51 protein-coding genes, 2 tRNA genes and 1 pseudogene are annotated in these 44,137 nt (G+C 44.1%); 34 read left to right on the forward strand and 20 right to left on the reverse strand.

The genetic code is table 11. From position 1 onward, the window contains the following. Positions 1 to 310: 310 nt before the first annotated feature. Together ACE1AQ_RS22485 and ACE1AQ_RS22490 are read right to left on the reverse strand one after the other, a co-directional pair. Positions 311 to 703, reverse strand: a complete 393-nt coding sequence (locus ACE1AQ_RS22485) for a DUF4278 domain-containing protein (RefSeq protein WP_008206762.1) — start codon at positions 701 to 703, stop codon at positions 311 to 313. Positions 704 to 857: 154 nt separating this feature from the next. Continuing rightward, entirely contained in the window at positions 858 to 1,256 is a 399-nt protein-coding gene (locus ACE1AQ_RS22490; RefSeq protein ID WP_039900640.1) for an FHA domain-containing protein, read from the reverse strand. A gap of 295 nt (positions 1,257 to 1,551) precedes the next feature. Between ACE1AQ_RS22490 and ACE1AQ_RS22495 the strand changes: the two genes are divergently transcribed. Together ACE1AQ_RS22495 and ACE1AQ_RS22500 are read left to right on the forward strand one after the other, a co-directional pair. Next, positions 1,552 to 1,725, forward strand: a complete 174-nt coding sequence (locus tag ACE1AQ_RS22495; RefSeq protein WP_199309408.1) for a hypothetical protein — start codon at positions 1,552 to 1,554, stop codon at positions 1,723 to 1,725. A 21-nt stretch (positions 1,726 to 1,746) separates the two neighbouring features. Further along, entirely contained in the window at positions 1,747 to 2,796 is a 1,050-nt protein-coding gene (locus ACE1AQ_RS22500) for an AI-2E family transporter (protein WP_110543851.1), read from the forward strand. Position 2,797: 1 nt separating this feature from the next. On the opposite strand, the gene ACE1AQ_RS22505 is transcribed toward ACE1AQ_RS22500, so the two are convergent. Next, positions 2,798 to 2,870 (reverse strand) — tRNA-Gln (locus ACE1AQ_RS22505). Positions 2,871 to 3,061: 191 nt separating this feature from the next. Between ACE1AQ_RS22505 and ACE1AQ_RS22510 the strand changes: the two genes are divergently transcribed. After that, on the forward strand, positions 3,062 to 3,247 hold the full coding sequence (locus ACE1AQ_RS22510) for a hypothetical protein (RefSeq protein ID WP_008206753.1): 186 nt from the start codon (positions 3,062 to 3,064) through the stop codon (positions 3,245 to 3,247). Here ACE1AQ_RS22510 and ctpC read toward each other — a convergent pair. Then, on the reverse strand, positions 3,237 to 4,529 hold the full coding sequence (gene ctpC, locus ACE1AQ_RS22515; RefSeq protein WP_008206751.1) for a carboxyl-terminal processing protease CtpC: 1,293 nt from the start codon (positions 4,527 to 4,529) through the stop codon (positions 3,237 to 3,239). The genes ACE1AQ_RS22510 and ctpC overlap by 11 nt on opposite strands. Positions 4,530 to 4,774: 245 nt before the next feature. Here ctpC and ACE1AQ_RS22520 point away from each other — a divergent pair, with 245 nt between their 5' ends. The 4 genes from ACE1AQ_RS22520 to ACE1AQ_RS22535 all read left to right on the forward strand — a co-directional run bounded on the left by ACE1AQ_RS22520 (position 4,775) and on the right by ACE1AQ_RS22535 (position 8,336). Next, entirely contained in the window at positions 4,775 to 5,596 is an 822-nt protein-coding gene (locus tag ACE1AQ_RS22520; protein ID WP_106909110.1) for a cell division protein FtsQ/DivIB, read from the forward strand. A 192-nt stretch (positions 5,597 to 5,788) separates the two neighbouring features. Beyond that, positions 5,789 to 7,036: a cell division protein FtsZ gene (gene ftsZ, locus ACE1AQ_RS22525; RefSeq protein WP_106909111.1), complete on the forward strand. Its 1,248-nt coding sequence runs from the start codon at positions 5,789 to 5,791 to the stop codon at positions 7,034 to 7,036. Positions 7,037 to 7,042: 6 nt separating this feature from the next. Continuing rightward, positions 7,043 to 7,843: a bifunctional hydroxymethylpyrimidine kinase/phosphomethylpyrimidine kinase gene (gene thiD, locus ACE1AQ_RS22530; RefSeq protein WP_106909112.1), complete on the forward strand. Its 801-nt coding sequence runs from the start codon at positions 7,043 to 7,045 to the stop codon at positions 7,841 to 7,843. 7 nt (positions 7,844 to 7,850) lie between these two features. After that, on the forward strand, positions 7,851 to 8,336 hold the full coding sequence (locus ACE1AQ_RS22535; RefSeq protein ID WP_106909113.1) for a bZIP transcription factor: 486 nt from the start codon (positions 7,851 to 7,853) through the stop codon (positions 8,334 to 8,336). 271 nt (positions 8,337 to 8,607) lie between these two features. On the opposite strand, the gene ACE1AQ_RS22540 is transcribed toward ACE1AQ_RS22535, so the two are convergent. Then, positions 8,608 to 10,119, reverse strand: a complete 1,512-nt coding sequence (locus tag ACE1AQ_RS22540; protein ID WP_110543849.1) for an ABC transporter permease subunit — start codon at positions 10,117 to 10,119, stop codon at positions 8,608 to 8,610. 198 nt (positions 10,120 to 10,317) lie between these two features. On the opposite strand from ACE1AQ_RS22540, the gene ACE1AQ_RS22545 reads away from it, so the two are divergent. The 5 genes from ACE1AQ_RS22545 (at position 10,318) to ACE1AQ_RS22565 (ending at position 14,602) form a co-directional block, all read left to right on the forward strand. After that, positions 10,318 to 11,073: an amino acid ABC transporter ATP-binding protein gene (locus tag ACE1AQ_RS22545; RefSeq protein ID WP_110543847.1), complete on the forward strand. Its 756-nt coding sequence runs from the start codon at positions 10,318 to 10,320 to the stop codon at positions 11,071 to 11,073. Positions 11,074 to 11,414: 341 nt separating this feature from the next. Next, positions 11,415 to 11,765, forward strand: coding sequence for a hypothetical protein (locus tag ACE1AQ_RS22550; RefSeq protein ID WP_110543844.1), 351 nt, complete (start codon positions 11,415 to 11,417; stop codon positions 11,763 to 11,765). A 79-nt stretch (positions 11,766 to 11,844) separates the two neighbouring features. After that, positions 11,845 to 13,356, forward strand: a complete 1,512-nt coding sequence (locus ACE1AQ_RS22555) for an AAA family ATPase (RefSeq protein ID WP_110543842.1) — start codon at positions 11,845 to 11,847, stop codon at positions 13,354 to 13,356. Positions 13,357 to 13,491: 135 nt separating this feature from the next. After that, the gene (locus tag ACE1AQ_RS22560) at positions 13,492 to 13,845 is read left to right on the forward strand and encodes a DUF1257 domain-containing protein (RefSeq protein ID WP_002731874.1); all 354 of its coding nucleotides are present in this window, start codon (positions 13,492 to 13,494) and stop codon (positions 13,843 to 13,845) included. Between the two features lie 100 nt (positions 13,846 to 13,945). After that, positions 13,946 to 14,602 (forward strand): class I SAM-dependent methyltransferase, encoded by a 657-nt coding sequence (locus ACE1AQ_RS22565; RefSeq protein WP_110543840.1) that lies wholly within the window; start codon positions 13,946 to 13,948, stop codon positions 14,600 to 14,602. 118 nt (positions 14,603 to 14,720) lie between these two features. On the opposite strand, the gene ACE1AQ_RS22570 is transcribed toward ACE1AQ_RS22565, so the two are convergent. Together ACE1AQ_RS22570 and ACE1AQ_RS22575 are read right to left on the reverse strand one after the other, a co-directional pair. Continuing rightward, entirely contained in the window at positions 14,721 to 14,996 is a 276-nt protein-coding gene (locus ACE1AQ_RS22570) for a hypothetical protein (RefSeq protein ID WP_012265764.1), read from the reverse strand. After that, on the reverse strand, positions 14,993 to 15,220 hold the full coding sequence (locus ACE1AQ_RS22575) for a hypothetical protein (RefSeq protein WP_110543837.1): 228 nt from the start codon (positions 15,218 to 15,220) through the stop codon (positions 14,993 to 14,995). Before ACE1AQ_RS22575 ends, ACE1AQ_RS22570 begins: the two co-directional genes overlap by 4 nt. Before the next feature lie 855 nt (positions 15,221 to 16,075). Between ACE1AQ_RS22575 and ACE1AQ_RS22580 the strand changes: the two genes are divergently transcribed. Continuing rightward, positions 16,076 to 16,480, forward strand: coding sequence for a hypothetical protein (locus ACE1AQ_RS22580; RefSeq protein ID WP_110543835.1), 405 nt, complete (start codon positions 16,076 to 16,078; stop codon positions 16,478 to 16,480). Positions 16,481 to 16,543: 63 nt separating this feature from the next. After that, positions 16,544 to 18,847, forward strand: a pseudogene (locus tag ACE1AQ_RS22585) (tetratricopeptide repeat protein); the annotation flags it as partial. 103 nt (positions 18,848 to 18,950) lie between these two features. Here ACE1AQ_RS22585 and ACE1AQ_RS22590 read toward each other — a convergent pair. From ACE1AQ_RS22590 to ACE1AQ_RS22605, 4 genes are all read right to left on the reverse strand, one after another. After that, positions 18,951 to 19,259, reverse strand: a complete 309-nt coding sequence (locus ACE1AQ_RS22590) for a DUF4164 domain-containing protein (RefSeq protein WP_110543830.1) — start codon at positions 19,257 to 19,259, stop codon at positions 18,951 to 18,953. A gap of 253 nt (positions 19,260 to 19,512) precedes the next feature. After that, positions 19,513 to 20,688, reverse strand: coding sequence for a lipid-A-disaccharide synthase-related protein (locus ACE1AQ_RS22595; protein WP_110543827.1), 1,176 nt, complete (start codon positions 20,686 to 20,688; stop codon positions 19,513 to 19,515). Between the two features lie 7 nt (positions 20,689 to 20,695). Then, the gene (locus tag ACE1AQ_RS22600) at positions 20,696 to 21,208 is read right to left on the reverse strand and encodes a cobalamin biosynthesis protein (RefSeq protein WP_110543824.1); all 513 of its coding nucleotides are present in this window, start codon (positions 21,206 to 21,208) and stop codon (positions 20,696 to 20,698) included. A 6-nt stretch (positions 21,209 to 21,214) separates the two neighbouring features. Further along, entirely contained in the window at positions 21,215 to 21,625 is a 411-nt protein-coding gene (locus ACE1AQ_RS22605; protein WP_008206716.1) for a Mov34/MPN/PAD-1 family protein, read from the reverse strand. A gap of 199 nt (positions 21,626 to 21,824) precedes the next feature. Here ACE1AQ_RS22605 and ACE1AQ_RS22610 point away from each other — a divergent pair, with 199 nt between their 5' ends. The 3 genes from ACE1AQ_RS22610 to ACE1AQ_RS22620 all read left to right on the forward strand — a co-directional run bounded on the left by ACE1AQ_RS22610 (position 21,825) and on the right by ACE1AQ_RS22620 (position 26,128). Next, positions 21,825 to 22,790: a hypothetical protein gene (locus tag ACE1AQ_RS22610; RefSeq protein WP_008206713.1), complete on the forward strand. Its 966-nt coding sequence runs from the start codon at positions 21,825 to 21,827 to the stop codon at positions 22,788 to 22,790. A 256-nt stretch (positions 22,791 to 23,046) separates the two neighbouring features. Then, positions 23,047 to 24,756 carry a 2-succinyl-5-enolpyruvyl-6-hydroxy-3-cyclohexene-1-carboxylic-acid synthase gene (menD, locus tag ACE1AQ_RS22615; protein ID WP_110543819.1) on the forward strand — a complete coding sequence of 570 codons (1,710 nt, stop codon included), beginning with the start codon at positions 23,047 to 23,049 and terminating at the stop codon, positions 24,754 to 24,756. Positions 24,757 to 24,898: 142 nt separating this feature from the next. Next, complete coding sequence (locus tag ACE1AQ_RS22620; RefSeq protein WP_110543816.1) at positions 24,899 to 26,128, forward strand: hypothetical protein; 1,230 nt, start codon at positions 24,899 to 24,901, stop codon at positions 26,126 to 26,128. 6 nt (positions 26,129 to 26,134) lie between these two features. On the opposite strand, the gene ACE1AQ_RS22625 is transcribed toward ACE1AQ_RS22620, so the two are convergent. Both ACE1AQ_RS22625 and ACE1AQ_RS22630 read right to left on the reverse strand, forming a co-directional pair. Then, positions 26,135 to 26,545: a salt stress protein, Slr1339 family gene (locus ACE1AQ_RS22625; RefSeq protein WP_008206701.1), complete on the reverse strand. Its 411-nt coding sequence runs from the start codon at positions 26,543 to 26,545 to the stop codon at positions 26,135 to 26,137. A 42-nt stretch (positions 26,546 to 26,587) separates the two neighbouring features. Then, the gene (locus tag ACE1AQ_RS22630; RefSeq protein ID WP_002781847.1) at positions 26,588 to 26,845 is read right to left on the reverse strand and encodes a chlororespiratory reduction protein 7; all 258 of its coding nucleotides are present in this window, start codon (positions 26,843 to 26,845) and stop codon (positions 26,588 to 26,590) included. 30 nt (positions 26,846 to 26,875) lie between these two features. Between ACE1AQ_RS22630 and ACE1AQ_RS22635 the strand changes: the two genes are divergently transcribed. Together ACE1AQ_RS22635 and ACE1AQ_RS22640 are read left to right on the forward strand one after the other, a co-directional pair. Continuing rightward, positions 26,876 to 28,351 carry a YdiU family protein gene (locus ACE1AQ_RS22635; protein ID WP_253257677.1) on the forward strand — a complete coding sequence of 492 codons (1,476 nt, stop codon included), beginning with the start codon at positions 26,876 to 26,878 and terminating at the stop codon, positions 28,349 to 28,351. Positions 28,352 to 29,135: 784 nt separating this feature from the next. After that, positions 29,136 to 29,750 carry a DUF4339 domain-containing protein gene (locus tag ACE1AQ_RS22640; protein ID WP_004160520.1) on the forward strand — a complete coding sequence of 205 codons (615 nt, stop codon included), beginning with the start codon at positions 29,136 to 29,138 and terminating at the stop codon, positions 29,748 to 29,750. A 251-nt stretch (positions 29,751 to 30,001) separates the two neighbouring features. Here ACE1AQ_RS22640 and ACE1AQ_RS22645 read toward each other — a convergent pair whose 3' ends face one another. Beyond that, positions 30,002 to 30,154 (reverse strand): hypothetical protein, encoded by a 153-nt coding sequence (locus ACE1AQ_RS22645; protein ID WP_253851955.1) that lies wholly within the window; start codon positions 30,152 to 30,154, stop codon positions 30,002 to 30,004. Between the two features lie 7 nt (positions 30,155 to 30,161). After that, positions 30,162 to 30,446 carry a BrnT family toxin gene (locus tag ACE1AQ_RS22650; protein WP_008206693.1) on the reverse strand — a complete coding sequence of 95 codons (285 nt, stop codon included), beginning with the start codon at positions 30,444 to 30,446 and terminating at the stop codon, positions 30,162 to 30,164. Between the two features lie 364 nt (positions 30,447 to 30,810). On the opposite strand from ACE1AQ_RS22650, the gene ACE1AQ_RS22655 reads away from it, so the two are divergent. The 9 genes from ACE1AQ_RS22655 (at position 30,811) to ACE1AQ_RS22695 (ending at position 35,419) form a co-directional block, all read left to right on the forward strand. Then, on the forward strand, positions 30,811 to 31,086 hold the full coding sequence (locus ACE1AQ_RS22655) for a hypothetical protein (protein WP_110543812.1): 276 nt from the start codon (positions 30,811 to 30,813) through the stop codon (positions 31,084 to 31,086). Beyond that, on the forward strand, positions 31,083 to 31,451 hold the full coding sequence (locus tag ACE1AQ_RS22660) for a clan AA aspartic protease (RefSeq protein WP_106909125.1): 369 nt from the start codon (positions 31,083 to 31,085) through the stop codon (positions 31,449 to 31,451). The genes ACE1AQ_RS22655 and ACE1AQ_RS22660 overlap by 4 nt, the downstream gene beginning before the upstream one ends. A 255-nt stretch (positions 31,452 to 31,706) precedes the next feature. Next, a complete protein-coding gene (locus tag ACE1AQ_RS22665; protein ID WP_110543810.1) occupies positions 31,707 to 31,919 on the forward strand; it encodes a type II toxin-antitoxin system VapB family antitoxin in 213 nt (70 codons plus the stop codon). 13 nt (positions 31,920 to 31,932) lie between these two features. Beyond that, a complete protein-coding gene (locus tag ACE1AQ_RS22670) occupies positions 31,933 to 32,322 on the forward strand; it encodes a PIN domain nuclease (RefSeq protein WP_255348765.1) in 390 nt (129 codons plus the stop codon). A gap of 57 nt (positions 32,323 to 32,379) precedes the next feature. Beyond that, positions 32,380 to 32,682, forward strand: a complete 303-nt coding sequence (locus ACE1AQ_RS22675) for a hypothetical protein (protein ID WP_002775120.1) — start codon at positions 32,380 to 32,382, stop codon at positions 32,680 to 32,682. Beyond that, positions 32,663 to 33,037, forward strand: coding sequence for a type II toxin-antitoxin system PemK/MazF family toxin (locus ACE1AQ_RS22680; RefSeq protein WP_172456622.1), 375 nt, complete (start codon positions 32,663 to 32,665; stop codon positions 33,035 to 33,037). Before ACE1AQ_RS22675 ends, ACE1AQ_RS22680 begins: the two co-directional genes overlap by 20 nt. A gap of 711 nt (positions 33,038 to 33,748) precedes the next feature. Beyond that, positions 33,749 to 33,967: a hypothetical protein gene (locus tag ACE1AQ_RS22685; protein ID WP_039900617.1), complete on the forward strand. Its 219-nt coding sequence runs from the start codon at positions 33,749 to 33,751 to the stop codon at positions 33,965 to 33,967. Next, positions 33,964 to 34,233, forward strand: a complete 270-nt coding sequence (locus ACE1AQ_RS22690) for a type II toxin-antitoxin system RelE/ParE family toxin (RefSeq protein ID WP_008206682.1) — start codon at positions 33,964 to 33,966, stop codon at positions 34,231 to 34,233. The genes ACE1AQ_RS22685 and ACE1AQ_RS22690 overlap by 4 nt, the downstream gene beginning before the upstream one ends. Positions 34,234 to 34,612: 379 nt before the next feature. After that, positions 34,613 to 35,419, forward strand: a complete 807-nt coding sequence (locus ACE1AQ_RS22695) for a creatininase family protein (protein WP_008206679.1) — start codon at positions 34,613 to 34,615, stop codon at positions 35,417 to 35,419. A gap of 7 nt (positions 35,420 to 35,426) precedes the next feature. On the opposite strand, the gene ACE1AQ_RS22700 is transcribed toward ACE1AQ_RS22695, so the two are convergent. The 4 genes from ACE1AQ_RS22700 to hflX form a co-directional block, all read right to left on the reverse strand. Beyond that, positions 35,427 to 35,594: a hypothetical protein gene (locus ACE1AQ_RS22700; RefSeq protein ID WP_008206677.1), complete on the reverse strand. Its 168-nt coding sequence runs from the start codon at positions 35,592 to 35,594 to the stop codon at positions 35,427 to 35,429. Positions 35,595 to 35,763: 169 nt separating this feature from the next. Next, positions 35,764 to 36,063, reverse strand: coding sequence for a type II toxin-antitoxin system VapC family toxin (locus ACE1AQ_RS22705; protein WP_008206674.1), 300 nt, complete (start codon positions 36,061 to 36,063; stop codon positions 35,764 to 35,766). Then, the gene (locus ACE1AQ_RS22710) at positions 36,060 to 36,287 is read right to left on the reverse strand and encodes a DUF2281 domain-containing protein (protein ID WP_008206673.1); all 228 of its coding nucleotides are present in this window, start codon (positions 36,285 to 36,287) and stop codon (positions 36,060 to 36,062) included. Before ACE1AQ_RS22710 ends, ACE1AQ_RS22705 begins: the two co-directional genes overlap by 4 nt. A 153-nt stretch (positions 36,288 to 36,440) precedes the next feature. Further along, entirely contained in the window at positions 36,441 to 38,144 is a 1,704-nt protein-coding gene (gene hflX, locus ACE1AQ_RS22715) for a GTPase HflX (RefSeq protein ID WP_008206670.1), read from the reverse strand. A gap of 208 nt (positions 38,145 to 38,352) precedes the next feature. Between hflX and ACE1AQ_RS22720 the strand changes: the two genes are divergently transcribed. The 5 genes from ACE1AQ_RS22720 to brnA all read left to right on the forward strand — a co-directional run bounded on the left by ACE1AQ_RS22720 (position 38,353) and on the right by brnA (position 41,802). Then, on the forward strand, positions 38,353 to 38,520 hold the full coding sequence (locus ACE1AQ_RS22720; RefSeq protein WP_157221773.1) for a hypothetical protein: 168 nt from the start codon (positions 38,353 to 38,355) through the stop codon (positions 38,518 to 38,520). Between the two features lie 517 nt (positions 38,521 to 39,037). Next, positions 39,038 to 40,858: a peptidoglycan DD-metalloendopeptidase family protein gene (locus ACE1AQ_RS22725; protein WP_106909127.1), complete on the forward strand. Its 1,821-nt coding sequence runs from the start codon at positions 39,038 to 39,040 to the stop codon at positions 40,856 to 40,858. Positions 40,859 to 40,949: 91 nt separating this feature from the next. Next, positions 40,950 to 41,023, forward strand: a tRNA-Met gene (locus ACE1AQ_RS22730). A 295-nt stretch (positions 41,024 to 41,318) separates the two neighbouring features. Continuing rightward, positions 41,319 to 41,588 carry a BrnT family toxin gene (locus ACE1AQ_RS22735; RefSeq protein ID WP_002759054.1) on the forward strand — a complete coding sequence of 90 codons (270 nt, stop codon included), beginning with the start codon at positions 41,319 to 41,321 and terminating at the stop codon, positions 41,586 to 41,588. After that, positions 41,578 to 41,802: a type II toxin-antitoxin system BrnA family antitoxin gene (gene brnA / locus ACE1AQ_RS22740; RefSeq protein WP_002759052.1), complete on the forward strand. Its 225-nt coding sequence runs from the start codon at positions 41,578 to 41,580 to the stop codon at positions 41,800 to 41,802. Before ACE1AQ_RS22735 ends, brnA begins: the two co-directional genes overlap by 11 nt. 182 nt (positions 41,803 to 41,984) lie before the next feature. Here the strand turns inward: brnA and ACE1AQ_RS22745 are convergent, their stop codons facing one another. Next, on the reverse strand, positions 41,985 to 42,827 hold the full coding sequence (locus ACE1AQ_RS22745) for a methyltransferase domain-containing protein (protein WP_106909128.1): 843 nt from the start codon (positions 42,825 to 42,827) through the stop codon (positions 41,985 to 41,987). Positions 42,828 to 42,996: 169 nt separating this feature from the next. Here ACE1AQ_RS22745 and ACE1AQ_RS22750 point away from each other — a divergent pair, with 169 nt between their 5' ends. Beyond that, positions 42,997 to 44,022, forward strand: a complete 1,026-nt coding sequence (locus ACE1AQ_RS22750; RefSeq protein ID WP_374809268.1) for a poly(3-hydroxybutyrate) depolymerase — start codon at positions 42,997 to 42,999, stop codon at positions 44,020 to 44,022. The last annotated feature ends 115 nt before the right edge of the window (positions 44,023 to 44,137 follow it).

The following is a 44,137-nucleotide window of genomic DNA, read 5'->3' on the forward strand; positions in this document are numbered from 1 at the left end:
TTCTAGGTTCTGTGTGATCAGTTTAACTTACAATATGATCGATCAATCTTTGTGTCCTTTGTGTCTTTGTGGTTCGTTCCACTCACTCGCCAGCAGTACTGTATCCTAGAATACATTTTACCCACCAAACCTGGGAGAGCCAATGATACAACACCCGAATCCGAACCCGAACTAGAATAGACCTCGACCTAATATAATTAAAAGCCTATAAACTCCTAACTAGGGTAATAATTTCTCTGGGTGTCATTTTTAGTCCCAAAAATATTCCCCCCGGCAGAACCGAGGGGAAAATGGCAAAAAAACCTCTAGATTAGCAGTTTAAGGCTAAGTCTTGGGATTCTTTTTTCAAGAGATTAACCAGGGTTTCGTCACCATTGTCTTCAGCGATTTGTAAACGAAGTTCCAAACGACGACGAATATTGTTCAGATGGATGCTAGAAAGAGTTTCCTCTTGGACGACAATAGGGGGTTTGACAACGGGTAACGGACAAGTGTTCGGGATGACTTGCCCAGCAAGATGAGGACGGGTACTGTAGGCAACTCCGCGATACTGACGATGCAGTTTCGGTTCTAATTGGAGCATATGGCGAGGATAATGGTGATTCCAGTCTTGACCTCGGTATTTACCCCCGATATCTCCAGTCTTCATCTCCAAGGGGAGAGAATCCCTTTCGTACTTAACTCCTCGATAAACTAACGTCATATCACCGACTCCCTGCAATGCTTTAAAGTGACTTTAATCCCTCTTGTCGTCCCTATATAGGGACAACAAATGAAAAGATTTTATTTCTTATTCTGTATCTATTTTTACATTTTGCCCAGGAAATTGAAAAAACTTTATAAAAATTTAATATTTTCTAGCTGGCCATAGTATCCTTTTCCGGCTGGGTTTGGTCGCCTGCCAAACTAGCCTCTAGGGGTTTGAGGATTAATTTGGGTTGTTCGTCCTCATCGATGAGACGAATTTGAATTTGCGGGCCGGAGGCGGCTAAACGAACCACCATACCATCGACGACGGCGGTTTTCTCGATCAGTTTGCCATTGAGAAACGTCCCATTTGCCCCTAAATTTTCCAATTCCCAATCATTGCGATCATTACGGCGGATTTCTAAGTGCCGCCTCGAAACCACAGCACTATAGAGAACTACATGACTATCCAGCGCCCTGCCGATGAGAATGGTTGATTGATCATTGTCAAATTGCCAATGCTGTAGGGACGTGGCTTGACTGGGGTGTAAAAGAGTTAAAGTGATCACGGTGACTGTTGGCGGCACGATAGGGGCGGTGGACAGGATAAATCTTATTTGCTGTCAAGATTCGTCCTGGCCATTAAGTCTTCAGTCCTAGCAATGAATATCTCTAGTTAATTGACTCAGCCCTTTATTCCTATTGTCTCATACTTTCCCATTCCCTCGGAACCGACCTTGCCCAGAAAATCTAGCCAGTTCGCCCTAGTATTAATAAAACCGATGGGGGATGATTTCCAGATTTTGACCAAATCTTAACCTCTTCAGGGATAAGATAGTGCTTGTGTCCCCTAAACATCCATCTATGAGCGGCTTTATCATCAAAATAATCTTGATATCGGCTTTGATTTCCCTGGGAATTAAATATCTTGCCCCTTTATTATCGATCGCTCCTGGTCCTCTTAACACTTTAATTCTGGTTTTTACCCCTTTCCTGCTCACGGTTTTTGCCCTCTGGAGACGGACCATAACTGATTAGGAATTTTTCTCCTTACTCATCATGACTTTTGGCAGCAGCCTCGGTTTAGTCCTGTTAGTCTTTTGTCTGCTGATTCTCTGGCAGATTCGACAGATTCTCTTATTATTATTGATGGCGATTCTTCTGGCGCAGATTTTAAATTTGGCTGTGACTTGGTGGCAGCGTCATCACCTCAAGCGTTCCCATGCCCTAATTATCACCCTTTTAAGCTTCTTTATTGGTATTATCGGTATTTTTGTGGGGATTATACCCGCTTTAGTCCAACAATTTCGCCAATTATTTAGTTTACTGCCCCAAGCGGTAGAAAGACTCTGGGGACAAGTCCATAGTCTTGAGGATTATCTCGATCCTAGTCTGGCCAGTGTCTTCCCGGATTTTAAAACGCTGCTGGCTCAATTACAACCCCTGATTAACCAAATTGCTGGGCGGGGTTTAAGCATTTTTTACGGTACTTTCGGCATTATCCTCAGCTTACTGCTAATTGTTGCCCTGAGCTTGATGATTCTCGCCGATCCTGCCGCTTATCACCGTTGTTTTCTGCGTTTATTTCCCGCTTTCTACCGTCCTAGGGTACGATCGATCCTAGAACATTGCGATCGAGATTTAAAAGCTTGGCTAAAAGGGATTTTCTGTCATATGTTGATTATGACCTTGGGCAGTTGTCTAGGTCTATCCCTGATCGGCATTCCCCTCGCTTTTTCCCAATCTATTCTGGCGGGATTTCTCACCTTTATCCCCAACCTTGGGCCGGTTTTAAGCACGATTTTACCCTTTTCTATCGCCCTTCTGGAAGCTCCTTGGCAACCCTGGGCGGTTTTACTACTCTACAGCAGTATTTATCTGTTAATTCAATATTTCGACCGTCATTCACCGCTGCCCATTTTAACAGTGCGGTCGCTCAAGCTCTTACCCGCTTTTACCCTGTTGGCCCAGTTGTTTTTTGCCTCGATTTTTGGCTTTTTAGGGCTATTTCTGGCGGTTCCCCTGACGCTTATCGGTCGTATTTGGCTAAAGGAAGCTTTGATCAAGGATATTCTCGACCATTGGCGGCTTAGGGATAAAAAATACTAAACTGGGGATCTAGGATTCGAACCTAGGAAATGGCGGGACCAAAACCCGCTGCCTTACCGCTTGGCTAATCCCCATTGCACAGACCTTTTTAATATTAGCATTTATCTCCCGGGTTTTGTCAAGAAGTTGATAAAAATTTTTTACTTAGGGTTTGCGGCAAAAAGTTTTTCGTGGGGGCAGGGTGTGGGGTTTGGGGTAGGGTTGATTCATGAATCAACCCTACTATGAATCAACCCTAGGGTTTGGGGATTAAGGAGAAAAATCTATGGATAATAGCCCACAAAACTGGTACATTGTCCGGGAAAATACCGGAATTTGTCAGATTATAGCCCTAGAAAAGGGAAAACCCCCAGTCAATGGTCAATACTGGGGTCCTTTTGCCGAACGGGGAGAAGCGATCGCCCGTCGGGTGGGTTTAATTCGAGCGGGCAAATGTCAACCTATTGTTTAGCGGTATTGGTGGGTTTTTTCTTGGCGTCTGCGATTTCTTGCTCGAGGATTTCAAAAGCCTTCTTGAATTGCGGATCTTGGAAGGTTCCCACCTGATCCCGCTCCTGTTGAAGATTTTTGCGATCTTCCTCGCTTAGTTCCGACTCCACATCGGGATGAATACCATCTTTATTGATGTCCCGTCCGTCGGGGGTGAGATACTTGGCAATCGTCACCGCTAATCCGGAACCGTCACTGAGACTGCGTACCGATTGCACTAATCCCTTACCAAAGGTTTTCGTACCGACAATAACCGCCCGATCATGATCCTGTAAAGCTCCGGAGAGAATTTCACTGGCGCTGGCGGAACCCCCATCGACGAGGACAACCAGAGGTTTATTAGTCAAAGCTTGATTGTTGGCCCGTTGACGTTCCGTCACCCCTTTGCGATCGACCGTAGAGACGATTAAACCATCGGGTATCCACATCCGAGCGATTTCGATGCTGGCGTAGAGTAAACCGCCGGGGTTAGAACGCAGATCGAGAATATAACCCTTCACCTCTTCGGCTTCTAATTCGCGAATCGCTTGACTCATATCCCCACTAGCCTGGGCGCTAAATTGATTGAGACGGACATAACCGATTTTACCGATCGGGGTGTTTTCCGTGCGGGCCCGGACTGGGTGAATTTCAATTTTGGCCCGGGTAAGAGTCAATTCTTTTTTCTCCTCACCCCGTTGAATCGTGATCTTAACACTTGTCCCCACTTTGCCGCGGATCATGCTCACCGCTTGCTCCAGTTCCATACCTTGGGTAGATTTACCATCGATAGCGATAATCACATCTTTGGGCAGCACACCGGCTTTAGAAGCAGGTGTATCCTCAATGGGTGAAACCACGACTAACTGCTTAGTTTTCTCATCTTTGGTCAGTTGAATCCCTACCCCAGTCAATTCTCCCGATGTATCGATCTTCATATTGTTAAACTCTTTGGGATCCATAAAACGGGTATAGGGATCATTGAGAGTTTTCAACATCTCGCGGATAGCGGTGTATGCTTCCTCTTGATTTTTGTAGGAACGATTTAAATACTCACTGCGGATGGCGTTCCAGTCCGATTGATTAAAAGTGCCATCTAAATAAGTGCGGTTGATGATCTGCCAAACCTCATCAACGGTTTCCTTGGGACTTTCCTGAAAAAAAGCTTGACTTTGGGAGAGACGGAATCCCGCCCCCGTGACGGCGACGGTAGACAGGACCACTGCTGTAGCACCGAGAACAAGTCCGCGTTTGTTGATAACCATAGGTAATTTTCAGATAAATTAGGCTGTTCTTGCCGGAACGCTCTTTCGGGCTGACCGTCGAAATATCTTGGCAAAAAGGAGCGTTTAGGTTTCTTGGAGACAGACAAAAGAACGCCTGTAGACTAATACTGTTATAACATTGATTATCTCTTTCTTTGTCAAACTGATTACTTGAGTGGCGATCGAGTTGCCAGCGGCCCACCTCGCGACCTAAGATAACAGCAAAACTGCCCGAGATTTTCCCCATGAGCGATCAAATCCTTTCTTCCCTCTCCCTGGAACAAAAACGACAAAACCTGCGCCACCAAAGGCGATCAAAGGTGTGGCAAGCCCTAGGTCGCTTTCTGGTGGTTAGTGGTTTAGCGGCGGGATTAGCTTGGGGGATGACTTCGCCCTATTGGACAATTAGCAAGGCCGGACAGGTGGAAATCGAAGGCACGGAATTAATGTCGCCCCAGTCGATTCGCGCTTGGCTGAAATTAAGCTATCCCCTGTCTCTCTGGGAATTACCCACCCATCAATTGCGAGCAAAACTAGCGGCTATTCCCGCTATTGCCGACGTTAAGATCGAGCGGCAATTATTACCCCCGAAAGTGATTGTTTCCATTCAAGAAAGAAAACCTGTTGCCCGTTGGCGTTCCCATCAACAGCAAGGCTTTTTAGATGCCTCGGGAACGATAATTCCTCAAAACTATTATGGTCGAACTCTACCCAAAAGCCAATTACCTAGCCTAGAAGTGCTTGGTTACGACCGACAATATCAACAACAGTGGCAGAAAATTTATCCTTTAATTGACAACTTATCGATTAAAGTTACCGCCATCGATTGGCGCAATCCTAGTAATCTTGTACTAAAAACTGAACTGGGGCAGGTCTATTTAGGTTTTTATAAGGATAGATTGCCCGAAAAGTTAACCGCTCTCGTACAATCGCGGCCATTGTCATCCAAGATACCCCTAGCGCGAATTCTCTACATTGACCTGAGCAATCCCGATGCTCCCACCGTACAATTAAAACCGCAGCCAGCCCCTCTCGTTGCCAAAGTAACGGCAACTGGTCGAGATTAACTGGAATTGATCAGCAAAAAACCGCAATTATTCCCTTTAGGTATTGGCAAAAACCACAAATTATGATTTTCTGAAAAAGAAACTGATACTGTAGATACTGGAACAGACATAATATTAGTGATAGTGTTAACGGTGCATCTCTGATTCATCAAACCAATAACAGAATCTTGTACTAAGAGTGTTCCAATTCCAATGACATCGATTAATGAAATTGTTTCCATCTATCCCAATCTGAACAGTAACGATTATGCCAGTTCAGCTATGAGCGAAGATAATCATTACTCTCAGAATAATGCTGGAGTATTATTTACTCGTCCCCATGAATCACAGATGACACCCCGAGAAGAAAGTCGTAGCAATCGCATCGTGCCAAGCAATGTCGCCAAGATCAAGGTGATCGGGGTCGGCGGTGGGGGCTGTAACGCCGTTAACCGCATGATCGCCAGTGGCGTGACCGGAATCGAATTTTGGGCAATTAACACCGACGCGCAAGCCCTAGCCCATTCCTCCGCCCCCCAGAGGTTACAAATCGGGACAAAATTAACCCGCGGCCTAGGGGCGGGCGGCAATCCGGCCATCGGACAGAAAGCGGCGGAAGAATCCCGGGATGAAATCGCCCAGGCATTGGAAGGAACCGATCTAGTCTTTATTACCGCCGGCATGGGCGGCGGCACGGGAACGGGGGCCGCTCCAATTGTGGCCGAAATTGCCAAAGAAATCGGCTGTTTGACCGTGGGAGTTGTCACTCGTCCCTTTACCTTCGAGGGTCGTCGTCGCACTAATCAGGCCGATGAAGGGGTGGGCGGTTTACAAAGTCGGGTCGATACCCTGATTATTATCCCCAATAACCAGTTATTACAGGTAATACCCGCCGAAACTCCCCTACAGGAGGCTTTTCGGGTCGCCGATGATGTGCTGCGCCAAGGGGTACAGGGCATCTCGGATATTATCACTATCCCGGGTCTGGTAAATGTGGATTTCGCCGATGTGCGGGCAGTGATGGCCGATGCAGGCTCGGCCCTAATGGGCATCGGCATCGGTTCCGGAAAATCTCGGGCTAAGGAAGGAGCGATCGCTGCTATTTCCTCGCCGTTACTGGAATCCTCGATCGAAGGGGCGAAAGGTGTGGTCTTTAACATCACCGGTGGTCAAGATCTAACCTTACACGAAGTCAATGCCGCCGCGGAAATTATCTATGAAGTGGTGGATCCCAACGCTAATATCATCTTTGGGGCAGTAATTGACGAGAAAATGCAGGGAGAAGTCAGAATTACCGTCATTGCCACCGGTTTTTCCGGCGAATCCCCCTCTCGTCCCACCACTAACAAGGTGGTGATCAATACCCCCGCACCAAGTCCTGTCCCGACTCCCGAACCACCAAAACCGGCGGGATTAGATATCCCCGAATTCTTGCAACGTCGTCGTCCTTTTGATCGCTAACCTCCTATGACTGCCATTGCTCTCACCATCGCCGGTTCCGATAGTGGTGGCGGCGCGGGAATTCAAGCGGATTTGAAAACCTTCGCCTTCCACCGAGTTCACGGCACCAGCGCCCTTACCTGCATTACCGCCCAAAATACCCTGGGAGTCGAGCGCGTCGAGTCCCTAAGTCCAGAAATGGTCAGGGCCCAAATCGATGCCGTGGTCGGGGATCTGGGTGTGCAAGCGGTGAAGACAGGAATGCTGTTCAGCAGCGAGATTATCGAAGTGGTGGCCGAGGCGATCGAGCGCTGGCGTTTAATCAGTTTAGTGGTGGATCCGGTTATGGTTTCGCGGGTAGGAGCCAAATTAATTGATGATCGGGCTATAGATAGTCTTTTTAATAGTTTAATTCCTCTGGCTTCGATTGTTACCCCCAATCGTTACGAAGCACAGCTTTTAAGTGGCATCGAGATCAATGATTTTGAGACGATGAAAGCGGCCGCCGAAATTATTTTCCAGAAGTCGGCCACACCGGTATTAGTGAAAGGGGGAGGCATGAAGGGCCGGCTGCGTGGGGTTGATATCTACTTTGATGGACAGGAATGGGAAACTTTTCAGACCAGAAGCGTCGAAACCAATAACACTCACGGGACTGGTTGTACCCTATCGGCAGCGATCGCAGCCAACCTCGCTTTGGGGGATGACCTGAAAATAGCGGTGAAAAAAGCCAAGGATTACGTTACTAACGCCCTTGAGCATTCCCTCGCCATCGGTAGCGGAACCGGTCCTGTGGGGCATTTTTACCGCTTAAAAGCCCTAAATTAGTCGATTCATGACCACTACGCCCCGTATTTACCCCCAAGTACCCCAGAGTTGCACCGGTCGCCCCTCGGTTCCCCTCTCGGTCTATCGGGAATTAGTCAAAGAATTGCAGGCCACCCAGGCACGGGTGGAATTTCTAGAAGCACAAAACCAGCAACTTGTCAAGAGTAATCGGCAATTACGTCAGGAAATCGAGACAGTAGTTGATCAGGGAAGACGATTAGAAAAAGTGGTAAAGAGTTTTGAGAGGAATCCCGTCGAGGAACCCTCCTTCGTCATCCCGGTTCCTCCCCGTTTGGTTACACCCCCCTCTTCTTCGCTGCGGGTTAAGGAAGAAATCCCGGTCACTCGTCCCATCACCGTTACTGCTTCAAAACAGCCATTTTCTAAAAATAGTTGGTTATTGGTCGGGTCAATTATTGTCGTGGTTCTTACCTCCGGTTTAGGGGCTTTTTGGCTTATTTCTGCCTCTAGAAACCCGGGTTCGACCGACTGATTGACTACCACCTCGGCATTTTAAGCTTAATTTCTTGCCCTTAGTCGGTTTTAACAGTCAGGGAAGTGGCTCTTCTGGGTTCTGTGTGATAAGTTTAACTTACAATATGATCGATCAATCTTTGTGTCCTTTGTGTCTTTGTGGTTCGTTCCACCCCCTCGCTAGAAGGAATGTATCTTAGAATACATTTTACCCACCAAATCCAAGAGAGCCTGGAAGTTACCCCCCTGACAATTCTCTTAAACTCGGTTTCAGTTCCCATCTGTTGCCCCTAGGCTTTCTGTTCCTGTTTAGATTTATGTAGGGGATCCATATAAATCTCTAAGCGCTTAAATACCACGGAGGAAAGGGTAGTTAAAACCAAATAAACTAAAGCAACAGCGATATAAATCTCGAAAGCTTTATAGGTAGTGGCTACCATTAACTGACCTTGCCGGAATAATTCTTCAAAACCGATTACTGCCGCTAAACTGGTATCTTTAATTAGGGTGATAAATTCATTCCCCAAGGGGGGCAACATCCGGCGAAAAGCTTGGGGAAAAATCACCTCGCGCATGGTTTGCACTGGGGACATTCCTAGACTAGAACAAGCTTCCCATTGACCGTTATCGATCGATTGAATACCGCCGCGCATAATTTCAGCTAAATAGGCCGCTACATTTAAACTTAGGGCAAATAGGGCCGCCGGTAAACGATCTAAGTCGATATTTAAGCCAATTTCTCGGAACAACCCTGGCAAACCAAAATAGATCAAGAATAATTGCACCAGCATCGGTGTTCCCCGAAAGAAATCCACATAGATGCGGCAAATTATTTTTAACCATTTGTAGGGAGAAATCAGGGCAATGGCCACTAAAGTTCCGCCGATTAACCCGAACAGAAAAGACAGAACCGTTAACAGAATTGTCCAGGGAACCCCTTTAAAAATCAGGTTATAGAATAATTCTCCCCAGTTAAAACTCGATTCCTGTAAATTCTTTAAAGCTGGGGCAACTAAGGGTAATTCTGGCGGTTTTTCTCCAAACCATTGCCGAAAAATAGCATCGTACCGACCACTTTCTATGACTCGACCGAGAGCATCATTAATTAACTGGAGATAGGGGGAATTTTGGGGTAAAGCAATCCCGTAGAATTCCTCTGTTAATAATTCTCCGACTACTTTTACTCCCCTTAAACCCGCTTGTTTAATTGCATACAAAGTCACGGGTTTATCGTTAACTACCGCCTCAACTCGACCATTAATTAATTCCTGCAAAGCTAAGGCCGCCGAGTCAAATTGACTAACTGTTGCCCCCGGTATTTTTGTCGCTTCTAAGGCTCCCGTTGTGCCAATTTGGACGGCAATTCTTTTGCCTTTTAAGTCTTCAAAATTTTTAATCGTCTTATTATCTTCCCGAACAGCGATCGCTAAACCAGCCCTAAAATAAGGTCGAGAAAAAGAAATCGCTTGGGCCCGTTCGGCGGTGATGGTCATGCCACTAATAGCGGCTTCCACTGTTCTCGCTTGTAGAGCCGGAATAATGCCATCAAAGGGTAAATTTCTAAAGTCAATGTTGAGATCGGCTTCCTCTCCAATCGCTCGCATTAAATCGATATCAAATCCGGTTAATTGTCCCCCTTGTTGAAATTCAAAGGGTGGAAAAGTTGCTTCTGTGGCGACTCGAAAAGGATTAGGAGGAGTCTGGGAAAAAGCGGGAATAACACTTAATCCGAGCGCCAAGACTAATCCTAACAAGGCAAAGATAACTCTCTGTACCGCCCGCCCTCGCCAAAATTTAATCATTTTTTAATTTTTTCTCCTTGATTTTTTTACTCAATTAAGTTATGGATTTCGTCCTACTTGCCACCTAAGACAGATGTAGAGAGACTATTTGAGTATTATGATTATTCCTCTTGATAAAATGTCGTCAAGGATACAATCTAGCAGAAACTAATCTGGATACTTTTATACAGAATGTAAAATTTTTTACGAGAGGACATCATGACCACTACCCCCCCTGTGATTGTTAGTGAAGGTTTACGCAAAAGTTACGGCTCTTTAGAGGTACTTAAAGGAGTTACAGGCACTCTTTATCAAGGGGACGTGGTATCGGTAATCGGTCCCTCTGGCTGCGGCAAAAGTACCTTTTTACGCTGTCTCAATCGTTTGGAAACAATTAACGGCGGCCGCTTGGAGGTGATGGGAATTGACATCTCTTCCCCGAAGTTAAATCAATCAGTCCTCCGCAAGTTACGCAGCCGGGTAAGTATGGTGTTTCAACACTTTAATCTTTTTCCCCATCTCACCGTTTTGCAAAACTTGATGTTAGCGCCCAAGCAAGTGTTACACCATCCGGAAAATGAGGCTAAGGATACGGCTATTCATTATCTGGAAAAGGTGGGATTAGCACCAAAAGCCGATGTTTATCCCGACCAATTATCGGGAGGACAAAAACAACGGGTGGCGATCGCTCGCAGTCTCTGCATGAAACCAGAGGTGATTTTATTTGATGAACCCACTTCGGCCCTGGATCCGGAATTAGTCGGGGAAGTGTTAAACGTTATGCGTCAATTGGCCAATGACGGTATGACTATGGTAGTCGTCACCCACGAAATGCAGTTCGCTAAGGAAGTCTCTAACAAGGTTTTGTTCTTTAATCAAGGTGTCATCGAAGAAGCAGGCGATCCCGACACTTTCTTTAATAATCCCCACAGCGAGCGCTTACAAGCCTTTTTAAGTCGTATCAATAGTAATTAGGGTTTGCTCAATTCAGGAGACAGGAGACAGGTTTTAGGTGTTGGGGGTTGGGGTTTTAGGGTTTTAGGGTTTTAGGGTTTTGGGGTTTTAGTTCAATTTCCCCACTTCCCCACCCCCCCACCTCCCCACCTCCCCACTTCATAATTCATAATTCATAATTCATAATTCCCCCTCCCCACTTCATAATTCATAATTCATAATTCATAATTCCCCCTCCCCACTTCCCCATCAATTGTAAAGAAATATTACAATTATGCTGTTATAACAGCTTACCGTCTTGACAGGAGGGAAAGACAGTGGTTATAGTAAGGACACATACCCGGGTAAACCAATTTAGTGATATGCAAGACAAGCAAAAAGTCACACTGTACCTTCCCCCTGGAGTCCATCGTCAACTAAAAATAAGAGCCGCAATCGATGAAGAGTCGATGTCAGGGCTGGTGGAGAAAGCGATCGCTTTTTACCTGAAATACCCCGAAAAGGTAGAAGAAATCGAAGCCGCCGCCTATGGCAAAACCTATCAGGTTCATGTCTGTCCCGAGTGTGATGCCGCGTTAGTAATGAAAGAAGATCGGCTAAGGTCGATCAAACGCCAGCCCGCAATAGTGGGCGACGAGTTCCCGCTCGAAGTTCCCGAACCCGTTGGCGCTCAAGGAACCGCCGAAGGAGAAGCGGCCTTAGTTCCCTGCTAAACTCTCAGTAGCCGAACAAGGCATCCACAGCCATCAGCCGCCCAAGGTCAAAACCGTTACCACAAATAGGGTCGATGTTATGAAAGAAGAGCTAGGAATTCTCGTCAAGGCTCAGTATCCCCTGATTTACCTCGTCACCTCCGAGGAGGAAAGGGCGGAAGAAGCCATCAGCAAAATAGCCCAACTAAATACACAACATCGACGGGTGTTTGTCTGGACTGTTACCCACGGCATGATCGAACTGGGTCAACCGCGCCAAACCAGTCAACATAATACCGTGTCGCCAGAAGCGGCGATCGAATGGGTAGTGCGTCAACGGGAAGCGGGCATCTACATCTTCAAAGACCTGCATCCGTTCATCACTTCCGCTCCGGTCAATCGCTGGTTAAGAGATGCGATCGCCAGCTTTAAAGGAACCGAAAAAATCATTATTTTAATGTCTCCCCTGCAAGAAGTCCCCATAGAACTAGAGAAAGACGTAGTAGTTATAGATTTTCCCCTGCCGGACATGGGAGAGTTAGATACAGTTCTCTCGCAACACCTAGGCAAAAATCAAAATCGTCGTACCACCACAGAGGTCCGGGAAAAACTCCTGAAAGCGGCCTTAGGCTTAACCAAAGATGAAGCCGAAAAAGTTTACCGCAAAGCCTATGTAAAAGCGAACAAACTCACGGAAGACGAGGTAGAAATCGTCCTTTCCGAGAAAAAACAACTGATTCGCCGCAACGGAATTTTAGAATACGTTGAAGAAGACGAGACCATCAATGCCGTCGGCGGTCTGGAAGAATTAAAAAGATGGTTAAAACAGCGCTCAAATGCCTTTACAGAAAGAGCCAGAGGTTACGGACTCCCCCAACCGAAAGGAATGCTAATTTTAGGAGTACCGGGCTGTGGTAAGTCCTTAATCGCTAAAACCACCTCGCGCCTCTGGGGTTTACCGCTCCTGCGCTTAGATATGGGACGGGTTTACGATGGTTCCATGGTGGGACGGTCCGAGGCTAACCTGCGTAATGCCTTAAAAACTGCCGAATCCATCTCTCCGGCCATTCTTTTCATCGATGAATTAGATAAAGCTTTTGCCGGTGGCACGGGATCCGCCGATTCCGATGGGGGAACCTCTAGCCGCATCTTCGGCTCCTTCCTGACTTGGATGCAGGAAAAAACCTCGCCCGTCTTCGTCATGGCCACAGCTAACCGGATTGAACGGCTACCGGGGGAATTTCTCCGCAAGGGGCGCTTCGATGAAATCTTCTTTGTCGATTTGCCCAATTCCGAAGAAAGACAAGATATCTTTAATATTCACCTGACTAAACGACGCTCCGACATTTCTCGCTTCGATTTGGAGCAGTTAGCCAAGGTATCCGATGGGTTTTCCGGTGCGGAAATAGAACAGGCGCTGATTGCCGCCATGTATGAGGCCTTCGCCCAAGATCGCGAATTCACGCAATTGGACATTATTGCGGCGATTAAGGCGACTCTGCCCCTATCTCGCACCATGACCGAACAGGTAACTGCCCTGCGTGATTGGGCCAGACAACGCGCCCGACCTGCTTCGGCCTCCGTCGCTGAGTACCAGCGATTGGAGTTCTAACAGACTTTCGCCCGCTCCCAACGGGATGAAAGGCTAGTTCTCAGGGACTAGCAATGCCTCGAAAAGCCGCTTGGCGGCACTCTTTAACTCTCAATCTGTTGTTGTTAATTCTTAATCTACAAAGAGGAAATTCCAATGTCTCATTTTAGCACTCTCCGGACCAAAATCACCGATGCCGAAATCCTCAAAGCTTCTCTCCGCGACCTCGGTATTAGCGTGAAAACCGAAGCTGATGTTCGTGGTTACAACGGTCAACGGGTTCGCTCTGACATCGTTGCTGTTCTCGATGGCGAATATGATCTCGGTTGGTCCCGCAATACCGACGGCAGTTTCGATTTAATCGCTGACCTCTGGGGTGTAGCCAAAAAACACAATCAAACCGAATTGATCAACTCGATCAACCAAAAATACGCTGTGAACAAAACCCTATCCGAAGTGAAACAGCGCGGTCTGCAAAACGCTAACGTTAAGCTAGTCGTTCAAAGCTAAGATTTACAGCGCGTTCCCAAGCCTAGGGGTTGACCAGTTCGGTTAACCCTTTTTTCTGTCTGTGGGGTATGTTAAGAATAGTAAAATTAACTTGACAAAAATGCTCCGACCCGAAGAAAGAACTAAACTCGATCCGACCAAAGACAGCGATTTTTATGCTTTTCCCCGCTTCGTCACCCACGTGGATGAGGGTTTTATCGATCAATTAACCGCTCTCTACCGAGAGATATTATCGCCGAATACACGCATTTTAGACCTGATGAGCAGCTGGGTGTCCCATTTACCGGAGGAGATGGAATTTGAGCATATCGAAGGTCACGGGATGAATGGGGAGGAGTTAGCCAAAAATCCCCGCTTGCATAGTTATTTTGTCCAAGACCTCAATGCACAGCCAAAATTGCCCCTAGGGGATAGTTCTTTTGATGCGGTGTTAATCACGGTGTCGGTGCAGTATTTGCAGTATCCAGAGGCGATTTTTGCGGAACTGTATCGCATTTTAAAGCCTAATGGTCTGGTGGTGGTTAGTTTTTCCAATCGGATGTTTTACCAAAAAGCGATCGCTGCTTGGCGCGATAATAGCGATTTAGGCCGGGTAGCGTTAGTGAAATCCTATTTTAAATCGGTGGCGGGATTTAGGGAAGTACAGGCGATCGTTCGTCCTGCTACTACCCCCAGTTTCCTACAAATGTTAGGAATTATGGTTGCTGATCCCTTCTATGCAGTGATAGGAAAAAAAGAATCCTCTCTAGGATTATAATCACCGTTAACAATCAGAGGGTGTAGGTCTAACGTTGCCCATCACCCGCCGCCAATGACTTGGGATGATTTAGATAACTTTAGCATAAGGTCGGGTGCAGTGATTTGTTAGATCGCTTCTAATTCTTACCTAGAATCTTGTCATACTCGGAGTGCGATCCAACCCAGAACCAAACTATCTTTTCTTCCTCTGAATTCTTAATCCCTAATGCTCGCCATCCAATGCCGACTCTGACTGACCAGATTTTTTCTCTTGGTTTCACCTCTTTGAACTCTAGGCTGGGGTGAAATGGATTTTCTTTCCAAATCTGGTAATTTTTCTTGGCTGTTTCTTGTACCCTTTGCGGCAAACTTAGAAAAAGTTGACGAAACCTCTTGGTTCTGGATGACTTCATTCTTCCCCAAAGCCTTTATCTTCTGTTCTCCCCTCTTGTTCTTCTATCAGAGCTTCCTGTGCCATTGTTATTAAAGCTCCCAATTCCATATCTTCGTTAGAAAGGCTTTGCTGCCATTTTAATTCACTTTCAATATCTTCCAGCAATTGTTGAGCAAGTTCATCTTGAAGATGCTCTGGCAGTTTCTGGATTTCTGTGAATGCTTTTTGCAATAGAGTAGTCATGTTTTGTTCATGTTTTACGGGTATTGAACTATTTTACTACTTTTTCTACTCTTGCAATCTAACGGTTTAAGTTTGTCTAAGTAGGTGGGTGGAATTAAATATAAAATGAACGTAGGTTGGGTTGAAGCATGAAACCCAACGCCCGCATGGGTTACGCTACCGCTAACCCATCCTACAAATAATTGTGCCTACCTACTTATAGCTTTATTGTCAACGACTTTAGGGAATAACGGGCTTCAATAAAAGGCGTTGCTGAATCAAGGTATGAATGACAACCTTGCACCTATCCAAAAGTTAGTTTGGGTCTAGGTTTTAAAAATCCCACAAAAGAAGATTCATATCTCAAATCAGCAACGCCCAATAAAAGGGCTTCTGAGGGCTGCTCAAGCATTAATAAGCTGTTCGTAATTTAAATTGCTTGTTGAGACGAGGCAAGAGGCAACAGTAAAGGAATCGGAGGAGATTCGGCTAATCTAAGAATAAGCAGTTTAAATAGGGTTTGCTGAATAAATGTGAAATGTAGGCAAGGTAGGGGTTTTGTGGCTTTACGAGCGAAACAGGTGCAAGATTTTTGCGTCTTCATCCGCGTCCTGTAGGGGCGAAGCATTCGGGCAATAACCTATCGGTGAAACCGGAGATTTTCTATCCGAATGCTTCGCCCCTACTTTTTGCCGCAAACCCTAAATATGTCTTAGCTTACCAGCGCGTCCGCTTCGCTCTAATCTCAATCCTGTTGTGGCAACGATATCAGAGTTTTGTTTTTTACTTTTTGAACAGTCAACCAAACATTTAAACCGTCCACAACTGCTGTTGCCGTTGTGCTAGAATGGCGAAAAATTCTCACAATTAATAATTATGTTAGCCGAATTAGCCGCCGCCGAAATCGCTAAAATCGCCTTTGAAGCTGTTATCGGTAAATTAACGGAAGCAGCCATGGATAAAGGTGTAGAATTGTGGCAAAAAATTAAGCAAAAGTTACAAAAGGAACCCGCCGCCGCTCAGGTTTTAGCGGCAGCCGAACAAACCAAATCCGAGGCGATGATTGAACAGCAAGTGGTTCCTTTTTTACAGGTAGAAATGCTCAAAGACCCCAATTTTGCCCAAGAAATCCAAACCCTAGCACAACAAATTATGACAATTAATCAGAATCAAACAGAAACGAAAACTCAAATTGGTATGCAAATTAACAAAGATATTAAACAACAATTGAACATTCAAGAAGTTAAGGGTAATTTAAATCTAGGAATCCCTCCTGAATGACTGGCGGATCTGCACGCAAAAGCAGACGCAATAGAAAATAATCGCAGTAGTCAAAGGAGTACTTTCAAGGGAGGAAATGCTCGAAAAAGTCTCGTCCATTGGCAGGGAAGGGAGGAGGAAATCACCCAAATTAAGCAGTGGTTTAATGATCAAAATGTTGCGATGATTGGCATCAAAGGAGTTGGAGGAATTGGAAAATCTACCCTAGCTAGTAAAATTTTTGAGGAGAAAATTACCCTCGATCCTTCCCTAGGAGACGATGAAGATTTATTCCCAAAACGCTTTTGGTGGGAAGCGGGAAATCTGGGCGGATTTAGTGGTTTAGCTCGCCAATTCCTGACGGACTTTGGTTATCCTGTCCCCGAAAAAGAAATAGATTTACAGGAAGCTTTAATCAGACAATTGCAACGCCATCGCCACCTAATTATTATCGATAATCTAGAGAGTTTATTAGGGGAAGATGGTTCTTGGAATAATGAATTTTATCAGCAGTTTTTCACTGCTTGGATAGAAAAAGGTGACACGAGCAAAATTATAGTCACCACCAGAGAAAAGCCAAAAACTAGGGGTTTTAACCGTTGGATCGAGCTAAAAGGTTTGAAACCTCCTGAAGGGGCGCAATTGTTAGCGGAATCGCGAATAACAGGGGATCTAGAGAACTTTTCTCGACGGGTGGATGGTCATCCATTACTCCTGCGATTGGTGGCGGATTTAATCTTAGCAGAATTTCCGCAAAACCCCAGTTTAGAAAGGTTAGCGGATTTAGGATTAGGAAATTTATCGCAACTTTTGAGCGATCCGCAGGTGGTGGGGAGCCATCGTCAAGAGACAGTGGGAATTGCTTTAGTTTTAGATGCTAGTTTTCAGCGACTTAGCCAAAGACAGCAAGAATTATTCACTAAAACCAGCATTTATCGCCGAGAATTTGATTCTCTGGCAGCCAAAGCGGTGATGGATAATTACCCAGAGATCGAACTATCCGAGATCACGGCAGATCTGCGAGAATTGCAGCGACGATCATTATTAGAAGAAAAAGAGGAAAATCGCCAGCGAATTTTTAGTTTTCAGCCTTTAGTTTGGGAATATGCACAATACAAAGCCGGCGATCAAAGGGAATTACACCAAAAAGCGATCGCCTATTATCTTTCTATTGCTCAACCCGACTCCTGGGAAATCCTCAACGATGTGCAACCTTACCTAGAAATTTTCTATCATTGCTATCAGTTAACCGAGTACGACAATGCTTTTGATATTCTCCGTGCTATCGATGATTTTCTCACCCGACGCGGGTATTATCAAACCCTAGCGGATTATTACCTTGAATTAGTCACTGTTTACCAACAACAGGAGGAGCAAACCAACTGGAATTATGCCGCATCCCTCACCAGTTTAGGCATTGTTTACTATTCCCTAGGAGAATACCAAAAAGCGATCGAGTTTCATCAACAGTCCTTAGCAATCGATCGGGAAATCGGTGATCGGGGGGGTGAAGCGAAATCCTACGGTAATTTAGGCAATGTTTACTATTCCCTAGGGGAATACCAAAAAGCGATCGAGTTTTATCAACAGTCCTTAGCAATCCTTCGGGAAATCGGTGATCGGGGGGGTGAAGCGTCTTCCTACAATAATTTAGGCAATGTTTACTATTCCCTAGGAGAATACCAAAAAGCGATCGAGTTTCATCAACAATCCTTAGCAATCACACGAAAAATCGGTGATCGGGAAAGTGAAGCGTATTCCTACGGTAATTTAGGCAATGTTTACTATTCCCTAGGAGAATACCAAAAAGCGATCGAGTTTTATCAACAGTCCTTAGCAATCACACGGGAAATCGGTGATCGGGGGGGTGAAGCGACTTCCTACAATAATTTAGGCAATGTTTACGATTCCCTAGGAGAATACGAAAAAGCGATCGAGTTTCATCAACAGTCCTTAGCAATCACACGGGAAATCGGTGATCGGGGGGGTGAAGCGTATTCCTACGGTAATTTAGGCAATGTTTACTATTCCCTAGGAGAATACCAAAAAGCGATCGAGTTTTATCAACAGTCTTTAGCAATCGAACGGGAAATCGGTGATCGGAGGGGTGAAGCGAAAGCTTGGTTTAATCTGGGACTTACCTACTATAAACTCAAACGTATATCGGAAGCGAAAGAAGCATATCTTCAAGCGCGGGAATTATATCAAGCATTGGGGTTAGCAGCGGATGTTCAAGATTGCGATCAGGCAATTCGGCAATTAGAAACCCGAAAATATCCCTTAATCGTTGCTTTCTTTCTGGGGGTGATTAAGTTTCCTTTAGTTTTAATTGGGGGGATAATAGTGGCATTGTGGCGATTGTTAAAAAGATGGTTGAGGAAAGCATAATTAGGGGTAGGATGGGTTAAATATCCCTTATTTTTAACCTGAGTTTCACATCTGCTAATTTCCCCTCATAACTACCCTAAAGTGAGAAATTATAGTAATATTTCTAAGGATTGCCAGAAAAGAAAGAGCGCCACGCTGCTGTTCCGATCGCTCCTCCTAAAAGGATAATTAACGTCCAAACTTGATTTTTTTGGGTTCCTTCCACCTTTTCTAGTCTTCTATCCATCCCATCGACTTTCTCAGTTAGTTTTGTCTGTCCTACCTCTAGCTTAGTTAGCCGTTCGTCGATTTTGTCAAATTTCTGGTTAACATCCTGTTGCAAGATGTCGATTTTTTGGTTAACTTCCTTGATGCTGTCTTTGATTTCCTTGAGGACAGATTCAAGACTATAAGTAACGGTTTCGTTAGACATTTTGGTAAAATCCCTGGGAGTAATGATAGTATAATAATTTTATTTTAATCCTAAATCTGGTTATTAAAGACTGATTATTTATTGCCTGTCCTGATAAGTAGGGAGGCACAATTATTTGTAGGATGGGTTAGCGGTAGCGTAACCCTTGCAAGTGTTGGGTTTCATGCTTCAACCCAACCTACGTTCTGATTATCTATTGCCTCTCCTGATATGTAGCCTATACTCAACGGATTTAGTATAACTATCTCTGCCATTACTTTTTAAAAATGCTATAAATTTCCTCGGCAATATTTCTGCTACCTCCAGACTCTCCCACTCTAATTTTGCCATTTTCTAAACATCTGTGTAAATAAGGAGAATCTGTCAAAATATCAATAATTTTAACCGCGGCATTTTTAAATAAATTCACCTCCGTGGGTTTCTGTCCAATAGTTATCACCGATTCCCCTAATAAGCGCATTTGTGCCTCGGCAAAAGGATAGGTAAATTGGGGACCAAATCCGGGTATTTGTAGGACGGGTTTTCCTAATCCCACCGCTTGTTCTACTGCTGTACCCGCCATGGCTAAACAAGCGTCACAATGGTGTAGAATATCGGCAAAAGCATCACGATAACAGCACAATAAAGCCCCATTTTTCTCTAATTTTCCCGCTCCTAAATAATGCCATCCCTCTTGTTTAGCTAAATTTTCTAAGTCGGTTTCTCTGATACTAGGAACAATAGCAGCCCGAAACTGCATCGGTTTAATTTTAACTATTTCCTCACAGACTTGTAACTGTAAAGCCAAATTACTCAAAGCTTCGGGTAAACGACTCCCCGCTAATAAAGCAATCATGGGAATTTGACTATCTAATTCTAAATCTTTACCCGTTGGTGTTAAGACATCCATAATCGGATAACCGGCAAAAATCGCTTTTTTAATACCCCGATTTTCTAGGTCTGTTGCTGTATATTTATCCCGGGTAAAAACTCTTAAACAATTCTTCGATCTTAAACATAATTCCGTGAGTAAAGGTAATTTAATTGTGCCTTCGTAATAACTGGAAGTAGAAACAATAAAAGCCACAAAGGGACGACCGGTTAAACGAGCGATCGCAATCGGCACGATATCCCCCACTGCTATCAATAAATCACAATCCTTGCTAACTTTAAAAGCTGCCTGAATTTGCTGAATAGTTAGACTAATTAATCCCGCACCAATATCCTTAATCCAATTCAAAGGATTGGTATAAATAATTCCCCCCGATGGCATAGTGGCAGTGGGGGCAATAATTGGTACTGACAATTTTTGATAAGCTTTTCCCTCTCCCACTAAAGGCAAAGCAGCTATAGATAATTGGGGCTGAATTTTTTGTAATTCCCCCAGAATTAAACTAGCATTTAAATCCTCACCATGACCATTACTAAGAAATAAAACCTGTTTAAGCATCGATTTGTTATCCTCTATATTCCCTGGCTGCCAAAGAAACTGCCACCGTCACCGATTTGGCTTCTATTTGCTTGCTTACTAGCAAAGTATGGCCCATTTTTAAAGCGGCAGCTTCAGCGACGCTAGGGGTTCCTTCTTTCTTGTGGACAATAGCCGAGGGATTGGGGACATTAATATCTCTCAACTCCTCAGCAGTAAAGGTTTTTAGTGGCAATCCTTTCTCCTGACAGTAGGCAATTAAACCCTGTTCATCAGCTTTGATGTCAAGGGTGGCGATACCAGCAATAGCGGCTAAAGAGAGGTGATAACGCTTAAAAACATCCCTAATTGCCCTATCTATGACCGCTTTCTCCGTCCCACGGATGCAACCTATTCCTAGCCATAATAATCGTCCATGGTACTGCACTTTTGTCCCGGAAGGATCGGGGGAAAAACCAGGTTGGCTAAAACCTGTCCACAGGGGACCTATCCCGATTAAATCGATTGCGGGTGAGTGGAAAGCAGGGGAAGCGCTAGTCATACAAGACTATAATATTTTTACCGGTTGAAATTGTTCGCCTTCGTCCAGTTGCCAAGCTTGTAAATTGATCGCTCGTCCTGAAACTACGGAGACAATTAAATAAGTATATCCTGACCAGGCTAATTGGCGATCGATTTCCGAGGGAATGGCGGCATGATCGGGATGGGAATGATAGATACCGATAATTTCTAGCTGGTTTTCCCGCGCCGATTTTTGAGCTTGTAAAAGCACTTCTGGCGCAATACTAAAGCGGTTTTTCCTATTACCTGACCAGTTATTTTCTGTGGTTTGCACGGTGATCACTTGGGCTGCGGTTTCGGTAATTTTTCCCACGAGTAACCCACAACATTCTTCGGGATAGGTGGATTCGGCGTGGGTGACAATGCGCTGGTAAATTTGTTCTGTAATCAGGATCATAAGGGAAAATTTTCAAAACCTATCTATCTCAATCCCTCAAAATCAGTTATTTGCCCAGACTCCGAGGTACAAAGTCTTCTTTTTGGCGAGTCGTTCCTCAGCAGTCGATGGCAAATTCGGTTATACTTTATGCTGAGGATCAACGCCGTAGAATTAATTCTAACAAAATTGTTTCAAAAAAAGCCGGAGGTGCCTGAAGATGAGAAAATTCATAGAATTGATTTTAAGAAAACTTTTCAAGCCAGAGGTGCCTGAATTGGTACAGATTGTCCACAACCGGGAAATGTCAGCGCTGGGGGGATTTGCCAAGACAGCAGAATCGATCGATAGTGATAAGTTTAGCGGTCAAGAATTTCTCATGTTTGTGAAGATTAAATACTGTCTAGCTAGAGGAATTGGAGAATACGCAGGACTAGATGAAAGTATTAAACTACTGCAAGGAGCGATCGAAGCAAAAAATAGTTATTTAAGCCTTGATCAAACAGAATTTCGTTATCGTAGTTCTAAACAACAGGATTTTTATCAATATGTGGAATCTCTGCTTGCCTCTGACTACGAAGATAAGGCGGCTTTTCAAGCTAGAGTAGCAGAAAAGTTGCTGGAAACTCTGCCCGATGTGAAAACGGAGGAGGGAAAAGTTGCCCTAAAAGCCTATCAAACTGAATTGGAACGTCTGGCAGAGTACGAATTAGGATTAAAACTTTTATCCCTATTTAAAGCCTACCAACTAGCGGACTATTCTGTCCTCAGAACTGTTTCTGATATCGTGGAGACTTCTCGCGAAAAACAAACACTAGATTATCCTAGTTTAGTTGTTTTGGTAATTAGTAAGTACGAAGTTTTTGAGAAGCTGAAAAATATTATCGGTGTGCCTAATAATAAGAGCAAACCGGAAACCTATGCTCGAATGCTGCAATACATTGCCCTGACCTACAGACATAGCAAATCCTACGCTCAATTTGCCGAATTGTTGAAAGTAATGCGTAAATGGTATCTTCCCTATCGCGCCATTCTTGACATCCGCCAACGCTATCCCCGCACCTCTTTTAAACTACCGAAGCAATTCTCGGAAGATATTCCTGGGGAGGCAATTTATGATAAATATCGTAAGTCCCTAACCGACGCTAAAACAGGATTAACCTATGTGGATTTTGGGAAAGACTAGCTATTTATTGGGGATGATGGCTAAGGTGCAGCTATTTGGTTTGATTCCTAAACCGTTAAAGAGAAGGTTGAGCAGCAGTATCTAAATTTTCCCCTTAAAACTTGGCGAGAAGGGAACCCGAAAAGGGATAAATTGGCCTGGGAATTGAGAGTAAACTTAACCCGCATCGCTGACTCAGGAATAACTTATTCTTGGCCGGTTCCAGCCAATGTTAAATTTATCTTATTGTCCCCTAACCTTTGGACTGAACTGATAAATGTCGATCGATTTTCGCAATCTTAATACACTTTGGGGTTCTATTTTAGTCGAAACATTGGCCCGTTTGGGATTGAAGATAGGGGTGGTTTCTCCCGGATCGCGATCGACTCCTTTAACGATAGCCTTGGCAAGACATCCCCAGATTGAAGCTATTCCCATCTTAGACGAGCGCTCGGCCGCTTTTTTTGCCCTGGGATTAGCCAAACAATTGTATCAACCGGTGGTTTTAGTCTGCACTTCCGGGACCGCCACGGCTAATTTTTATCCCGCAGTCATTGAAGCAAAAGAAAGTCATGTCCCCTTATTAATTCTAACCGCCGATCGCCCCCCAGAATTGCGTCATGCTCACGCCGGTCAGACTATCGATCAAGTCAAACTCTACGGTAATTATCCCAACTGGCAAGCGGAAATTAGCTGTCCTAGTGCCAATATCGAGCGTTTACGCTATCTCCGTCAAACTATCATCCACGCGTGGTGGCGCTGTCTTGATCCTGTCCCCGGAGTGGTGCATCTCAACTTACCATTTCGGGAGCCCCTCGCACCAACTCCCGATCTAGAAATTAACAATTTAGAGGCTAATTTTGACCAAGAGGCTTTTTTTAGCCACATATCTCGGCAAAATATGCCCATTAACCGCTCAATTCTCGAAATTCCTTCTTTACCCCCCAAAGGAATTATCATCGCGGGATTAGCTTCCCCGCAAAACCCCGAAAGTTACTGTCAGGCGATCGCTAATTTAGCCCGATCGCAACAATATCCCGTCTTAGCAGAAGCTTTATCTCCTCTGCGAAACTATGCAGGGTTAAATCCCCATCTGATCACCACCTATGATTTATTATTGCGGAATCCTGCCCTTAGAACCCAATTAACCCCCGATGTTGTCCTACAAATTGGCGAATTACCCACCAGCAAAGAATTACGGACCTGGTTAGAAGAAATCGACTGTCCGCGCTGGATTATCGATCCCCATCCCGATAATTACGATCCTCTACAGGGAAAAACCAGACATCTCAGGGTAAATATCGAGCAATTAGGGGATTTATTCCCAGAGCAAACCGAGAATAACCAAGAATATCGGCAATTATGGCAGAAATTCGACCAGCAAGCCAGATTAACCATCGATCGCCTTTTGGCAGCAGAAACTAAACTGATTGAAGGGAAAATCCCCTGGCTGCTCTCCCAATACCTCCCCCCCCGCACCCCGATCTTTATCTCTAATAGTATGCCTGTTCGCTATGCGGAATTTTTTAACCCGCCTAGCGATCGCCAAATTCGTCCCTATTTTAATCGCGGGGCCAATGGCATCGACGGCAACCTCTCCACTGCGATGGGAATAGCTTATAAAAATGTCCCTAGTCTGCTATTAACGGGAGATTTAGCCCTATTACACGACACAAATGGTTTTTTAATCAAAAAATATTTTGTTGGCTCCTTGACCATAATTTTAATCAATAACAAGGGGGGAGGCATTTTCCAGATGTTGCCGATCGCCAAATTTGACCCTCCCTTTGAAGAATTTTTTGCCACTCCCCAAAATATCGACTTTTGCCAACTCTGTCACACCTACGGTATCGATTACCATTTAATCAGCGATTGGACTGATTTTCAGGAAAAAATCGCAGTTTTACCGGAATCAGGCCTAAGATTACTAGAAATATCCTGCGATCGAGCTTTTAATACTCAATGGTTCCTCAGTAATTATGTGTAGGGTGTGGGGTGTGGGAATTATGAATTATGAATTATGAATTATGAAGTGGGGTGTGGGGAGAACAAAGCTGCCTATTGCAAGAATTAATTCCCTTTTTCGAGAAAGTCAATACAATGGGTGGAAAGCGAGTTAAAAAGGTTCGATGAATCGACAAAGACGGCAAAAATCAAGACAATTTTCTCTCCCCAGATATTCTATCTTTCCCCCGGAACAATGGCGATCGGGAGTGACTTCTTTGGTGATTAGTTTGGTCTTGTCCCTACTGATTTTAAAACTGAATACCTCTAGTCTCTCCACTGCCACCATAAATATTTTTAATCCCTCCACTGTGGGGGAGAATTTAGCCGGTAAGAGTCTAGATGAGTTAGAAAAGCAGAAAATCGCCGAATTTTTGCAAATTACCCCGCCAGAAACCGAATTAACCCTCGATCGCACCCCTTTGTTTATTCTCCACGATACAGCTTGGAGTATGACTGCGGGTAACATCGAAGAACAGAAAAAATATGCTCGCGGTCCGATGAAATTGGGTCCGAATGTTTACATCCCCCGCAAACCGAATTCCAGGGATAGAGATATTTTAGACTCGATCGCCCGGCCTTTTTTTGAACGTCACCGTCCCACGGCCACTTTTTACGAACAAGCGGCCGAAATGCTGCCCGCAGACACCAGAGATCAATTAGTGCGTCAACTGTGGCAACTTACCCCAGAAACTATCCGCGTCAAGGGTTTTGCACTTGCTTTAGCGGGTGTTCCTTTGAGTACGCGATCGGCCCCTGAGTTAGAAAAAAGAGCGAGAATATGGTTAAATACGCCTTCAGAAGCCGTCTTTAGGCGTTTAGTCAAAGAATATCCCACAAATTACTTTGATGGAGCAAAAAGCACCGCATTATGGGCAACAGAAGCGATTTGTCAGCAGCTATCTCACCCTAATTGCGATCGCTTGCGACCAATTTTTGCCGAAAGAAATCGTCGGGTTATCTCCAGCGTTAACATTGAACTGGTACAAGCACCGGGATCCCACTGTTTGACCAAAGGACGCTTGCAACCCCTCCCCGGTTACAGCGATTTTCAATACCAACAAACGGCGAAATATTATCTCCTCGCAGCCTTACAAACGGGACAATTACCGCAAATTGTCAGCCATTTTGCCGTGGATAGTTTTCTGATTAATCAAGGAAAATATCCCCATTGTGACCCCCGGGGTTTTGATCTACAACGTCTCTACAATCTCATCAGTGAAGCTTTGGATTATGACCCCGGCACTGTTTATGGTATCGTTCCCCGTTACGGCACAAATATTATAGCTGGTGATAATATTTGGTGGCATAATCAAGTTTTTGATGCGGCCAATTTACCCACAACTTTAAATTAGACCTGATCATTTAGAAATATCCACTTCTCCCAAAGCTTCTAGATAGGTGATCGCCGCTTCTAAAGGAGAATCGTAGCTATAGGAAAACTCCTCAAACCAGCGTCCTTCCTCCGATTTGGCATCTAACTTATCTAACCATTGCTTCGCCTTTCTAGTTAAAGCTTCTCGCTTACGCTGCTTTTTTAATGCCGCTGCTTTTTCTTTTTCCGCTGCCTCCTGTTGTTGCCTTTCTTGGTTTTCTAAGGCTAAAGCTTTTAAAAGCGCATCGGTAGCAGAATCGCCAGCATAATTAACCTTAAATTCGTCTGGGTAACGATCTTTTTCTTGGCGAGAAGAAGGGGACGGCATCGGTTTTTCCTGATCCCGTTTCTGGTATTCTGCCTTCATTTGTGCCAGTAAATCTTCTATTTCTCCCATAATGATCAAGTTAGAAAGTAAAAAGTTAAAAAGCGGGTTTACTTATTTTTCCAAACGCACTAGATACCATTGTAAATAACCCTCCTCACCCAGGTCTAACTCACAGTAATTATCGCGCAGATAGAGAGCTTTTTCCTCAAAACTAGAGAATTTCGCCAATTGTCGGGGACAAATCTCCGGTTTTGCGGTGATTAAATCTTTTAACTTATCCCGCAACTGGTCGGGAGTCTGGAATTGTTCAGGTTGATCGGCCTCAAGGACAAGAAAATAGTCCCCTTGATACATAATAGAATCGGGCATCGCTGTTTGATAGTCTCAGTAGAAAAATTTTTGGCTATCTTTATCACTTTAACGCCTCAAAGCTCGATCGACACCACCACTATGACAGACCATCTCACCAATCCCTTTCTCAGTCTCCCTTACGAAAGCGCCATGCAGGACTTGGGGGACCAATACTATGATCAAGTTGCGGCTGCGGATTTTCCCAGTCATATCCTTCGTTTTCGCAATGATGCTTTATTACCTTTGGTGGGAATTCAGCCAGAATTAACCTTAGATGAGCATTTTATCGAGGCTTTTGGTAAATTTCAATCCCTGACCCCCTTTTTGGCCCTGCGTTACCATGGTTATCAATTTGGCGAGTATAATCCTTTTTTGGGGGATGGTCGCGGTTTTCTCTACGGTCAAGTTAGGGGTATTGATGGCAAATTATACGATTTTGGTACGAAAGGATCGGGACGGACCCCCTATTCCCGTCATGCTGACGGTAGGTTAACTCTCAAGGGTGGAGTTAGAGAAGTCTTAGCCGCGGAAGCTTTACGCGGTTTAGGGGTGAATACCTCTCGCTGTTTGAGTTTGGTGGAAACAGGGGAATCCCTCTGGCGCGGCGATGAACCTTCCCCGACGCGATCTTCGGTGATGATTCGAGTTAGTAATTCTCATATTCGTTTTGGGACTTTTGAGCGTTTATTTCATATTAAACGTAGCGATTTAATTAAAAGACTCCTCGATCATGTGATTATTTATTATTATCCCGAAGTCAATCCCCAAGATAGCGATCGCTATTTAAAATTTTACGCCGCTTTAATCGAAAGAACCGCTAAATTAGCAGCCCAATGGATGGCCGCAGGTTTTTGTCATGGGGTTCTCAATACCGATAATATGTCAATTACTGGGGAAAGTTTCGATTATGGTCCCTACGCTTTTATTCCTTCCTATAACCCCCAATTTACGGCGGCCTATTTCGACTACGGCGGCCGTTATAGTTATGGCAATCAGCCTTTTATCTGTCGCTTAAATCTAGAGTTACTGCAATCTCCCCTGTCGATGGTCGTGTCCTTGTTAGAGTTAGATATGGCTTTGGCTAAATATGACCACCATTACAATTTTTATTATCAAAAAATGATGCTCAAAAAGTTAGGTTTTGAGGATATTTTTACTCCCGAATCTGCTTTATTGGTCAGCAAAACCGTGGAAATTCTCCAAGAAACTGGCCTCGGTTATCACGACTTTTTCTATCAATTAAGTGAACAATTTAATTACGGTTGGCGAGAAAATAGTTCTCTAATTATTGAAAATATGGATTTACCGAAAGCTGATTGGCAACGTTGGCGAGAGTTATATAGTTTGGTCTTAAATCAATTACCCTCAGATTCTTTGGTTCAAATTGGGGACACCTTAACGCATTATAATCCTAAAACTGCTTTACTTAGACCGCTAATCGAATCGGTTTGGGAAGCCATTACCTATAAAGATGATTGGCAACCTTTCCAAGAATTAGTGATAAAATTACAAAATAAACAGTAATTAAGTAATAAGTAGTGGTGCAAAGTTAATTTCTTGGTTAAAATAGGCAAGAGGTAGTTAAATATGTGTAATTAATTAAACCTCTTGTATAATTAATTTTTGAGGGTTTAAAAACGACAATAATAAGGATTAAATGACATAAAATCTGTAAATAGACCATTTAGTTAATTATTATTCATTCTTAATTCTCCTGACTACTGACCACTGGCTACTGACTCCTCACCCTAACAACAATTTTTGATTTTTACAAGAGGTCTATTATGTCTAGCTACTTATGCAGGTCATGTCCTGAAATGCGTTGGAAAAAAATTGACCAGACTTGGCGATCAATGTTTCCCTTCTAACCATTAAGAGTGTCAAAATAATAGTGAAATTTTGTGACAAAGTGCAGCCATATCTAAGAATCTTTGCTAGAACCCTAGAAGGCTTCTGTGATAAGTCTCCTTAAAAGGAGATTGTTTGCAGTAAGCTCATCTGGTTAACACGCTTTTGGGCGTGATAGACGAAGAACTTCTTGCGATTGCGCCTAAATGGAGTGATATGCAGAAAGTTGACCCATATCGTTACTCTGAAGAGTGTTATACAGAGAGTTGACCTATAATATGTAGTTAGACAGAAATTCAGGAGTAACTTAACGAGGCTATATCCATTAAGGTTTCGCAATTAATGGCGATAAGTTTACTGTTATTAGGAGAACAAAGCCCAATATCATTTTTAAAATGCAGTGAATAATTTTGTTTTTTTTATCATCCAAACAGACTATTAGTAGATAGGTTCAAAAGTTATGTGGTACTTTATAGAAGACAATCAAAAAAGAGGCAGTTTCAGTCTTGAAGAGATGGAATCTTTAGCCAATCAAGGTGATATTAATGAAAATACTTTAGTTTGGAAAAAAGGTATGAAAGAATGGCAACCCCTGAGCCAAACTGAATTAAACGATATTCTACCAGAGGATGCACCTCCACCCATTCCACGCGAATTACCTCCCCCGTTTCCGACTACTTATAGAAATGTTCAAAAAGAAAGAGTTGAAACAACAAGTCCTTATTCCCCAGCACCGGCCTCTCAAGAGGATGCTAGAATAAAGCTGCTCTATGCTGCGAAAGCTAGAATATGGGCGCACTGGCTATTTTGGCTTTTGATTCCCTTCATTGGAGGTATAATTAGTGTTACAAAAACTAAATTAGAAGGTGATGAACCTCGCAATCAAGCAATTAGTGTACTAATCTTGTCTATAATGAATACTATATTTCCAACCTGGTGGTGGTTCAGTTTAGCATTATTGGCAAATATGATTTTCGGTGCATACAAAACCCAAGAACTTATAGAAAAGGCAAGACATCAATTAAATATAAAAGATCCCTTACAAGCTGAAAAACAACTTTTTAACCATTTTTAGTTGCCGTAGGGTGCGTCCCCTAATCTGGATCCTACTGCTCCACCGATCGATTTTGGGGAACGCACCATGCACATTTATTGAAGCTGTGAGTTTAAGTGCGATGCCGATCTTGTAGGGTGCGAAAACGCGCGTGTAACGTACCTTTTTCAAGTTAGCTATAATGTCGGTTAGACAATACTCTTATGAAGCGTTTAACCATCAGATATACATTCATGAGCATATTGTTCCACCAGTAATTCGATTATTTTTTCCTAAGTAATTTGCTTTCGATCTGCTTGAGATTTAAAGAAGGTTACACTTTCTTCTGTTGATTCTAATGTTACTTGAGTAGTTTTGGTTTTACCTTTAGGAACTAACTGGTCTGGAGGCGGTAAAAAATCTTTAACGACTTGTCCCAGTTCCATTGGTTCATCAGTATAAGTTATTTTGCTGTTCATATAGTTTACGTCCTTTTCGCCAATAACCAGCTCCAAAAATTCTAACTTTTCCTTCCCGGTAAGTAAAGCGTACCGTGATAATTCCTTCATCGACTTGCCCCATACAGTAAAATCGATTTTCTTCTTGACTGTGAGCCAGATCTTGTACGATAACTCTTTTGGGGTCAAAAAATGCGTATTGGGCTAATTCAAAGGAAACATCGTGTTTCTGTTGGTTTAAACGATTTTTATCTTCATCCCATTCAAAGCTTTCATCCATAGGCGGAGTTGATAAGCCCAACCACTATGATTTTAACATAGGCTTTAAAGAACATGAGTTGAATCAAATTGATAGGCTGGTGATAGAACATCAAACAACATTACTCGATACATGGCATGACTACTTTGACACTTGAGACAGAACCAACCTTAAATCAAGTGTGATCGCCGTTCTTGTAGGGTGCATTCCCTAATCTAACTTCTACCGCTCCACCGATCGATTTTTGGGAACGCACCATGCACATTGATTGAAGTTGTGAGTTTAAGTACGATGCCGCTCTGGTGGAACCAGTTGAGGAATGTTAGGGAAGATTCCCAATGTTTGGTTAAAATAGAGGGGCAAAAGTCGCCACAGGGTCGCTTCAATGACAGTTAGACAACCCCGCTACAGTAAACAAGAATTTGCTCGACGTGGTAATGAGATTTATCAATCTCAGGTACGTCCCCAAGTCGAGGAGGGAAATCAGGGGAGAATTGTGGCGATCGACATTGAAACAGGGGCTTTTGAAGTAGCGGATGATTTGGTAAGCGCAGCGAAGCAACTTTCTGCACGAGTGCCTGATACTCAGACATGGTTTGTTCGCATTGGGCATTCAGCCGTCGATCACTTTGGCGCAAGGAGCCTGAGAACAAAGCCATGATGCAAGGTCGTGTAAATCAAGGGTGTGAGGCGACGTTGACGATCGCAGTCAGAAACAATGAAACAACGCAGATAGTAGATGCTGTAATTGATACAGGGTTTTCGGGTTTTCTCACCTTGCCGTCTGACATAATTGCTAGGTTAGGGTTTATTTGGGAGGGTCGAGATCTGGCGACATTAGGCGATGGGACTTTCTGCACGTTTGAAGTTTACATCGGGCTTGTGATCTGGGACGGGCAATACCGTGAGATTTACATCAACGAATCAGAGACGGTTCCGTTGATTGGGATGCAGCTCTTAAGAGGATACGATTTGCGAATTCAGGCAATTGAGGGTGGTTTAGTTACGATCGAAGCGTTGAAGTAGCGATCGCCGATCTGGTAGGGTGCGTTCTCTAATGTCAGTCTTACTGCTCCACCGATCGATTTTTGGGAACGCACCATGCACATTGATTGAAAATGTGAGTTTAAGTACGATGCCGAAGGCACTACGCCATTGCCGTATGTAGCTTAAGGCTTTTGAGGGCCAACTAACAAAGATATGCCCAGAGGTGGGTTAGTCATCTATCGGATTAAAATGTAAAGAGAATAATCACCCATACTTCAATCTAATATCCATCCTATGCAAATTACCCTCAACCTTGATGAATCGCTTCTCAAGGAAGCCTTTCAACTGACTAACCTCACCACCCAAGAGGAACTAATGAATCTTGCTCTACAAGAATTCGTAAAATCCCGCCGTAAGAAAAACCTTCTCGACCTTGCCGGACAAATTCAATTTGCCCCAGATTTTGATTATAAAGCCCTACGGGAAACCGGTCATGTTGCTGATTGACACATCTGTGTGAATCAGCGTCTTCCGCAGTCGTGGTGATCAAGTTCGCCAGCAACTGGAAACGTTAATTGCAAATCGTGAGGTTTTACTCACCCGCTTTACTCAGCTGGAACTGCTTCAAGGGAGCTTAAACGAGCAAGAGTGGACAATCCTCTCTACTTATCTCGAAGTGCAGGATTATGTTGAACTCACACCTTCTTCCTGGCCAGCAGCTGCACGTATTTACTATGATCTGCGTCGTCAAGGATTGACTGTTCGCAGCCCAATTGATTGCTGTATTGCTCAAGCGGCACTAGAAAATGATCTGCTTCTAATTCACAACGACCGTGATTTTGAAACCATTGCTCAAGTGCGATCTCTTCAAAATCTCCGTTTTCAGTGCGATGCCGAAGGCACTGCGTAGCAGTATGCCGATCTTAATAAGCTATATTAACAACAATACTTAAAGAGAAGGCTTAAAATGGTTAAATCAACTTTGTACACGACAGCAAAAGTCCTACCCGGAAATAGAATTGAAATTGAATCTCCAGATCTGACTGTAGGACAAACTGTTGAGGTAGTTATTTTGGTTGAAGAAGTTAGTTCTGATTCTTCTACCAGCGAATATATCTCTCCATCCTTAAAACAGCGTCTTGCTTTTCTGAAGTTACCAATGACTGAACGGAGGAATATTCTCAAAAGTCAAGCCGATATAATGCTCTCTCACTATCAACAAGATTCTGAATGGCAGGAGTTAATGGCAGGTGACATCATTGAGTATTAACCCTGAGCTGCCAAAACGTGGAGAAATTTGGTTAGTCAACTTCGATCCTACTGTTGGTGCAGAAATCAAAAAAGTGCGTCCTGCCGTCGTCATCAGTTCCGATTCAGTAGGAAAGCTTCCTATCAAGCTTATTGCTCCTATTACAGACTGGAAAACATATTTTTCAGCAAATTTCTGGCACGTTAAAATTGAACCTAACAGTATCAATGGATTGAATAAAGCTTCTGCAATTGATACTCTTCAACTAAGGGGGGTGGATTTACAAAGGTTTATTCGTAAATTAGGAAGCGTTTCTGAAATTACAATGCTGGAAATTGTAGCCGCCATTGCTACTGTAATCGAATTTGAGGTCTAACAAATCATTGCACCCGACCGTGTGTTAGATAGCTCGTAATCATGTAAACGTAGTATAATATGAGCGATCGCTACCCAAAATTGTCCAGTTTAGCCTTTAACTATTTATTCAGGACATTACCATGAAAAAACTGCATAAATTACTGATGACCACCACCGCCATAGTTTCTACATTTGGGTGGAATATTCACAGCACTCCTGTTGCAGCCAAGCAAAATTATATAGGAAGATGGTAGAATGTGGGACTTAGCAATGAATACATTTCTAAATATAGGGTCTTTCAAAAAGATGGTAGACTTCATGATTACCAAGATCTGAAAACTGGTTTGGTTGGGGCATCCTATAAATGGGATTATCAAGTCCTTTCCAATGGTTCAATTAGGGTTTTTAGTCTATTAAAAGAGACTTGTGTGCTAACTGAGATGAATAAAATGCAGTGCTACTCTGACGGGGATAGCCTTGGTGATTTGGGACTTTACATAAAAAGGTAGTGCGATGCCGAAGGCACTGCGTAGCAGTACGCTATCGCCCTAGGGTGCGTTCCCTAATCTGGCTCCTACTGCTCCACCGATCGATTTTGGGGAACGCACCATGCCCAGGGATTGAAGCTATGAGTTTAGGTGCGATGCTGAAGGCACTGGGTAACAGTACGCCATCGCTGTAGGAATGTGAAAGCTAGAATATATTAAGCCCTATACGTTAGATGTTGTCTATGACTGAACGACTTGAGCAGGCGATCGCCCAATTAAAAACCTTGTCAACCGATCAACAGGACGCAATCGCAACCATAATTTTGGCAGAACTCGAAGAAGAAAAGCGATGGCATGACTCCTTTACCCGCTCACCAAACTTGCTGGCTAAACTAGCAGCCGAAGCAATGGCAGAACATCGATCGGGCAAGACTCAAGAATTAGACCCAGAAACGTTGTGAAGTCTTGGACCACTGCTGGTTTTCGGGAGATGTTTGCTGATCTTCCAAAACCGATTCAAGATCAGACTCGTAAAGCGTATCGGCAATTCAAAGAAGACCCAAGCTATCCCAGCTTGCGATTCAAGAAAGTCCATCCACAGCTGCCCATCTATTCTGCACGCATCAATAGGGATTATCGTGCTGTCGGTCAATTAGAGGATGATACGGTGATTTGGTTCTGGGTTGGTTCCCATGCAGAGTACGATATGCTGCTTGACCAATTGTAGTGCGATGCCGAAGGCACTGCGTAGCAGTACGCCATCGCCGTGGAGTGTGTTCCCTCATGGGGGTCTTGCTGCTCCACCGATCGATTTTTGGGAACGCACCATGCACATTGATTGAAGCTGTAAGTCTAAGTCCGGTCGCTGATCTTAAAAAGAAAAGGCTTAAAGATGATCAGTAACAAGGGTAAAAAAACAAGTCACCCCTGGTGTTTTTCCCCGACGATATTGCAGATTATAATTCATGAAACCGGTTTTGTTGCTATAGGGATTCGGTTTGACCAGTCATGACCGATAAAGACGATTGGCAACCTTGCCAAGAATTAGTGATAAAATTAGCAAATAAACAGTAATTTTTCCCCTAACCCTAATCCCTAATAAAATTATGATGCACGGTTTTATTCCCCCTCATCGTTATTTTCCCTATCTTACTTGGACTGATATAGATTCAATGCCAGATAAGGAAAATGTGGTAATTATTCAACCTATCGGTGCGATCGAACAACACGGACCCCATCTCCCTATTGCCGTCGATGCTGCCATTAGTTTAGGGGTTTTAGGCAAAGCTTTCGAGAAATTAAATACAAATGTTCCCGCTTTCGCTTTACCCTGTCTCTACTACGGAAAATCTAACGAACATTGGTCTTTCCCCGGCACGATTACCCTCTCGGCAGCCACCTTATTAACTCTCATTCAAGAGATAGCGGAAAGTCTCTATCGTTCGGGTTTTCGCAAGTTAGTATTAATGAACTCCCACGGCGGACAACCGCAAGTTATGGAAATTGCCGCTAGGGATATTCATCAACAATATCCCGATTTTTTAGTATTTCCTTTTTTCACTTGGCGAGTTCCCCACAATGCGGCTGAATTATTCTCGGAATATGAATTAGAATACGGTATTCATGCAGGAGATGTGGAAACTAGCATGATGTTATCATTATTGCCAGAACAGGTCAAAATTGAGCGGGCTGTCCGAGAATATCCCCAAGGTTTGCCAGAAAATAGTTTATTAACTATGGAAGGAAAATTACCCTTTGCTTGGTTAACTAAGGAATTAACTAAAAGTGGAGTGATGGGAGATGCTACTAATGCAAGTAAAGAAAAAGGCGATCGATTATTAGAATCTGTTGCTAATGGTTGGGTACAGGCGATCACTGATGTTTATCAATTCCGTCAACCGAAGTTCTACTAATAGAAGATTAATCAGAATTGTTAATAAGCTGTACTGCCTTTAAACCGGCTGTTGGTAATTTTATTACCAAGGATAAAACTCCATCTCCTTTTTCCTTTAATTCGGGGATTTGATCACTATCTTCTATTAGCATTAGTAGAGAAAATTTTAACCAGATAGGGGTGATTTTTAGCATAATTATTAATCTCAATCAATAGTTTTATACTTGAGTGTTTAGAAATTTTGAACCAGTAACAAAAAGAAAAGAAACGACATTTTTACCATATTTTTTGTACGGGATAAGAATCGAAAACAGAATTAATCTCTAGGATAATTAGGTTTTCTGTAATTGCTTGAGAAATTAATCAACCATCAAAGGGCTCTTTGTGATAATAAGGTAAGGTGTCTAATCTCCAAATATGAGATAATTTCATGGGTAAAATCTGCACATCATTAATTTTAGTTTGATCCTTAACTATTTCCGAGAGAGAAATATCTAAATTTAATTTGCCTAACTGTACCTTGATCTGTATTTCCCAGACGCTGACCAAACTCAAGAAAAGAAGATTATTTCTATCTTCTAGTATCTTAATTGCTGATGAGGAAAGCTGAGGAGAATTCTGGGAAGACCAGATTAAAGTATGACTATCTAAGAGAATATTCATGAGTCAAAATTCCAGAAGTTATCGGGTAAGGGTTGATTGAAATCATCACTGATCCAAATTTTTCTCTGATGCAACCCAAAGACTCGTTTTTTGGGGGAAGATGACGGCTCCTTTTTCTCCGTGAGAGCTTCTAAATATTCTAAGATTTGTTTTTGTTTATCTAGAGGAATTTCCTGTAGCTTGTTAATAATGCTTTCTGTAATTTTATTGCCAGAAATAGTCATGGTTTTCTCAATACCTACTGAAATCTACGATGCAAGCTTCATGATAGCATTTTAAACATAAATAAAGTTAATTTTTGTAGAACCACTTCCCCAACTTGTTTAAGAAAGTTCCTCAGTAGAGTCTGCTGAAAAAGTTTTTGCTGCAAACCCTAATTAAGCGGTTAAATCGATTAACTTTTGTTTTAAAGTTTCCAATCCTAGCCGACGAATAGCCGAGATAAAAACAGCTTGGGGATATTTTTCCTTCGCTATTTCTAAATCATCGCTTTTTACCTGATCCAACTTATTAAACACCATTAACATCGGACCGGTTTGAATCGGCATCTCCGAGAGGATTTTTAATACCGAGGCGATCTGACTTTCCCAAGCTGGATGGGACAGATCTACCAGATGGAGTAATGCGTCTGCTTCCGTTACTTCCTCTAAAGTTGCCCGAAAAGCATCCACCAGCGAGGGGGGTAATTCATGGATAAAACCCACCGTATCGGTTAGTAAAAGGGGGTGAGATGCTTGGGTGAGGGGATCGGTAATAGTTAAACGTCGGGTGGTGGGATCGAGGGTAGCAAACAGTTGATCGGCGGTATAAACTTCGGCAGCGGTGAGCGCATTAATTAAAGTGGATTTTCCCGCATTGGTATAACCGACGATCGCCACACTGGCCACCTCTTGTTTTTGCCGTTGTTTGCGTAAACGGGAACGATGAGCTTGCAGTTGATCCACCTCATCCTGGAGACGGGATAAACGACGTTGAATAGTTCGGCGTTCTGTTTCTAATTTTGTCTCCCCCGGTCCACGAGTGCCAATTCCTCCCCCTAATCTCGACATGGCTAATCCGCGCCCAGTGAGACGGGGTAAAGTGTATTCTAATTGGGCTAATTCTACCTGTAGTTTACCCGCTTGCGATTGGGCCCGTTGGGCGAAAATGTCCAGGATCACCTCGGTGCGATCGACCACTCTCACCCCGATTTGATTCTCTAGATTGCGAATTTGGGCGGGAGACAGGTCGCGATTGAATACAACCAAATTAGCCCCCGAAGTTTGCACCTGTAGGGCGATTTCTGCCACTTTTCCCGAACCGATCACTGTTTGAGGATGGGGATGATCCCGTTTTTGTCGGGTGACTTGCAAAACTTTGCCCCCGGCGGTATCAACTAAACGTTCTAATTCGCTTAAACCGTCCTCAAACTGGCGATCGCTGATATCGTCGGTCATTAAACCAACCAATAGCACCCGATCTTCGGCTGTATCAACGGTTAGAGCGGTAAATTCTCGCTGAAACTCCGCCTCTAGTCCTTCCACTAACTCTAAAAAGTCCTGTTTGCTTAAATCCTCTAGATTTAAGGGCGGGGAGACAGACCAGTATATATTACTATTGACATTTGTTTGACTTTGTGGTATGAGATGCGCCAGATAGACCTGCTCCACATAACCGGTTGCCCCACCACCGCGACGGATCATGCCTGTGCCGGTTAGGGTTAAGACCACCAGTGCGTCTAATCTTTGCAACGCCATGGCGGTTAAACTGGATTCTTTTGGCGGTTCCTGCTTGAGTTCCGTGGCGATGCAACGAATTCCGCAAAGACGTTCGGAACCGTAGCGGGGTAGTTCCAAGAGAGAAAATTGGGTTTGTCGGGGGGTTCCCACTCCCACACGAATTACCTGGCCGCGACGGTTGATATAGGTGCAGAGGGGCTGATGGATATCGCTACTAATAGCCGCCAGTCTTTGGGCGAATTCTGGGGTGGTGAGAGTATCGATGGGCAAGCGTTCATGGTACAGCCTTTGTAGCTGTTTCATCTGACTGGCTTTCAGTCCCTGGGTATTGCCGAAGATGGTATCGATAGGCTTTCCTCGCAATTAGCATTTTATCTATTATTGTAGCGATTATGAGACTCGCTGCTCCTGGACAGCGTTTCTATTTCCTAGATAAAAACCCAATAACTTCTCTGGTACTTGTATCCATAGCCCATCAAATATATACCTTGACTTTTTGAGAGAATACGAAGGACTGGACTACATCTGATCAGCTTCCACCCCACTTGACTATCTTGAGACGGATGACTCATTGTACCAAATCCGTCCATACCCCACTTCCCCATCACCCCACTCTTCTATACTTTTTAAACAGGATTTAGTATTAGGGGTATTTCTAGACCATTTCCCTAGTGTGAGAAGACAACAGGCGATCGCCGCCCTGGAATTAGCCAAGGAAATGCTGACAGCCTTTTCCTGATCAAGATAAAGTTTAACCTCATTGGCTATGGGCGGCCGACACCCTGCCCCCAGAAAAAATTTTTTCGGCAAACCCTAATTATCCGGTATTGACCTTGAATGGCCCTCGTTGCTCCTTGTTTCCCGTCGCCGAACGAATCATTAATAATTTCTTTGTAAAGAGTAAAACAGATAAAAAATTTCTATCGAAAAACTGGACAAAATTGGCAAGACGAAAAATGCCGATCAGCTTGGAACAACTGAGATAGAGCATCGTCAATCTGGACATTCAAAATGTCACTAACTCGCCGTGATCCCGATGCTAATAGTCAGAGGGAGACTTGCATAATTTCAAAATCTGAGTTAGTCTCTCCTAAAAGTCACCTTTAGGTATTTTGACTAAAAAGAAAGTTGCCTAACTTCTACTCTAGCCTCAAGGCTAATGCTGAAAGCTAGAATCATCGGCTCAATCCACTGGCTCTAGCTAACTCTTTACACCACAGGAGGTCTGTTTGAAAGAGACTTTTATCCCCAACCCCATGACATCCGCTATCCCAGAACAGAATTGCACTGCTGAGTCTAACCGAGTCCGTTACTCAGTTGCCCTGCTGGGATTAGCACTCTCTCTGGGAGTACCTAGTATTATCAACTCCACCTCAGAATCAGCCCAGGCCGCCAATTCTGTACCCTTGGAATGGGAAGTGATCGACCTGTCCCCAAAAGCCAAGGATGCGGGTAAAGAACTGAAAGAACCGCAAATAATCCCATCCCAAGCACTTGCTACCGTCAAATTCATCGCCACATCAGTGGTTGAGCATCAGGTAAAACCAGGAGAATCCCTGTGGAGTTTAGCCGACACCTACGAAACTACCCCTACAGCGATCGCTAGTAGCAATAATCTCTCCCCCCAATCCGATTTGATTATCGGACAAACCTTAAAAATTCCCACTCCTGAGCAGTTGCCCCCGGCAGCCCCGGCAGCAACTCCTGAGCAGTTGGATAGTTCCTCTGCTAGTCTGCGTCAAACCCGTCAACGTCTCCAAGAAAGTTTGGCCGCCTTACGGACCGAGGAAACCCCCCATCAGTCCAATTCCGGGGAAACGGTCATCGTCACCGAAACTACCGCTCTCGTTCCCGATAATTCACCAACCGGTGTCGAGATTCCCGTGATTGCTCCCGAAGAATCGCCCCGACCAACCAGCCAGGTGATCCCGATTCCCGTTCCCACCCCTGAAAGCGATCGCCCGATAGCCACAATTCCCCTTAATCCTCCCTTAACCAGCAGACCGGAAATTCCCAGCCTCGCCCGACGAAATCCGGCTCCTTTGACTGAAATTCCCGCCATTCCCAATCCTCGGGTCATAGTTCCCCCAGAAAACCAAGTTTATCGGGTTCGGCCAGGGGATACCCTAAACACGATCGCTCGCGCTCTCGGCATCACCCCCGCCGAATTAGCTAGGGAAAACGGCATTGACAACCCCAACCGGATTAAAGTTAATCAAACCCTAGTGGTTCCCGACCGCTCTGCCAACGCTAGAGTTAATCAAAATCTTACCCCCTTGGTCGGCGATCGCCCTAGATTGTCCTTTAACCCCAGCAATCGGCCAAATTTGCCCGCCGCCACCACGGGGACGGCGGAATTCCCCGAAAATATCACCAGCAGCTATCGGGAAAGATTGCGCCAAGAGGTGGCTAATCTGCGGGAAACTAACCTTTCGGAAACCCAGAAAAGTATCGCTATTCCCGTCGATAATCCCGCAGAAACCAGCGATGATCGGCAAATAACCGCTAATCCCCAATGGACCGCCCTTCGTTCCCGTTCTAACCAAAGCACCCCCCCACAGATTATCGGTTCGGCTCCTACCAATGTGGAAGAATACAATGACCGCCTACGAATCCCCGTCGGCGAAACCGTAGAACCTTCCCTTCCTCCCCTCGCTAATCCCGATGAGCATTTACCCAATCCCACGCCAATTTTTACCGGCTTTATCTGGCCCACTAGGGGGGTGTTAACCTCCGGCTTCGGTTGGCGCTGGGGCAGACCTCATCGCGGCATCGATATCGCCGGTCCAGTGGGTACGCCGATCGTGGCGGCGGCTGCCGGTGAAGTAATCGCCTCCGGTTGGAATTCGGGCGGTTATGGCAATCTGGTCAAACTACGTCACCCCGATGGTAGCACCACTCTCTATGCCCATAACAGCCGTCTGTTAGTCCGTCGCGGCCAAACTGTTCAGCAAGGCGAGCCGATCGCCCAGATGGGCAGCACCGGTTTTAGCACTGGCCCTCACCTACATTTCGAGGTTCACCCCTCCGGCCGGGGAGCAGTCAATCCCATCGCTTTCCTGCCAGGCAGACGTTAAAGATGCCCAGAAAGGGAAGATTTTTTCTTCCCTTTTTTGCTCTTGTGCAATTGGGTGATTGTGTGTTATGATTGATAACTGTGTAAACAACGGCTTAGTAGCTCAGTTGGTCAGAGCAGGGGACTCATAAGCCCAAGGTCGGCAGTTCAAATCTGCCCTGAGCCATCGGACAAGATCCAAGAAAACCAGCAAGATTATGGTCAGGTGATATCTCTTTCCCTTTTACTTGGGGACGCTCCCTTCGGGTTCTACCTGATAACTTTTTACTGATAACAGCAGCAAGGGAATTCCAAAATTTATTAGCCCAATTGTACTATAAATTTTGCCGATACAGTCACTACCATAATATTCTGGTAGGAGTACCTAGTGGTCAGTGAGTTTATCGAACTGCGTGCGCCCAAAATGTCCTATAGATATTTCGACCAAATTGAGATGCAGTCACGGAAACGAAGCCAAGAGAATGAAAAAACCGGAATTTGAATTTGATCCTAATAAAAGCCAAGCTAACAAAAATAAACATGGTCTAGATTTTGTTGAAGCTCAAGTATTATGGTTAGATTCCCAAAAAGTCGAAATTCCAGCCCGAACAGAAAATGAACCACGATTTGTTGTTATTGGTATAATAGCAGGTAAGCATTGGTCAGCCGTAGTTACCTATCGTCAAACCAAAATCCGTATTATTTCAGTCCGACGCTCTAGACCTGAAGAGGTAGAAATTTATGAAAGCTGAAGATTTTGACCGCAAATTTGATGATGGAGAAAATATCATCGAATACTTGGATTTAACTAAAATTAAACGTTCTAATTCCGAGGAACAAACAATTGCGTTTGAGTTTCCCTCATGGATGGTAGAGGCTCTTGAGCAAGAAAGTCAGCGTCGTGATTTACCGTTACAAGCTATTGTCAAAGACTGGATTGGGGAAAAATTGGCGTTGTCAAATTGAAAGATGATCCGAATCAGCACCGGAACTCAAATTACTTTGACTTGCCCTGAGCCAACTTGCCCTGAGCCAAGTCGAAGGAGTTGAAGGGGTCGAAGGGTAGCAAGGATTGCATTGCATCTTTCCTATTCTGATCTGACAACGCCTAATTATCAATCGCTGCACTGTAATCATCGCCAAGCTGATTATTTTTTCCCTTGCAGTAAACCAAAACGAATTAAACCCGAATCGTAACCGCGCCGCATTAACCCTAAAGATAAAGCCCCTTGGATAGTAGTGTAACCGCTTGCTAACAAACCAGCGATCGCATCTGTGCTGAGGGCCGAATCAATCACCACATCCCAAAAAGCGGCCACCGATAGGGACCAATCATCGGTTTTTAGGTCTCGAAAGCCAATGTCACGGGCAATATCAGCGTATTCTGGCAAAGAAATCACATAGGGCAGACAATAAACCCGATAAATCTCGTTTAATAGTTTAATCTCCCCTTCCGTTAAATTACTAGCCAGGGAAGTGGTGGGACGATGACACCAAGTCGCCATCAAAAAAGTCCCCCCGGGCTGCAAAACCCGATAACATTCCCGCAGAAATTGCCTTTTATCGGGCATATGTTCGCCACTTTCCAAAGACCAGACCAGATCAAAATTATCGTCAGGAAAGGGGGTTTTTAGGGCATCAGCCACACAAAAACTGACTTGTTCTTCTAAATTGAACTCTTGCGCTCTTTGGCTGGCTCTAGCGGCTTGTACCGGGGAAAGGGTAATCCCCACCGCTTGACTGTGAAATTTTTCGGCCAGATAAAGAGTACTGCCACCAATACCACAACCTAGATCAAGAATCTGATTAGCGCCAGTGACGCCACCCCAAGTTAATAATTCTTCTATTAAATCAATTTGTGCCTGACGGCGATCGAGTTTAATCTTGCCGCCGCGACCGTAGTAACCATGGTGCATATGTTCGCCCCAAATCCTTTCCCACAGTCCACTAGAGGAGTCATAAAAATCGGCTATTCGTTGATAAAGTTCCATGGTCATTTCCTAGTTAAGAGAGGCACTCTTGCCAGAGATTAGCTGGATATGTTATACCAAATCCTGTTTAAAAAGTACAGCAAAGTGGGAAGAGGGGAGCGGGTTTTTAAATTTCGATCTGTTTTACTTTATCTTAATATCATAGGTTGCGATTTTTGCAAGAGGTCTTATGATTAAGGCAGGATTAAAACTACTGGCTGTTTTGATTTTTAGTATTTTTATCTTCCATGGGGCGGTCTTGGCCGAGGAAGCAGCCAAGCTATCTGGTTATCAGGCAGATTTAAGCCAAACATCTGTTTCTGGCCTTTCATCAGGGGCCTTCATGACGGCCCAATTCCATGTGGCCTACTCAGATAGGCTGGTGGGAGCAGGTATCATTGCCGGCGGCCCTTTTTATTGTGTCGGTTCTTACGAGACGAACCCATATCAATTTCTCCGGCAAGCGACATCCACTTGCATGACTCCTCTGACTGAGTCAGTAGGACCGGATGGGAAAGGATTATTTAAAAAAGCGCAAGAACTGGCCAGTGACAACAAAATTGCCGATCTCAACAACTTAAAAGATGATCGGGTCTATCTATTCAGTGGTTCAAGTGATCGCGTAGTTAAAACTGTCGTCGTTGACAAGGTAAAAGATTTTTATCAAGCTGCCGGCTTGCCCTCAGAGAATATTAAATATGAAAAGAATATCAATGCCGGTCATGGCATAATTGTCGAGGAGGCCAAGGTGTCATGTTCAGATACTAAGTCACCCTTCATAAACGACTGCGATTTCATGCAATCCCATCGGATTTTAGAGCATATTTATGGCAAGTTGAATCCACCAGTTGAATCTAATAGATTAAGTGGCCAGATTATTCGGTTTGACCAGAGCGAGTTTATTGAGGGTAAAAACACGAGTATGAGTCAGGAGGCTTATGTTTATGTACCTGAAGCCTGTAAAAAAGAAAGCTGCAAAGTTCATGTAGCTATTCATGGTTGCAAACAGGGGGCCAAGCAAATTGATAATAATTACTACTCTAAAACCGGTTACAATGAAATAGCTGATAGCAACAGCATAATTGTCCTATATCCCCAGGTTGAACCGTCAGCATCAATCCCTTACAATCCCCGGGGATGCTGGGATTTTTGGGGATATTCTAGTGCAGAGCCAAATAATCCTGTCTTTTATCTGACAGGGGGACAAGCAGGCTGAAAAGCTTATGTAGCATGGAATACAGATACAGACTCAAAAAAAAGATAAGTCATATATAGTAAATATAACCTAGATAACGAAAATGATAAGTGAACTATACCAGAAAGTCTTAGAG

This window comes from Microcystis sp. BLCC-F209 (assembly GCF_041928595.1).
Taxonomy (GTDB): Bacteria; Cyanobacteriota; Cyanobacteriia; order Cyanobacteriales; family Microcystaceae; genus Microcystis.

What these genes read in the sequence shown, in the direction of transcription:
- ACE1AQ_RS22485 (WP_008206762.1), bottom strand. Translation starts at nt 703, where the DNA reads ATGACGTTAGTTTATCGAGGAGTTAAGTACGAAAGGGATTCTCTCCCC.
- ACE1AQ_RS22495 (WP_199309408.1), top strand. Translation starts at nt 1,552, where the DNA reads ATGAGCGGCTTTATCATCAAAATAATCTTGATATCGGCTTTGATTTCC.
- ACE1AQ_RS22500 (WP_110543851.1), top strand. Translation starts at nt 1,747, where the DNA reads ATGACTTTTGGCAGCAGCCTCGGTTTAGTCCTGTTAGTCTTTTGTCTG.
- ACE1AQ_RS22510 (WP_008206753.1), top strand. Translation starts at nt 3,062, where the DNA reads ATGGATAATAGCCCACAAAACTGGTACATTGTCCGGGAAAATACCGGA.
- ctpC (WP_008206751.1), bottom strand. Translation starts at nt 4,529, where the DNA reads ATGGTTATCAACAAACGCGGACTTGTTCTCGGTGCTACAGCAGTGGTC.
- ACE1AQ_RS22520 (WP_106909110.1), top strand. Translation starts at nt 4,775, where the DNA reads ATGAGCGATCAAATCCTTTCTTCCCTCTCCCTGGAACAAAAACGACAA.
- ftsZ (WP_106909111.1), top strand. Translation starts at nt 5,789, where the DNA reads ATGACATCGATTAATGAAATTGTTTCCATCTATCCCAATCTGAACAGT.
- thiD (WP_106909112.1), top strand. Translation starts at nt 7,043, where the DNA reads ATGACTGCCATTGCTCTCACCATCGCCGGTTCCGATAGTGGTGGCGGC.
- ACE1AQ_RS22535 (WP_106909113.1), top strand. Translation starts at nt 7,851, where the DNA reads ATGACCACTACGCCCCGTATTTACCCCCAAGTACCCCAGAGTTGCACC.
- ACE1AQ_RS22540 (WP_110543849.1), bottom strand. Translation starts at nt 10,119, where the DNA reads ATGATTAAATTTTGGCGAGGGCGGGCGGTACAGAGAGTTATCTTTGCC.
- ACE1AQ_RS22545 (WP_110543847.1), top strand. Translation starts at nt 10,318, where the DNA reads ATGACCACTACCCCCCCTGTGATTGTTAGTGAAGGTTTACGCAAAAGT.
- ACE1AQ_RS22550 (WP_110543844.1), top strand. Translation starts at nt 11,415, where the DNA reads ATGCAAGACAAGCAAAAAGTCACACTGTACCTTCCCCCTGGAGTCCAT.
- ACE1AQ_RS22555 (WP_110543842.1), top strand. Translation starts at nt 11,845, where the DNA reads ATGAAAGAAGAGCTAGGAATTCTCGTCAAGGCTCAGTATCCCCTGATT.
- ACE1AQ_RS22560 (WP_002731874.1), top strand. Translation starts at nt 13,492, where the DNA reads ATGTCTCATTTTAGCACTCTCCGGACCAAAATCACCGATGCCGAAATC.
- ACE1AQ_RS22565 (WP_110543840.1), top strand. Translation starts at nt 13,946, where the DNA reads ATGCTCCGACCCGAAGAAAGAACTAAACTCGATCCGACCAAAGACAGC.
- ACE1AQ_RS22570 (WP_012265764.1), bottom strand. Translation starts at nt 14,996, where the DNA reads ATGAAGTCATCCAGAACCAAGAGGTTTCGTCAACTTTTTCTAAGTTTG.
- ACE1AQ_RS22575 (WP_110543837.1), bottom strand. Translation starts at nt 15,220, where the DNA reads ATGACTACTCTATTGCAAAAAGCATTCACAGAAATCCAGAAACTGCCA.
- ACE1AQ_RS22580 (WP_110543835.1), top strand. Translation starts at nt 16,076, where the DNA reads ATGTTAGCCGAATTAGCCGCCGCCGAAATCGCTAAAATCGCCTTTGAA.
- ACE1AQ_RS22590 (WP_110543830.1), bottom strand. Translation starts at nt 19,259, where the DNA reads ATGTCTAACGAAACCGTTACTTATAGTCTTGAATCTGTCCTCAAGGAA.
- ACE1AQ_RS22595 (WP_110543827.1), bottom strand. Translation starts at nt 20,688, where the DNA reads ATGCTTAAACAGGTTTTATTTCTTAGTAATGGTCATGGTGAGGATTTA.
- ACE1AQ_RS22600 (WP_110543824.1), bottom strand. Translation starts at nt 21,208, where the DNA reads ATGACTAGCGCTTCCCCTGCTTTCCACTCACCCGCAATCGATTTAATC.
- ACE1AQ_RS22605 (WP_008206716.1), bottom strand. Translation starts at nt 21,625, where the DNA reads ATGATCCTGATTACAGAACAAATTTACCAGCGCATTGTCACCCACGCC.
- ACE1AQ_RS22610 (WP_008206713.1), top strand. Translation starts at nt 21,825, where the DNA reads ATGAGAAAATTCATAGAATTGATTTTAAGAAAACTTTTCAAGCCAGAG.
- menD (WP_110543819.1), top strand. Translation starts at nt 23,047, where the DNA reads ATGTCGATCGATTTTCGCAATCTTAATACACTTTGGGGTTCTATTTTA.
- ACE1AQ_RS22620 (WP_110543816.1), top strand. Translation starts at nt 24,899, where the DNA reads ATGAATCGACAAAGACGGCAAAAATCAAGACAATTTTCTCTCCCCAGA.
- ACE1AQ_RS22625 (WP_008206701.1), bottom strand. Translation starts at nt 26,545, where the DNA reads ATGGGAGAAATAGAAGATTTACTGGCACAAATGAAGGCAGAATACCAG.
- ACE1AQ_RS22630 (WP_002781847.1), bottom strand. Translation starts at nt 26,845, where the DNA reads ATGCCCGATTCTATTATGTATCAAGGGGACTATTTTCTTGTCCTTGAG.
- ACE1AQ_RS22640 (WP_004160520.1), top strand. Translation starts at nt 29,136, where the DNA reads ATGTGGTACTTTATAGAAGACAATCAAAAAAGAGGCAGTTTCAGTCTT.
- ACE1AQ_RS22645 (WP_253851955.1), bottom strand. Translation starts at nt 30,154, where the DNA reads ATGGAACTGGGACAAGTCGTTAAAGATTTTTTACCGCCTCCAGACCAG.
- ACE1AQ_RS22650 (WP_008206693.1), bottom strand. Translation starts at nt 30,446, where the DNA reads ATGGATGAAAGCTTTGAATGGGATGAAGATAAAAATCGTTTAAACCAA.
- ACE1AQ_RS22655 (WP_110543812.1), top strand. Translation starts at nt 30,811, where the DNA reads ATGACAGTTAGACAACCCCGCTACAGTAAACAAGAATTTGCTCGACGT.
- ACE1AQ_RS22660 (WP_106909125.1), top strand. Translation starts at nt 31,083, where the DNA reads ATGATGCAAGGTCGTGTAAATCAAGGGTGTGAGGCGACGTTGACGATC.
- ACE1AQ_RS22665 (WP_110543810.1), top strand. Translation starts at nt 31,707, where the DNA reads ATGCAAATTACCCTCAACCTTGATGAATCGCTTCTCAAGGAAGCCTTT.
- ACE1AQ_RS22675 (WP_002775120.1), top strand. Translation starts at nt 32,380, where the DNA reads ATGGTTAAATCAACTTTGTACACGACAGCAAAAGTCCTACCCGGAAAT.
- ACE1AQ_RS22685 (WP_039900617.1), top strand. Translation starts at nt 33,749, where the DNA reads ATGACTGAACGACTTGAGCAGGCGATCGCCCAATTAAAAACCTTGTCA.
- ACE1AQ_RS22695 (WP_008206679.1), top strand. Translation starts at nt 34,613, where the DNA reads ATGATGCACGGTTTTATTCCCCCTCATCGTTATTTTCCCTATCTTACT.
- ACE1AQ_RS22700 (WP_008206677.1), bottom strand. Translation starts at nt 35,594, where the DNA reads ATGCTAAAAATCACCCCTATCTGGTTAAAATTTTCTCTACTAATGCTA.
- ACE1AQ_RS22705 (WP_008206674.1), bottom strand. Translation starts at nt 36,063, where the DNA reads ATGAATATTCTCTTAGATAGTCATACTTTAATCTGGTCTTCCCAGAAT.
- ACE1AQ_RS22710 (WP_008206673.1), bottom strand. Translation starts at nt 36,287, where the DNA reads ATGACTATTTCTGGCAATAAAATTACAGAAAGCATTATTAACAAGCTA.
- ACE1AQ_RS22725 (WP_106909127.1), top strand. Translation starts at nt 39,038, where the DNA reads ATGACATCCGCTATCCCAGAACAGAATTGCACTGCTGAGTCTAACCGA.
- ACE1AQ_RS22735 (WP_002759054.1), top strand. Translation starts at nt 41,319, where the DNA reads ATGAAAAAACCGGAATTTGAATTTGATCCTAATAAAAGCCAAGCTAAC.
- brnA (WP_002759052.1), top strand. Translation starts at nt 41,578, where the DNA reads ATGAAAGCTGAAGATTTTGACCGCAAATTTGATGATGGAGAAAATATC.
- ACE1AQ_RS22745 (WP_106909128.1), bottom strand. Translation starts at nt 42,827, where the DNA reads ATGGAACTTTATCAACGAATAGCCGATTTTTATGACTCCTCTAGTGGA.
- ACE1AQ_RS22750 (WP_374809268.1), top strand. Translation starts at nt 42,997, where the DNA reads ATGATTAAGGCAGGATTAAAACTACTGGCTGTTTTGATTTTTAGTATT.